The organism is Diaphorobacter nitroreducens, from assembly GCF_002214645.1.
Classification (GTDB): Bacteria; Pseudomonadota; Gammaproteobacteria; order Burkholderiales; family Burkholderiaceae_C; genus Diaphorobacter; species Diaphorobacter nitroreducens.
Genome location: NZ_CP016278.1, coordinates 57672 through 115342 on the forward strand (window position 1 = coordinate 57672; position 57671 = coordinate 115342).

Sequence of the window (57671 nt, forward strand, 5' to 3'; positions counted from 1 at the left end):
GTGCAGACGCGCTCTAAATGGCCTGCCTGCACGAAGGGCGCTGCCGTCGCCACGCCCAGCGACACGGCAAAGCACGCCAACAACAGGCGTGCCAGGTGACGGGCGTTGCGCAGGATGTGCATGTTGGGCGCATTATCGGTGGGTGAGGGCGCTCCGGCCAGCCGCCAGCCACCCGAGTTGCGGCCCTGTGGCCAGGGCGTCAGAACGTGCGCGTGGCGGGCGCAGCGAGTTGACGCAGCTGGTGCGCATTGCACAGGCGCCAGGTACGCCGTTCGCCGTGGATCCAGCCTTTGGCCTGCCACTGGGCGAGCAGGCGGTTCAGCGTCTCGGCGCGGATGCCCAGGCGCGCCGCCAGGTGCCGCTGGCTGGTGGGCAGCTCGACCGGCTCGCCGCCCTCGCTGCACCGCGCCACCAGGTAGGCGGCCAGGCGCTGCTGCGCATTGCTGCTGGTGAGCCAGTCCACCTCGTTCACGCAGTGGTACAGGCGCAGGCTCAGCGATTCCAGCAGCCGCAGCGCCAGCAGCGGGTGGCGCTCGCACGCCGTGCGCAACGCCTGCCGGGGAATGCGCCAGACCCGCGTGGCGCCTTGCGCGCGCGCCGTCATCGGATAGAGCCCGTGCGGCATGAACATGGCCGCCTCGGCCACCCACTGCCCGGGGGTGAAACAGTGCAGCATGCGCTCCTCGCCCGTGGCGTCATAGCGCAGCACTTCCACGGCACCCTGCGCCACCAGCAGGCAGTGGCAGGCGGCTTGGCCTTCGTGGAACAGCGTTTCCCCGTCGGGGTGCGTGCGCGCGAGGGCATGCTGGGCCAGATCCTGCAATGCCGGCGCCGGCAAGCCCTGCAGCAGCGCGTTGGTGCCCAACAGGCTGCTCGCCTCTCTGAAGCCGCTCTGTTGCGCGTCCGCCGCGCCGCCCGGGGTCGCGTTGATAAAAGTCATTTCATATTCCGGTTATGTGGTGGCATGCTTTGAGAATACGAATGAATCGCATTTATTTCAAATTCTCTCACTTTCATGCCGCCGCACCACCTTCCTTCCCTTCGCTCCAGTCTTCGTGCATGGACCCGCACGACGGCCCCCGCCCTGGCGCTGCTGTGCCCGCTGGCGATGGCGGCCGAGCCTGCCGCGCAGGCCCCGGCGCAACTGCCCACGGTGACCGTGCGTGCCGAGGGCGATGCCGAAGCGGCCGCGCCGCTGCGCCCCTCCGTGGCGGCGGAGCAGCAGCGACTGGACCGCGTTCCCGGCGGGACCAACCTGGCCACTCCGCAGCAGGAGACGCGCCTGGCCACGCTGCGCGACGCCCTGGACTACCAGCCGGGCATCGTGATCCAGGACTTCTTTGGTGCCACGGACCAGCCGCGCCTGTCCATACGCGGGTCGGGCATCCAGAGCAACCCGCTGAACCGCGGCGTGCTGCTGCTGCAGGACGGACTGCCGCTGAACGACGCCGATGGCTCCTTCATCATCGGTCTGGTGGAGCCGCGCAATGCCGCGTTGGTCAGCGTGCGACGCGGCGCCAACACGCTCACGCCGGGCGCGACCACGCTCGGGGGCGAGCTGGACTTCCAGTCGCTCACGGGCGCCGACGAGCGGGGCCGCGTGCGCGCCGAGGTGGGCAGCTTCGGCCGCCAGGCGCTGCAGGGCGCGGTCGGCCTGCAGGGCGCGCAGTGGGATGGGCGCATCAGCGTGAGCGGCGACCGCTACGACGGCTACCGCCACCATTCGGCGTCGCAGCGCGATGCGCTGCATGCCAACGTGGGGTTCCAGGCCGCCGGCGGGTTCGAGAACCGCACCTACCTGTCGTGGACCGATCTGGACTTCGACATCCCCACCGTCGTGCCCAAGGACCGCGTGCGCACCCAGCCGCGCGGTGTGATGGGCGACGGCGCCACGCCGCAGGACCAGTTGCTCAACGTCTACCGCCGCGACCCGCGCCGTGAAGCCACGCAGCTGCGCCTGGCCAACCGCTCGCGCTGGGGTGACGATGCGCTGCGCCAGGAGCTGGGCGTCTACTGGCAGGACACGGACGACCTGTTCAACAACCAGACCAGCTACACCATCACCCGCAGCCGCACGGCAGGTGCGCAGTGGCAGGCCAGCGGGCAGACGGCCGGTCCCCTGGCCTGGCGCGCGGCGCTGGGCTGGTCGCGCAGCCGCATGGACCGTGATCTGGATGCCACCAGCCCCGTGAACGGGGCAGCGCTGCAGCGCTTTGGCGCCTATGACCTCACGGCCGACAACCTGCAGGCGCTGCTGGCGGCCGACTGGCGCCTGGCGCCGGCATGGACGCTGGTCGGCCAGTGGGGCTGGAGCCACCAGACACGCGACGCCGCCAGCCGCCGGGACGGCCGCACGCTGCAACAGCAGTGGAGCTTTTCCACGCCCAAGGTGGGGGTGAACTGGACGCCCACGCCGGCCGTGCGCTGGTGGGCCAACTTGAGCCGCAGCCAGGAGGCGCCCACATTCTGGGAGATCGTCTCCGCCACCGTAGCGCCCAACGCCCCCGCGGCGGCCACCAGCGAGCTGGTGCGGCTGGACCTGCAGCGCGCCACCACCTTCGAGGTCGGTGGGCAAGGCCGCTGGGGCGAGGGTGCCCGTGCCCTGCACTGGACGGCTGCCGTGTACCGCAGCCAGGTGGCCGGCGAACTCATGAGCACCACCGATGCCAACGGCATCAAGGTGGGCACCTACAACTACGCCGGCGGAACGCGCCACCAGGGCGTGGAGGCAGGGCTGTCGGGCAGTTGGCCGCTGGGCATGGGCGCACTCGACTGGCGTGGCTCCTGGACGTACAGCGACTTCCGCTTCAAAGACGGCATCTACGCCGGCAACCGCATCGCCGGCGTGCCGCGCCACCTGATCAATGCCGAGGTGCTGTGGCGCGTCGCCACGGGTGCGGGTGTCTGGCGCATGGGTCCCAGCCTGCGCTGGATGCCCACCGACACGCCCACCGACCACGCCAACACCGCCGGCAGCGAGCAGGACGCCTACGCGCTGCTGGGCTTCAAGCTGGAGTGGAAGAGCGGCCCCTGGACGGCCTACCTGCAGGCCGACAACCTCACCGACCGGCGCTACGCCAGCAGCTATGCCATCCGCAACCAGGCCACGGCCGCGCAGCCGGGCTACCTGCCGGGCCTGGGCCGCAACGTGGCGGCGGGCGTGAGCTACCAGTTCTGAGGGCGATGCGATGCTGATGAACCCTGTGCAGTCCGTTGACCAGGGCCGCCGCCGCCTGCTGCAGACCTCGGGTGCGTTCGCGCTGGCCGGGTTGCCGGCATGGGGTGCGGCGGCTCCCACGGTGCCTGCCGCACCCGCCGCGCCGCTGGCCCGCCTGGTGCTGGCCGGGCCGCCAGCCATCGTCTCGGCGCCCCTGATCCACATGGCCGAGACTCAGGCGCTGGCGGGCGTGGCCGAGCGTGTGGAGTTCACCCCCTGGCGCGACCCCGACCAGCTGCGCGTGATGGCCTTGGGCCGCAAGGCGGATGTGCTGGCCATGCCCAGCAACGTGGCGGCCAACCTCTACAACCGTGGCGCGGGCGTCACGCTGCTGAGCATCTCCACCTGGGGCGCGCTGTGGATCGTCACGCGTGATGGCGCGCGGCGCACGCTGGCGGATTTTCGCGGCGAGGAAATCGCCGTGCCTTTCCGCGGCGACATGCCGGATCTGATGCTGCAACTGCTTACCGCCCGGCAGGGGCTGGACGTGCGGCGCGACTTCCGCGTGCGCTACGTGCCCACGCCCATGGAAGCCATGCAGTTGCTCATCACACGCCGGGTGCGCCATGCGCTGCTGTCGGAGCCCGCCGTGTCCCTGGCGCTGCGCAAGACGCAGTCCTTTCCCCTCGGGCTGGTGGCGCCCGAGCTGCACCGCGGCGCTGATCTACAGCAGGAATGGGGCCGTGTGTTCCAGCGCGCGCCGCGCATCCCGCAGGCGGGTATTGCCGCCGTGGGCGTCCTGCGCGGGCAAGGCGCCGCGCTCGCGGCCGTGGACGCAGCCTATGCGCGCTCCGTCGCCTGGTGCCGCGCCCATCCCCAGGAGTGCGGCCGCATGGTAGCCGCACGCATCGACCTGCTGACCCCCGACGCCGTGGCCGACGCGCTGGCCACCAGCCAGCTGGACGCGGTGCCGGCGCAGCGGGCGCGCGCCGAGGTCGACTTCTTCTTCCAGCAACTGCTCGCGCGCGACGCCGCGCTGCTGGGCGGGCGGCTGCCCGACTCCGGTTTCTTCCACTCTCCCGCCCAGCCCCACGCCAGCAATGCGGCGCCAGCGTCCAGCCACTGCGGTCTTTCCTCAGGACGTTCATGCCACACCACTTGATCCATGTGACCCTTTGCCGTCGCCATCCGCTGGCCCTGGCCGCCTTGCTGTGCCTGTCGGGCGCCGTGCGTGCCCAGGCCGCGGCCGAGGCCCCCGCCGCCACCGCCCTGGCGCCCGTCACCGTGACCGCCACACTGACCGAGCAGGACGCCCGCACGGCGCCCGCCAGCGTCACCGTGATCACCGCGCAGGACCTCGCCGAGCGCAACGCGGCCGACCTGCTGGACGCCGTGCGCGGCGCGCCGGGCATCACCTTCAGCGCGCGCCAGGTGGGGGGGCGCAAGACGCTCGCGCTGCGCGGGCTGGAGGGCAAGCACACGCTCACACTCATCGACGGGCGGCGCATCAGCGCGAGCGACGACGTGATCGGCCATTCCGACTACCAGTACGGCTGGCTGCCGGTGTCGGCCATCGAGCGTGTGGAGATCATCCGCGGGCCGATGTCGGCGCTGTACGGGTCCGAGGCGCTGGGCGGCGTGGTCAACATCATCACACGCAAGCCGGGCGACCGCTGGATCGGCTCGCTGGGCTTCAACGCCGCCTTCCCCGCCGGCGGCGAGGCCGCGGCCGAAGGGGGCGCCTCGCTGTTTGCGGCGGGCCCACTGAACGACCGGCTGCGCCTGTCGGTGAATGCCGAGTACGCCCACCGCGACGCCGTGGCGCAGCGCGAGGACCCGCGCTACAGCGAGATCGAGGGCCGCAAGCCGCGCAGCCTGGGGCTGAACGCCGAGCTGGACCTGGCGCCCGGCCACCGGCTGGAGGCCGGCGTGACCGATGGCGAGGAGCGGCGCTTCTACGACGACGTGAGCGGCACGCGCCCCTATGCCAACCGCTATGACCTCGACCGCCGCCAGACGCACGTGGGGTGGAAGGGCGAGATAGGCGCCTGGAAGGCGCAGGCACGCGCCTACCGCAGCGAGATCAGCGTGCGCAACAGCCGCACCAACGGCGTCAGCCCCACGCGGGCGCAGGACATGACGGACGATGTGGTGGACGGCCACGCCACCACCCGCTGGGGTGGCCACCAGGTCACCGTGGGCGGCGAGTGGCGCAATGAAGAGCTGGTGAATTCCGGCCTGCTGAACGGCCGCGACGACGTGTCGCACAAGGCCCTGTTCGTGCAGGACGAGTTCGCGCTGGGCACGAACCTGCTGGCCACGCTGGGGCTGCGCGCGGACCACCACGGCATCTTCGGCTCCGAGCTGAGCCCCCGCGCCTACCTGGTGTGGGAGGCCAGCCCCGCGCTGGTGGTCAAGGGCGGCCTGGGACATGCCTTCAAGGCGCCCACGCTCAAGCAGATCTCGCCGAACTATGTGGGCGCCGAGGGGCCGCACACCTTCCGGGGCAACGCCGACATCCAGCCGGAGACCTCCAACTCCTTCGAGATCGGGGCCGACTGGCAGGTCAGCCCGGCCTGGTCGCTGCGCGCCACCGCGTTCCATACCGAGGTCAAGCAGCTCATCACCTACCGCCTGATCCAGCAGGTGGGCACGCGCCGCACCTACCTCTACGACAACGTGGACGCGGCGCGCATCCAGGGCCTGGAGGCCGGCTTCACCTGGGCCATCACGGATGCGCTGCGCTGGAGCATGGACGCCACGCTGCTGCGCACCCGTGACAAGGCCACGGGCGAGCGCCTGTCCGACCGGCCGGACACCAGCGTGGCTTCGCGCTTGGCGTGGCGCGTGGCGGGCTGGGACGCGCAGCTGGGCGCCGAGTACACGGGCCGCCAGACCAGCTCCGGCCAGCGCCTGCCCGCCTACACGCTGTGGAACGCGAGCGTGGGCCGCGCCTGGGCGCTGGGCGCGCACCAGCGGCTGAACCTGCGCGCCGGCCTGGAGAACCTGGGCGATCTGCGCCTGGCGGAGAAGTCCCCCGCGTTCGGCTATGCCGAACAGGGCCGCCGCGTCTTCGTGAGTGCGCGGCTGGATTTCTGAACGCTTTGCGCGGGCGGTACTGTTTTGATAGCTGCTCGCGCTTGATACACAAGGGTTGGAGGCCGATTTGCTTAAAAAATGGTTGATGGGCCTGATGCTGCTGCTTGCGGGCGCGGCGCAGGCGGCATCGGTGCTGTTCATTGCCACGGGCAACGTACCGGCTGGCAAGTTCCATCAGTTGGCCGAGATCGCGCGCCCGCACGGGCTGACCGTGGAGGTGCGCTTCCTGGGCAGCCTGCCCGCCGACGTGGACGGCGGGCTGTGGCGCGGGCATGACGCGGTGTTCTTCGACAGCTACCTGCAGGACGAGGTGCGCGCGCGGCTCACGCGCGCGCTGCCCGCCCTGGCGCTGCCGCATGCCTGGCTGTACGACGCGCGCCCCGCCTGGGGCGGCGGCCTGCCCGAGGCCGTGGCGCAGCGGCTCGTGCGCTACTACGCCAGCGGCGGGCGCCAGAACTTCGAGGGGTTCTTCGCCACGCTGGCGGCGCAGCTGCAGGGGCGCGACGCGCTGGGGGCGGCGCCGGCGCCCGTGGTGTTCCCCAAGACCGGCATCTACCACCCGCGCGCGCCGGGCCTGGTGACGGCCGACCCTGCCGCGTACCTGCGCGCGCAGGGCGTCGACCCCACGGACGGCCAGCGCCGCCCCGTGGTCGCCATCGCCCTGCACCAGCAGTACATCGCCTCGATGCAGACGGCATTCATCGACGACCTCATCGCGCGCATCGAAGCCGCCGGCGCCACGGCGCTGGCGTTCTACACGCCCATGCTCGACCCGGGCGGCGTCACGCGCGTGCTGCAGCCCGGCGGCGCGGGCACGCCGGTGCTGGCCGACGTGCTCATCAACACGCAGATCATGCTGAACGCCGACGAGCGGCGCGCCGAGTTCACGCGGCTGGGCATGCCCGTGCTGCAGGCCATGCCCTACCGACGGGGCGACGAGGCCGCGTGGGCCGCCAGCCCGCAGGGCGTGGCCCTCATGGATGTGCCCTTCTACCTGGCCCAGGCCGAGTACGCGGGCGTGGTGGACATCCAGGTGGCCGCCGCCACGCGCGCGGGGGACGAGCAGGTCGTGCCCATCGCCGCGCAGGCCGCCGCCGTCGTCGGCAAGGCGATCAACCTGGTGGCGCTGCAGCGCAAGGCGAACGCCGACAAGCGCATCGCCGTGTTCTTCTGGAATTACCCGCCGGGGGAGAAGAACCTGTCGGCCTCGTTCCTCAACGTGCCGCGCAGCCTGCAGGCCACGCTGGCTGCGCTGCGCGGGGCGGGCTACGACACCCAGGCCGCGGACGAGCAGCCGCTGATCGCGCAGCTGCAGCGCCTGCTCGCGCCCGCCTACCGCGACGGCATGCTGGCGCCCTTGCTGCGCGATGGTCTGGCCGACCGCCTGCCGGTGCAGGAATACCGCGCCTGGCTCGCCACGCTGCCCGCGGCCACGCGCAATGCGCTGTACAAGAGCTGGGGGGCGCCCGAGGACTCGTCGATGGTGGTGCGCGAAGGCGGCCAGGCGTTCTTCGTCATCCCGCGCCTCATGCTGGGCAAAGTGGCGCTGCTGCCGCAGCCGCCGCGTGGCGAAAAGTGGGCAGACAAGGAGAAGTCGCTCTACCACTCCACCAGCGCCTGGCCTTCCCACCACTACCTGGCCGTGTACCTGTGGGCGCGGCGGAACGTGGGCGATGCCTTCGTGCACTTCGGCACGCACGGCAGCCAGGAATGGCTGCCGGGCAAGGAGCGCGGCCTGGCCGTGACCGACCCCGGCATGTTGGCCGTGGGCGACGTGCCCGTGGCCTACCCCTACATCGCCGACAACATCGGCGAGGCGCAGCAGGCGCGCCGGCGCGGGCGCGCGGTGATCGTGAGCCACCAGACGCCGCCGTTTCAGCCCGCGGGGCTGCATGCGCAGCTCACCGCGCTGCACGACCTGCTGCACGCCTGGGTGGCGCAGGACGAGGGCGCGGTGAAGGAGCGCATCGCCGCCGATCTGCTGGCGGGCGCCGAGAAGCAGCGCATCGTGGCCGACATGGGCCTCACCGCCGCGCAGGCGCGCGCCGACTTCGCGGGCTTCGTCAACCAGTTGCATGCGCACCTGCACGAACTGGCCGAGACCGCCCAGCCCCTGGGCCTGCACACGCTGGGCACCGCGCCGGCCGACGCGCACCGCCTGGGCACCGTGCTGCTGATGCTGGGCCGCCCTTACTGGGAGGCGGCCGCGCGCCATGCGGGCACACCGGCCGAGGACATCGACGAAGCCCTGGTGGGCGACTACGAGCGCATGGCGCAGACCGTGCCCTACCGCCTGCTGGCGCGCCATCTGCTGGAGGGCGAAGCCGACGACGCGCTGCCCGCGCCGCTGCGACACCACATGACCCAGGCGCGGCAGTGGTGGCAGGCCATCGGCGCGCAGAACGAACTGCCGGCGCTGCTCGCCGTGCTGGCGGGGCGGCACCTGCCCACGTCCTACGGCGGCGATCCGCTCAAGAACCCCGACGCTTACCCGACGGGCCGCAACCTGTATGGCTTCGACCCTTCGCGCGTGCCTACTCCGCAGGCCTGGGAGGCCGGCAAGCAGGCCGCCGAGCAGCTCATTGCCGCCTACCGCGAACAGCATGGCGGCACCGCGCCCACCAAGTTCACCTTCTCGCTCTGGTCGGTGGAAACCATGCGCCACCAGGGCATGCTGGAGGCGCAGGCGCTGTGGCTCATGGGGGTGGAGCCGGTGTGGGACCAGGGCGGGCGCGTCACCGGCGTGCGGCTGGTGCCGCGCAAGCAGCTCGCCCGCCCGCGGGTGGACGTGGTGCTGTCGGCCACCGGCTTGTACCGCGACCATTTCCCCAACGCCATGCAGCAGCTCGCGCGCGCCGCGCAGCTGGCCGCGCAGGCCGACGAGCCCGACAACCCCGTGGCGGCCAACGCCCGCGCCATCGCCGAGCGGCTGCGCGCGCGCGGCATGGCGGAGGGCGCGGCGCTGCGCGCGGGCCAGACACGCATCTTCTCTTCCGAGTCGGGCCGCTACGGCACGGGGCTGGACGACGCGGTGCTGGCCACCGACACCTGGCAGGGCAAGGCCGAGGGCGACCGCAAGCTCGCGCAGCTCTATCTCTCGCGCATGCAGTACGCCTACGGGCCCGACGAGTCCGAGTGGGGCAGCCTGCCTGCCGCGCAACGCGGCGGCAAGGACGGGACGGGCAATCTCTATGCCGAGCACCTGCGCGGCACGCAGGCCGCCGTGCTCTCGCGCAGCTCCAATACCTACGGCATGCTGACCACGGACGACCCGTTCCAGTACCTGGGCGGCATTGCGCTGGCCGTGCGCCACCTCGACGGCAAGGCTCCGCAGCTGCTCATCAGCAACCTGCGCGGGCCGGGCAGCGGGCGCGTGGAAGGCGCGGCGCAGTTTCTTGCCAAGGAACTGGCGACGCGCCAGTTCCACCCCGGCTACATCCAGGGCCTGATGAAGGAAGGCTACGCGGGCACGCTGCAGGTGCTGGACGCCACCAACAACTTCTGGGGCTGGACGGCCGTAGCGCGTGAGATCGTGCGCGACGACCAGTGGCAGGAGATGGCCGACGTCTACGTGCGCGACAAGCACCGCCTGGGCCTGGATGCGTGGTTCGAGCAGCACAACCCGCACGCCTTGGCGCAGACCATCGAGCGCATGCTGGAGGCCGCGCGCCAGGGCTACTGGCAGGCCGATGCGCAAACGCTGCAGACGCTCAAGAGCCGCTGGCGCGACCTGTCGCGGCGCTTCGACGTGCGCAGCGACAACGCGCACTTTGCGTCCTTCGTTGCCGAGGGGGCGCCGCAGGCCGCCGCGATGGGCTTCGGCCTGCAGCCGCCTGCGCGCGCCGCGCGTCCCACGGCAACGCCATCCGTGGCCCCGCAAGCGCCGACGGTGCCTGAGCCGCAGGCCCCGCCCGATCCGGCCCCCGAACCCGTGCCGCCACCGCCCACGGTAACGGGCATGCGCCTGGCACCCGTGGAGCCGGTGCAGCCCCCCCGACCTACGCTGGCCACGGCCGCGCTGGGGCTGCTGCTTGCGGCCATCACCGCGGCGGGCGCCCTGCGCCAGCGCCGGCGCGCCCTTGGTCCATCCCATTGAACCTCGATACACCATGACCAATCCGATCGAATCGGCGATGTACGTCGCCAGCCAGCTTTTCCTCTATCCCGTGCTCATCGCCATCGCGCTGCTGTTCGTGCATGCGTTCTATGCGCTGGGGGCCTTCGCATGGCAGGCGTGGCAGCGCCACCGGGGCCAGCCCGGGGGGTTTGAACTGGCCGCCGCGCGGGCGCGCAATCCGGCGCTTTCGCTGATCGACCTGGAGGCGCTGGCCACGAAGCGGCTGGAGTTCGCCCGCATTGCCACCCGCGTGGCGCCCATGCTGGGCCTGGTGGCCACCATGATCCCCATGGGGCCTGCGCTCATGGCACTGGCCGACGGGCAACTGGCCGACGTCTCGCGCAACCTCATGGTGGCGTTCTCGGCGGTGATCCTCGCGCTGCTGGCGGCGGCCATCAGTTATGCCGTGGTCAACGTGCGCCGGCGCTGGTATGCCGTGGACCTGGCCGTCATCGAACAGGGTGCGCCGGTGCTGCCGCCCGCGCCGGCGCCCGTGCACGACCCCGTGGCCGCGCTGGCGATGGAGGGGGTGCAATGAGCCGCCTGCGCCTGCTGGACGACACGGAGACGGATGACCCCATCCTCTCGGTCGTCAACCTCATCGATGTGTTCCTGGTCATCATCGCGGCGCTGCTGCTGGCGGTGGCCAACAGTGCGGTCAATCCCTTTGGCAGCGAATCGGTCACCGTCATCAAGAACCCCGGCCAGCCCAGCATGGAGGTGATCGTGAAGGACGGCCGCAAGATCGACCGCTACCGCGCCAGCGGCGAGATCGGGGAGGGCGAGGGCGCCAAGGCCGGCGTGGCCTACCGGCTCAAGGACGGCTCCATGGTCTACGTGCCCGAGCCGGGGGAGGGCGGCTGACATGGGCCTTGCCTGGCGCTGGCTGCGCGGCATTCCCGCGTACCTCTGGAGCGGCTGGGGCGCGGCTGCCAGCCTGCTGCTGTTCGTGGCGCTGTGGGAGCTGGGCGCGGGCTTGTATGGCCCGCTGATCCTGCCCGACCCGATGACCACCTTCGCCACCCTCTGGGGCCTGGTGCAATCGGGCGTTGCCTGGCCCGAGCTGGCCGTGACCGCGCGGCGTGCGCTTGCCGGCCTGCTGCTGGCGGTGACCGTGGGCAGTGCGCTGGGACTGCTGGCGGGGCTGTCGATGACGGCCTCGATGATGGCGCGGCCCTGGGTCACGCTGCTGCTGGGCATGCCGCCCATCGCCTGGCTGGTGCTGGCCATGCTGTGGTTCGGCGCGGGGGATGGCACGCCGGTGTTCACGGTGTTCGTGGCCTGCCTGCCGGTGGTGTTCATCGGCGCGCTGCAGGGCACGCGCACGCTGGACCACCACCTCAAGGACATGGCGCGCGCCTATCGCCTGCCCTGGCGCATGCGCCTCACCGATCTGTACCTGCCGCATGTGGCGGCGTATCTCTTCCCCGCGTGGATCACGGCGCTGGGCTCGTCGTGGAAAGTGGCCGTGATGGCCGAACTGCTGGCCACCAGCGACGGCGTGGGCGCGGCGCTGGCGGTGACGCGCTCGCACCTGGACACGGGCGCATCGCTGGCCTGGATCTGCGCCGTCGTGGGCAGCCTGCTGGTGCTCGAGTACGCGCTGCTGGAGCCCATCAAGCGCGAGCTGGAGCGTTGGCGGGGAGCGGGCACATGAGCGGCCTGCAGATTGAGGCGCTGCACCACGCCTACGGGCCGGCGATGGTGTTGCAAGGCATCGATTTGCAGGTGCCACCAGGGCGCATCGTTGCGCTGGTGGGCCCCTCGGGCTGCGGCAAGACCACGCTGCTGCACCTGTGCGCCGGCTTGCTGGCGTCGCAGCAGGGCCGCATCGAGCAGCTCCTGCAGCCCACCGCGGTGATGTTCCAGCAGCCGCGGCTGCTGCCGTGGATGACCACCTGCGACAACATCGCACTGGGCCTGAAGGCGCGAGGGGCCGCGCGAGCCGAGCGCCACCGCCAGGCCGCCGAGATGGCGCAGGCGCTGGGCCTGCCGGTTGCGGCGCTGGCGCAGTACCCGGCCGAGTTGTCGGGCGGCATGCAAAGCCGTGCCGCGCTGGCGCGCGCGCTGGTACTGGCACCCGCGCTGCTGCTGATGGACGAGCCCTTTGCCGCGCTGGATGTGGGCCTGCGCAGCCAGTTGCACCAGTTGCTGCTGGCCCGGCAGGCGCACACGGGCATGGCCGTGCTGCTGATCACCCACGACCTGATGGAAGCCGTTCGGTTGGCGGACGAGGTGCTGGTGATGGCCGCATCGCCGGGCCGCATCGTGGCGCGCTACCACCCGCCCGGCGCGGCGGTAGCGCGTGGCGATGCGCTGATGCACCGCTGCGCGGCAGAGTTGCAGCAGCATCCCGCGGTGCGTGCCGCGTTCGGGTTGCCCGACAGGGCGGGCTCCGCCACGGACGCGGACGACAGCGTGGCGGCTGCGGGCACTTGGCACGCCACCGCCGCCATGGTCGGCGGGCCGCAGCGCAGTGGTTGTTGAAATTGATATGAAAAATGCCGCCAGCCATTGCAGGGAAAGCGCGAGCAGCTCCTTTTTTTGAAATGAATCACCCCGCGAACCTGCTGCGCAGCGGCCATCCCATCTGGATGTGCGGCATGCGCCCCTTCTTTGTATTGACCATGGTGGCGGCCATCGGCCTGCTGGGCTGGTGGGCCTTCGTGCTGGCGCTGGGCTGGCCCGTGCCCCGGGTGGTCGGCGGGCCGCTGGTGTGGCATGTGCATGAACTGGTCTACGGCTTTGCCATGGCGGCGGTGGCGGGCTTTGCGTTGACGGCGCTGCCGGAGTTCACCGGCAGGCCTGGCGCCACGCGAAGCCAGTTGCGCGCGCTGGTGCTGCTGTGGCTGTGTGGCCGGCTGGGGTTCTGGGTGTCAGGCCATGCCGGCGGTGTGGCGTTGTGGCTGGCGGCCGCGGCGCAGGTGGGCCTGCCGCTGGCGCTGCTGGCGGTGTTGGCACCCGCGCTGCGCAGCCCGCAAGGGCGACGGCACGGGTCGTTTGGCGTGCTGCTGCTGGCTCTGGCAGGAACGGCGGCGGGCTTCTACGCCGATGCGCTGCGCGGCATGGCGGGGCTGCGGTGGCTGCATGCGGCGCTGGGCGTGCTCATGTTGCTCATCGTGGTGGCGGCCAGCCGCATTTCGATGCGCATCGTGAACCGCGCCATCGAGGAGGTCACGCCGGGTGCCGCTCCCTACGTGGCCCGCCCGCCGCGGCGCCACCTGGCGGCACTGTGCATCACGTTGTACACCGCGGCCGAGTTCCTGCGCCCGGCGAGCGCGCTGGCGGGCTGGCTGGCGCTGGCTGCCTCGGCGGCGGTCTTTCACCTGATGGGTGACTGGCACGTCGGTGCCGCCCTGTGGCGTCGGCGGTTTCCGCTGCTGCTCTACGCCATGTACGCCTGCATGGCCCTGGGCTATGGCGCGCTGGGGCTGGCGCATCTGGGTGTCCTTCCCGGCACCGCTGCAGGCCGGCACCTGATGGGCATGGGCACCGTGGGGCTGGGCATTTACGTGGTGATCGCCATCGCCGGGCGTGCCCACGCCGGTCTGGCACCGGACCCCGGGCGGTGGGTGCCCCTGGGCGCGGCCGCGCTGCTGGTGGCGACGGCCGTGCGTGCGGCCGCTGGCGGGATGGGCGGGGGAGGTGGTTGGCTGGCCCTGGCGGCTGCAGGTTGGTGCCTGGCCTTCCTGGCGGTTCTGTGGCGCATCGGCCCGCCGCTGTGGCGGCCGCGCAGCGATGGGCGCCAGGGGTGCGATGGGCCTGAATAGGTGGGGAGGAGAAGGCCCGCATCAAGCGGGCGAAGGAGCGGGAGAGCCGGGCTGGCGTGGAGCCCAGATCGCCATGAAAAAAGCCGAATCCGCGGTGCGGATTCGGCTTGGCTGTCTTTGGTGGGCCCTGAGTGACTCGAACACTCGACCAACGGATTAAGAGTCCGCTGCTCTACCAACTGAGCTAAGAGCCCTCTCTTTTCAGAGGTGCCGCGTTGCAGCACAGCCATGGATTATGCACCATTTTTTTCGCCTCGCTGCGACATCGGCCGAAAAATTTACATCAACAGGTGCTCGCCAGCGTTGTCGCCGCCCAGGATCACGTAATTCACCTTGCGGATGTCCGTGAGCTTTTTGCCGCCCGAATAGCTGATGGAGCTCTGGATGTCCTGCTCCATCTCGGTCAGGGTGTCCGCCAGCTTGCCCTTGATGGGCTCCAGGATGCGCTTGCCCTCGACGTGCTTGTACTCGCCCTTGTTGAAGTCGGACGCCGAGCCGTAGTACTCCTTGTACAGCTCGCCATCCACTTCCACGGTCTTGCCGGGCGATTCTTCGTGGCCCGCGAACAGCGAGCCCACCATCACCATCGTGGCGCCAAAACGCACGCTTTTGGCAATATCGCCGTGGCTGCGGATGCCGCCGTCGGCAATGATGGGCTTGGTGGCCACGCGCGCGCACCACTTCAGCGCCGACAACTGCCAGCCGCCCGTGCCGAAGCCTGTCTTGAGCTTGGTGATGCACACCTTGCCGGGGCCGATACCCACCTTGGTCGCGTCCGCGCCCCAGTTCTCCAGGTCGATCACGGCCTCGGGCGTGCCCACGTTGCCGGCGATCACGAAGGCCGCGGGGATCTTGGCCTTCAGGTACGTGATCATGTTCTTTACGCTGTCGGCATGGCCGTGCGCGATGTCGATGGTGATGTACTCGGGGCAGATGCCATCGGCCACAAAGCGGTCGACCGTGTCGTAGTCGGGCTGCTTCACCCCGAGCGAGATCGATGCGAAGCACCCTTGCGCATGCATGTCCTTGACGAATTGCACGTTGTCCAGGTCAAAGCGGTGCATGACGTAGAAGTAGCCGTTCTGCGCCAGCCAGGTGCAGATCTTCTCGTCGACCACCGTCTTCATGTTGGCGGGCACCACGGGCAGGCGAAAGCGGCGCCCGCCCAGCTCCACGCTGGTGTCGCACTCCGAGCGGCTTTCCACGCGGCACTTGCGCGGCAGCAGCAGGATGTTGTCGTAGTCGAAGATTTCCATGAGGTTCCAAGCTCCTGTAGAGGTCGCGCGCGAGGGATTTCGCGGGCGATGGGGCGCTTGGCTTGCTTTCCGGCTTTTGCGGGCCGCAGGCGTGATGGCCGGGCCGGTCCCTGCAGTGCGCAGGCACAAAAAACCGGGCGCAAGAAACTTGGGCCCGGTGATTGATTCTACCCGCCGCGCTGCCTTCGCTTTAATGACCCGTGCCGCAGTAGGTGTGTGCGGCGCCTACCCAGTCGCCGCCATCGCCTTGCACCCAGGCCGCCATGCGCAGGCGCTCGGGCTGCGCTCCGTGGGGTATGCGCATGGGACGTATCTCCAGCCAGCCGCCCCGCTCCTGTGAGGGGCGCTGCCCGGGCGCGTCCCACACGCCGTGAAAGACATTGCGCACCAGGTGGCGCGTGACCGGGTTGCCCTCGGTGCCTGCGGGTATTTCCTCCAGCATGAGCAGCGTGATCTGGAGGCGGCGCGGAGTCTTGCCATGCGGGGGAATGAAGCGCAGATGCGCGCCCACGTAGTCCGCCACTGCGGGCCCGTGGGCCACGCGCAGCAGGGCGGTGGTGGGCAGCGTGGGCAGGCTGCTCACGAAGGTGTCGCTGCGCTGCGGCACCTCGCGCCCCAGTGACCGCAGACGTTCCAATGCATCGGGCGTGGCCGCGGCAGACAGCGGGGCATCTTCGCCCTGCGTGCCGGGCACGATCCAGTCGAGCACCAGCGAATCCCGGCTAGCAGCCGCGACCGCTGGCGGCTCCGCCCAGCAGCTGGCGCAGTCGGCGTTGAGAAAGCGCTCCACCAGCACCGTGGGCTTGGGCTGGGCGTCGCTGGAGCAGGAGGCGCGCGGTTGCGCCATCGCCAGGGGCATGGCGAGACAGGCAAGCAGGGTGAGCAGTGAATAGCGCATGGGTGCCATGGTTCCACAAAGCCCGAGCGGCTGCATGCGCCGGTCGCGTTCCTACAATGGCGGAATGCTCCCACATGACCTGTTTTCCGGCGCGCCAGCGCCTTTTGGCACTGGCAATGGTGCCGGCGATACCGGGGTTTCGTCCCAGGCGGTGCAGCCGCTGCTGCAAAACCTCAACCCCGAGCAGTTGGCCGCCGTGACGCTGCCTGCCGGCCATGCGCTCATCCTGGCGGGCGCCGGCTCCGGCAAGACCCGGGTGCTCACCACGCGCATTGCCTGGCTGCTGCAGAACGGTCTGGCCACTCCGGGCGGCATCCTGGCCGTGACCTTCACCAACAAGGCGGCCAAGGAGATGCTGACGCGCCTCTCAGCCATGCTGCCCATCAATGTGCGGGGCATGTGGATCGGCACGTTCCACGGCCTGTGCAACCGCCTGCTGCGCGCGCACCACAAGCTGGCAGGCCTGCCGCAGGCCTTCCAGATCCTGGACACGCAGGACCAGCTCTCGGCCATCAAGCGGCTGTGCAAGCAGTTCAACGTGGACGAGGAGCGCTTCCCACCCAAGCAGCTGGCCTACTTCATCGCTGGCTGCAAGGAAGAGGGCATGCGCCCCCGCGACGTGCCGGCGCACGATGCCGACACGCGCAAGAAGGTGGAGCTGTACCAGTTGTACGAGGAGCAGTGCCAGCGCGAGGGCGTGGTGGACTTTGGCGAGCTGATGCTGCGCAGCTTTGAGCTGCTGCGCGACAACGACCCCGTGCGGGCGCATTACCAGCGGCGCTTTGCGCACATTTTGGTGGACGAGTTCCAGGACACCAACAAGCTGCAATACGCCTGGCTCAAGCAGATGGCGGGCGACGTGGTGGACGGACGCCTGCACACGCAGGGCAGCGTGCTGGCCGTGGGTGACGACGACCAGAGCATCTACGCCTTTCGCGGGGCACGCGTGGGCAACATGCAGGACTTCGTGCGCGAGTTCGACGTGCAGCACCAGATCAAGCTGGAGCAGAACTACCGCAGCTACAGCAACATCCTGGACTCGGCCAACGCGCTGATCAGCCACAACAGCCGGCGCTTGGGAAAAAACCTGCGCACCACGCAGGGCCCGGGCGAGCCCGTGCGCATCTATGAGGCCAACAGCGATCTGGCCGAGGCGCAGTGGATGGTCGATGAGATCAAGCAGCTCGTGCGGGACGGCGAGATGCCGCGCAAGGAGATCGCTGTGCTCTACCGCAGCAATGCGCAGAGCCGCGTGATCGAATCGGCCCTGTTCAACGCCAGCGTGCCCTACCGCGTGTACGGCGGGCTGCGCTTTTTCGAGCGCGCCGAGATCAAGCACGCGCTGGCCTACCTGCGCCTGCTGGAGAACCCGCACGACGACACCAGCTTTCTGCGCGTGGTGAACTTCCCGCCGCGCGGCATTGGCGCGCGCACGCTGGAGGTGCTGCAGGATGCGGCGCGCAGCAGTGGCTGCTCGCTGCACGACGCGGTGAGTGCGGTGCCTGGCAAGGCCGGCACCAACCTGGGGGCCTTCGTGGCCCTGGTTCAAGTGCTGCGCGAGCAGACGCAGGGCCAGAACCTGCGCGGCATCATCGGCCAGGTGCTGGAATCCAGCGGCCTGCTGGAGCATTACCGCCACGAAAAGGAAGGCGCGGACCGGCTGGAGAACCTGGACGAGCTCATCAACGCGGCCGAGAGCTTCGTCACCCAGGAGGGCTTTGGCCGCGATGCGGTCGCGCTGCCGCTGGACGAGCATGGCAACGCCCTCACGCAAAGCCCGGCCAGCCAGGGGCTGGACCCCGACGCGCCGATGCTGAATGCTCCTGGCAACGTGGATGCCGACACCGGCGAAACGCTGTCGCCGCTCGCGGCCTTCCTGACCCACGCCGCATTGGAGGCGGGGGACAACCAGGCCCAGGCGGGGCAGGATGCGGTGCAGCTCATGACCGTGCATGCCAGCAAGGGGTTGGAGTTCGACTGCGTGTTCATCGGCGGCATGGAGGAAGGGCTGTTCCCGCATGAGAACTCCATGAGCGACCGCGACGGCCTGGAGGAAGAACGCCGCCTGATGTACGTGGCCATCACCCGCGCGCGCAAGCGTCTGTACCTGAGCCATTCGCAGACGCGCATGCTGCACGGGCAGACGCGCTACAACGTCAAGAGCCGCTTTTTGATGAGCTACCCGAGGAGGCGCTCAAATGGATCACACCGCGCCAGGCAGGGTTTGGATCTTTTGCTCCTGATTCAGGAGCTGCTCGCGCTTACCAGTCGGGCGCCAGAGGCCAATTTGGCTTCAAGACCGAAGTGTTCGCCAGTCCCCCCGTACCCCCGGTCAAGGCGGCGCCGGGCCATGGCCTGCGCGTGGGGCTGGCGGTGTTCCACACCAAGTTCGGCGAGGGCAAGGTGCTGGCCATCGAAGGCGCGGACGCCGACGCGCGGGCGCAGGTGCACTTTCCGCGCCACGGCACCAAGTGGCTGGCGCTGTCGGTGGCCAAGCTCACCATCGTCGAATAAGTGCTCGCCCAGAGACCGCAGCCTTCTGTCTTGCCTATTCAAAAGTAACTTGAAATTTCCCCGACATCGGGAGGCAGCGCGGGCTTCACGCCCAGGGAATGCCGCGTGGGGCTTGAGACGTATGGGGCCAGCGCATGTCCCTCATCGATTTTTCAGGATAACTTTTGATTACAGGAAACCCCGCTGGCACGCATTGCCGCGAATAAATTGCCCCTTGGGAATGAACGCCGCCAGCACCCCTGTGATGCGCGTTCACTGTCAAGCACCACGCAAGGAGTAAAGATGGGGATGGAACACAGAGGAGCCCTGGGTTGGGTGGCGGTGGCCATGGCGACGGTGTGGCTCGCGGGCTGCAAGGATCCGGCGGGCACGGCGGCGGTGCAGGCCTCCGCACCGACTCCGGCCACGGCTCCACCCCCCGCCACGGCTGCGGCGCCGGCGGCAACAGCCACGGCGGCGCCTGCCGCAGCAGCGGTGGTTGCGGCTCCCCCTGGTGCTGCTCCGGCCGCGCCACGCACCTTGCCGCTGGGCGTGCAAGGCGTGGCACCGGCGGGGGTGACGGTGCGCGTCAAGAGTGTGCAGATCGGGGGCGACGCCACGGTGCTGGATGTGAGCATCTCCTTTGCCAACCGCATCACCGACTCCACCATGCTGGCGCTGGCCGATACCTACCTGCAGGACGAAAGCGGCGCGCGCCTGCACGTCAAGCGGCCGGACCACAACCGGGACATCACCATCCGCGAAGGCCAGACCCTGGATGGGCAACTGGTTTTCCTGGGCCGCGTGCTGCCCACCGCGCGCACGCTCAAGCTGGTCTTCAATGACGGCAACGATGGCGACAACATCGTGGCGCCGGGGCTGTCCATGGACCTGCCGCTGCAGGCGGGCTGATGGCGGTGCGGTGTTCGCCAGCCTGGCGGGCTGTCCTGTGGGCCGCGTGCTGCGCCGCCGTGGCCTCTGCGGCGCAGACATTGGAAGTGCGGCGCAGCAGCCAGTCGCTCGCGGCGACGCCCACCCATTTGCAACCAGCGGACGCTGCCCCGCTGACCCAATTGCAGCCGCACGTGACGCACGGCGGCCTGGTGCCGCGCGAGACCGAAACCCGGCTGCAGGCGGCGGCAGGGCCGGCCACGCTGCTGCGCGCGGCCGAGGTGCCGCCGCAGCGGCTGGAGCAGACCCGCGCGCTGCTGGTGGAACTGCAGGCCCAGCCCACGCCCGAGCAGGCCATCTCCATCGACCTGCCTGCCGATGTGTTGTTTGACTTTGACAAGGCCGAGTTGCGGGCCGATGCCGCGCGCTCGCTTGACAAGGCGGCCGAGCTGCTCAAGAGCTACCCCCAGGCGCCCATCGACGTGGTGGGACACACAGACGGCAAGGGGGGCGATGCCTACAACGACGCCTTGTCGCAGCGCCGCGCCGCCGCCGTCGCCGCCGCGCTGCAGTCGCGCACGGGGCGGCCGATCGCCACGCGCGGCATGGGCAAGCGCCAGCCTGTCGCGCCCAATACCACGCCGGATGGACGGGACGATCCTGATGGGCGCCAGCGCAACCGGCGCGTGCAGATCGTGATCGGGGCATTGCCGGAGCGGTAGGGGATGGGACCCGGGCCCGCGCGTCGCTCAGGCGCTGTGGGTCTGTGTGTCCTCGCGTGTGCACGGAAGGCCCGGCGTGCGAAACAATGTCTTGAAGATGTCATGTACACGTCATGCGGGCGCAACAGACGTACTCCAGGATCGCGGGACCTTGATTGCCACTACCGAGTCCAACGACCCATGAACACCACGATCGTTTCCGAGTACGACGACAATGAAATCGTCAACCATTCGTCCAACCAGCACATCGACAGCGTCCTGGCCGCGCGCCTGAGCCGTCGCAGCGCCCTCAAGGGCGGTGTCGGCGCCACCACTGCGGCTCTGCTGGGCGGCGTGAGCCTGAGCGCCTGCGGCGGTGGCAGCGACGATGACGAAACTCCCGCACCCGAGCCGATCCGCCTCAACTTCAATGCCGTCGCCAAGAGCAACGCCGACCTGGTAACGGTACCCGAGGGTTACCAGGTCAGCATCCTGCACGCCCTGGGCGACCCGATCCACTATGGCGACGAGTCCTGGAAGGACGATGGCTCCGAGACGGCCGAGTCCTATGACCGCCGCATCGGCGACGGCCACGACGGCATGTACTACTTCGGCATGTCCGACGACGGCAAGTTCGACCCCAGCCGCTCCGACCGCGGCCTGCTGTGCGTGAACCATGAGTATGTGGTTGCGCCTTATGGTCTGCATCCCACGGGGCGCATCACGGTGGACGGCAAGCGCCCGGCCGAGCAGGTGGACAAGGAAATCCGCGCCCACGGTGCCAGCGTGGTGGAAGTCAAGCGCAAGAGCGGCAGCAACGAGATGGAAATGGTGCGCGGCTCCAAATACAACCGCCGCATCACCTCGGCCACGCCGATGGACTTTGGCGGCCCCGCCGCCGGCAACGCCAAGCTGTTCAACAAGCTCTCGCCGGACGGCAAGCAGGCCTTCGGGATGAACAACAACTGCGCCAACGGCTACACGCCCTGGGGCACCTATCTGACGTGCGAGGAGAACTTCCTGAACGTCATCGGCCGTGCCGCCGGCGACGACGCCCAACGCTCCGCCACCGAAATCGTGGCCCTGAAGCGCTATGGCTTGCCCGAGAACCGCAAGAGCCCTTACCTGTGGGACACCGCCGAGGGCGAGCAGTACCAGCGCTGGAACAGCAAGGTGAGCGCCGCCAGCGCCGCGGAGGACTATCGCAACATCTTCAACACCTTCGGCTGGGTGGTGGAGATCGACCCCTTCCGCCCCGACAGCAAGCCCGTCAAGCGCACGGCGCTGGGCCGCTTCAACCATGAAGGGGCATGGCCGGCACCCGCCAAGGCCGGCGAGCCGATCGTCATCTACTCTGGCGACGATGCGCGCAACGAGTACGTGTTCAAGTTCGTGTCCGATGCCAAGTGGGACCCCAAGGACATCAACGGCGGCGTGGCCGCCGGTGCCAAGTACCTGGACAAGGGCACGCTGTACGCTGCCAAGTTCAACAACGATGGCAGCGGCGAGTGGCTGGAACTGACGTTCGGCAAGAACGGCATCGACGCCACCAACGCGCTGTACCCGTTCGCCGACCAGGCCGATGTGGTCATGCACTGCCGCCTGGCGGCCGACGCCCGCGGCGCGACCAAGATGGACCGTCCCGAGTGGGGTGGCGTGAACCCGTTGAACAACGAGGTGTACATGACCATGACCAACAACTCGCAGCGCACGGCCGCCACGCTGAACGCCGCCAACCCGCGCGTGGGCAACACCAATGGCCACATCATCCGCTGGAAGGAAGAGGGCGGCCAGGCGGGTACCAAGTTCCAGTGGGACGTGTACCTGTTCGGCGCGCGCAGCGACAACAAGCAGAGCGAGAACCTGTCGGGCCTGACCGCCGTGAACGATTTCTCCAGCCCCGACGGCCTGCATTTCGACCAGCGCAGCGCCAATGCCGGCGGCCTGCTGTGGATCCAGACCGACGACGGTTCCTACACCGATGTGACCAACTGCATGATGCTGGCCGCCATTCCCGGCAAGGTCGGTGACGGCGGCAAGGTCACCACCAAGGAGGGCCAGGCCACGATCATGGGCTCCAAGCCCACCGAGGCCACGGTGCGCCGCTTCCTGGTCGGCCCGTTCGACTGCGAGATCACGGGCGTGGTGGTCACGCCCGACGGCAAGACGCTGTTCTTCAACGTGCAGCACCCGGGCGAGGACGCTGAGAAGGCCAACTTCGCCACCAGCACCTTCACCAGCTACTGGCCGGGCAACCAGCCTGGGATCACCAGCAGCCACAAGGGCCTCAAGCGTCCGCGCTCGGCCACCGTGGTGGTGACGCGCAAGGACGGCGGCACGATCGGTATCTAACCGGCTTGCACGGGAGCCGTCTCTCGCCTTGCGCGCAGGAGGGCTCCGCGGTACTTCCAACCCGCCTCTGGCGGGTTTTTTCTTGCCTGTTCAGGGCGAGGGTGCGGGTGGAACCTTATTCGCTGAGGAGCAGTGCACCCCAAGCGCACTGTTTGGCTCGGGGCACGCCCGGGTGCGCCGAAGCGCGCGGGGACTCGGCCCGCTCCGTCCGAATATCTGGAAGCACGGGACCGGGCGGAGCGCCCCGACGACTCCGCTGACGCAGCTTTATGAATCCTGCTCGGGTGACGCCGCAGCGGGTGAGTCGCCGTGGTCGTGGTGGGGCGCGTCGAAGCTGTCGCGGAACGTGAACACCACCGACGAGAAGAACATGGCGGCCAGCATCATCGCCGTCGCCACCATGATGCCGCCGGCCATGCCGGCGCCCAGACCGATGGCGCTCAGCATCGTGACCAGCAGGCTGATGACCACGCCTGCGCCGAGGAACACGCCCATCCACGACAGCCCATACACCGTGAAGGCCCCGAAGTTGCGCAGGCAGGCGACGATGCTGAAGAACAGCGCCTTCACGGGCGGCACGTTGTGCCAGTGCACCAGGCCAGGCGCGTGCCAGAACAGCAGCGACAGCGGCACGTACAGCAGCAGCGACAGCCACATGGCCGCCTGGAAGCTGCCCGACTCGGCCATCTCGCGCGTCAGCGGCTCGCCGCCCAGGTACACGCGTGCGAACTGCCCGCCGTCCACGAGGGCCGACAGCCCCATCAGGCCGAGGAAGCCCACGGCGTAGAGCGCGCCCAGGGTCAGCATGTGGTTCAGCCGCTGCTTGCCGGTGCGAAACGCCACCAGCAGCAGTGCGGGCGTGGGCACGCGGTCCTGGCTGGCCTCGGCCGCGGCCACCATCATGGCCAGCGTGGCCGAGGGCAGCAGGCCCAGTGCCACGGCGGGGCCGATCAGCGGCAGCATGGTGGCCAGCGACATCGCCGCCATGGTCATGAAAAACAGCGCGGCCAGCGCCATGGGCTGGCGCCAGAACACGCGAATGCCCAGGCGTACCCATTCCAGGCCCGCGCGCGCGGGGACGATGTGCAGTTTCATGGATTGGAAATCGAAGGTGGAGCGCCGCGGCAGCGGTGCGGGCGCATGGGGGAATTTACCCCAGTTGCCGCTGCACAGGCCGCAGCGGTGGATGAAACCAACGGTTATGTGTGGAGTGGCTGTTGCGGGGCGCGCGGCGCACCATGGTGGCTACAGAGTCACCGGATGGGCCGCGCGCTGGCGTAGCACGCGCTCAAAATGTGTGGGGTCGTGGGGCTTGAGCATGGCGGCCTCGCGCGGCAGGTAGAAGTCCCACAGGCGCGAGATCCAGAAGCGCAGCGCCCCGGCGCGCAGCATGGCGGGCAGCAGGGCGCGTTCATGCGCGGTGAGCGGGCGCACGGCCTGGTAGGCGTCGATCATGGCCTGGGCGCGCGGTGCGGCGTGCGCGCCGGTGGGCAGGTCGATGCACCAGTCGTTCAGGCACACGGCCAGGTCGAAGAGGAAGGTGTCCACGCCCGCGAAATAGAAGTCGAAGAGGCCCGTGAGTTCCTCGCCTTCGAACATCACGTTGTCGCGGAACAGATCGGCATGGATGGGGCCGCGCGGCAGCGCTGCGTAGGCGCTGGAGGCCGCCACATGGTTCTGGTAGGCCAGTTCGGACTGCAGCAGCGCCGCCGGCTCGGCGCCGATGTGCGGCAGTACCACCGGCACGGTCTCGTTCCACCAGGGCAGGCCGCGCAGGTTGGGCTGCTGGCGTTCATAGCCGCTTGCGGCCAGGTGCATGCGCGCCAGCATGGTGCCCACGGCCGCGCAGTGCGCTTCCTGGGGGCTGAGCTGGCTCTTGCCGCGCAGCTTGGTGGCCAGCGCAGCGGGCTTGCCGCACACCTGGTGCAGGATCTCGCCATGCTTGTCGGCCTGCGGGTCCGGCACGGGGATGCCCGCGTGCGCCAGATGCTTCATCAGGTGCAGGTAGAACGGCAGCTGCTCTGCGGTGAGGCGCTCGAACAGCGTGAGTACGTACTCGCCCTGCTCGCAGGTGACGAAGTAGTTGGTGTTCTCGATGCCGCCCTCGATGCCGCGCAGCTCAAGCAGCTTGCCCAGCTGCAGCCGGCGCAGCAATTCGCGCGCCTCTTTGGTGGAGACTTCGGTGAAAACGGCCATCGGTCAGTACGTCAGTGCACTCGGCGTGCTGAAAAAAGCGGGGGAAGGAGCGGGCGATACGGGCCGCCCAGGAATGCCGCGTTGGCTGCGGTCAGAAATTGCGCAAGTTCCACACGCGCGGTGCGGTCACGGTGTCCGACTCGTTGAAGTTGCCGGGGCGTGCGCGGGCTCCGTCGTTGGAGCGCACTTCGTACGCGGGCAGGGGCGTGCCGGTCTTGGGTTGCACGGTGATGCTCTGCGTCTGCCCGCCCACGCGCAACTCTTGCACGCGGCTGCCGGCGTCCTCCACCACGATGTGCTCTACGCGCTGGTTGTGGCGCCCTTCAGTCTGCTGCTCTCTTTCCAATAGCTGGCCGCGCCCGTCCGTACTGGGCTGAATGGCATTTTGGCTTGCATTCTGAGCCAGGGCGGGAGCACTGGCCAGGGCCAGCAGCAGGAAGGTGGAGTGGAGAGCGCGCATGGCGCGATTGTAGGCGCCGTGCGCCGGCGTGCGCGCTCAGCGCTGCGGCGGGCAGGTGCTGGCGCTGCAGGCCTGCGTGTACTTGCCGATGAAGGTGCGGAAGTTCTTGCCGAGCTTGCCCATCTCTTCGCACACATCGCCGCGCGCATCGAAGGCAAAGCCCTGCGTGCCGGCGGCGTTGAACAGCTCCACGCGCGTGAGGCCCAGGCGCGCGAACTGCGCAGGGTCGTGCCACTGCTGCGCGCAGATGTTGTGGAAGACAAAGGTGTTGTACACCAGCTCGGTGACCTCGGGCTTGTTCATCTGCGCGCGCAGCACGCCGCCGTCAAACTGTGCGGCACTGATGCCGTGCAGCGACTTCTGCATCGAAGGCGGCACGTTCTTGAAGTCCGGGTTGGCCCACGCCAGGGTGGTGGTGGCGCAGGCGACGAGTGCGAGCAGGTGGTGTTTCATGGGGCAGCCTTGGGGAGAGGGGAGGGCGCGGCGCACCGCCGGGCCATGGCGACGGATTGTGCCGCTTTCCACTGCACCTGCCCGCGTGCGGGGTGCTGATTGCGATGGCGGCCACGGCCGATGAGCGTGGGAGAATTCACCGATGACACGCCCCAAGACCCTGGTGCTGGTGGATGGCTCCAGCTACCTGTACCGCGCATTCCATGCCATGCCCGACCTGCGCGCCGTGCCGGGCGATCCCGCCAGCGCCCCCACGGGGGCCATCCGCGGCATGATCAACATGCTGCAGGCGCTCAAGAAAGAAGTCCCGGCCGACTACGCCGCCTGCGTTTTCGATGCCAGCGGCCCCACTTTTCGCGATGCGCTGTACCCCGAGTACAAGCAGCACCGCGCGCCCATGCCCGATGACCTGCGTGCGCAGATCGAGCCCATCCACGAGGTGGTGCGGCTGCTGGGCTGGCCGGTGCTGTGTATCCCCGGCGTGGAGGCCGACGACGTGATCGGCACGCTGGCTGCTACCGCGGCCGGCCAGGGCATGCAGGTGGTGATTTCCAGCGGCGACAAGGACCTGAGCCAGCTGGTGAACGAACACATCACCATCATCGACACCATGAACGGCAAGAAGCGGGACGTGGCCGGCGTGACCGCCGAGTTCGGCGTGCCCCCGACGCTCATGGTGGACTACCAGGCCCTGGTGGGCGATGCCGTGGACAACGTGCCCGGCGTGCCCAAGGTCGGCCCCAAGACCGCCGCCAAATGGCTCACGGAATACGGTTCGCTGGACGCGCTGGTGGCCAACGCGGGCGCCATCAAGGGCGTGGCCGGCGAGAACCTGCGCGGGGCGCTGGACTGGCTGCCCACCGCGCGCACGCTGGTCACCATCAAGACCGACTGCGACCTGGCGGGCCACCTCGATGGTCTGCCTGCTATCGATGCGATAGCTGTTGGCGCTGAGCAGGCGGACGCGTTGCGCGATTTTTATCAGAAGTACGGCTTCAAGAGCCTGGCACGCGCGCTGCCGTCCGCGGTGGTGCCGGATGCTGGCGCCAGCGGAGACCTCTTCACCACGCCCGACGCCAGCGCCGTCGCCGTGCAGGCGCAGCGGCGCGAGGTGACCTACGACACCATCCTCACGTGGGAGCAGCTCGACGGCTGGCTCGCGCGCCTGAAGGCCGCGCCGCTGGCGGCGCTGGACACCGAGACCACGTCGCTGGACGAGTTGCGCGCCGAGATCGTGGGCGTGTCCTTCAGCGTTGAGCCCGGAGCCGCCGCTTACATCCCGCTGGCGCACAACGGCCCTGACGCGCCGCCGCAGCTGCCGCTGGCCGAGGTGCTGGAGCGCCTGCGCCCCTGGCTGGAAGATCCGGCCTGCCGCAAGCTGGGCCAGCACGTGAAGTACGACCGGCATGTGTTCGCCAACCATGGCATCCAGGTGCGCGGCTATGCGCACGACACCATGCTGCAAAGCTACGTGCTGGAAGTGCACAAGCCCCACGGCCTGACCAGCCTGGCCGAGCGCCACACGGGCCGCACCGGCATCAGCTACGAAGACCTGTGCGGCAAGGGGGCCAAGCAGATCCCATTTGCCCAGGTCCCGGTGGACAAGGCTGCGGCGTACTCGTGCGAGGACTCCGACCAGACGCTGGATGTGCACCGCGTGCTATGGCCCCAGCTGCAGACCGACGACAAGCTGCGCGGCATCTACGAACTGGAGATGGCCTGCAGCGAGACCTTGTTTCGCATCGAGCGCAACGGCGTGCTGATCGACGCGGGCAAGCTGGCCGCCCAGAGCCACGCGCTGGGCCAGCGCATCCTGCAGCTGGAGCAGGAGGCGTACGCCATCGCCGGCCAGCCCTTCAACCTGGGATCGCCCAAGCAATTGGGTGAAATCTTCTTCGACAAGCTGGGCATGCCCGTGGTGAAGAAGACCGCCACCGGCGCGCGCAGCACCGACGAAGAGGTGCTGGAGAAGCTGGCCGAGGACTACCCGCTGCCCGCCAAACTGCTGGAACACCGCAGCCTGTGCAAGCTCAAGGGCACCTACACCGACAAGCTCAGCACGCTGGCGGACCCGCGCACCGGCCGCGTCCACACCCACTACGCGCAGGCCGTGGCCGTCACCGGGCGGCTGTCCAGCAACGAACCCAACCTGCAGAACATCCCCATTCGCACGCCGGAGGGCCGGCGCGTGCGCGAGGCCTTCGTGGCACCCACAGGCCGCGTGATTGCCAGTGCCGACTACAGCCAGATCGAGCTGCGCATCATGGCGCACATCAGCGGCGACGAGGCGCTGCTGCACGCCTTCCGCGAGGGCCTGGACGTGCACCGCGCCACGGCGGCCGAGGTGTTCGGCGTGGCGCTGGACCAGGTGAGCAGCGAGCAGCGCCGCTACGCCAAGGTCATCAACTTTGGCCTGATCTACGGCATGAGCAGTTTCGGCCTGGCCAAGAACCTGGGCATCGAGACCAAGGCCGCCGCCGCCTACATCGACCGCTACTTCCAGCGCTACCCCGGCGTGAAGCAGTACATGGAAGAGACCAAGGCCCAGGCCAAGGCGCGTGGCTACGTGGAGACCGTGTTCGGCCGGCGCCTGTACCTGCCGGAGATCAACTCGCCCAACGGCCCGCGCCGCGGCGCGGCCGAGCGCGCCGCCATCAACGCACCCATGCAGGGCACGGCGGCCGACCTCATCAAGAAGGCCATGGTGGCCGTGCAGGGCGAGCTGGACGCGCGCAAGCCCGAGGTGCTCATGATCATGCAGGTGCACGACGAACTGGTGTTCGAGCTGCCCGAGGGCGAGGTGGACTGGCTGCGCCGTGAGATCCCGCGCCTGATGGCCGGCGTGGCCGCGCTGCAGGTACCACTGCTGGCCGAAGTGGGCGTGGGGCCCGACTGGGACAAGGCGCACTGATAGCGCTTGTAGCCCGTTGGCGCGGTGGCGCGGGCGGGTCGCATGCGCAAAACGGCCATTGCCGCTACATTGGCACGCCATGCCTCCTGGCCAGCGCCGGGGGGCGTCCGTCCCCCAACCCTTGCCACCCCTTGCCAGGAGCCTCCGTCATGCACAGCGATCTCCAGAACGACTTCGATGCACTCGTCCCCGGCCGTAGCACGGCAGCGGGCGCCAGCCGCCGCACCGCGCTGGGCGTCATGCTGGGGGCCGGCTATGCCGCCGCGGCCGCGCCGGTGATGGCGCAGACAGCGGTCTCCACCCCGGCCGACGGGCTCACGGCGGGGGAGGTGCACTTTGCGGTGAACGGCTTTGACGTGCGCGCCTACCGCGCGGCGCCGCAGGGCAAGACGGGGCTGCCCGTGGTGCTGGTGATTTCAGAGATCTTCGGCGTGCACGAGTACATTGCCGACGTTTGCCGCCGCCTGGCGCACGAGGGCTACCTTGCCGTTGCCCCCGACCTGTTCGCGCGCCAGGGCGACCCGCGCGCCTACAGTGAAGTCGCCAAGCTCATGAGCGAACTGGTGTCCAAGGTGCCCGATGCCCAGGTCATGGCCGACCTGGACGGCGCCGTGCAATGGGCCGGAGCCCATGGCGGTGACCTCCAGCGCGTGGGCATCACCGGCTTTTGCTGGGGCGGCCGCATCACCTGGCTCTACGCCGCGCATGGCCCGGTGAAGGCCGGGGTGGCCTGGTATGGCCGTCTGGTGGGGCAGGCCAGTGCCCTGAATCCCAAGCACCCCGTGGACCTGGCGCCCATCCTCAAGGCACCCGTGCTGGGTCTGTATGGCGAAAAAGATGCCGGCATACCTCTTGACACGATTGATAAGATGAAAAGCGCCCTGTCAGAAGGGTCTGCCGCAGCGAAAGCCTCGCGGTTCGTGGTCTACCCGGACGCGCCGCATGCCTTCCATGCCGACTACCGCCCGAGCTTTCGCAAGGAAGCCGCGCAGGACGGCTGGAAGCGCACGCTGGCCTGGTTCAAGCAGCACGGCGTGGCGTGAGCCGCGGCAGCCAGCACGCACACAAGCCCTTCGGGGCTTTTTTTGATGGCGCGGCGAGAGTTTGGTTTTGAATGAATGAAATTGGCACCTAGGCCAATAAGAGAAAGCGCAAGCAGCTATGACATTGATAGCAATCATCCTGGCCACGTTGGCCGCGGGCATTGGCAGTGTGTGGGTGGCGGCGGCGCTGCTGCGCCTGGGCATGGGCACGCGCCAGCGCGTGGGGCCGCAGCACCTGCTGAGCCTGGCGGCGGGCGCGCTGCTGGCCACCGCCTTCATGCATCTGCTGCCCGAGGCGTTCGAGAGCCAGGCCAGTGCGCACGACCTGTTTGCCACGCTGCTGCTGGGGCTGGTGTTCTTCTTCCTGCTGGACAAGGCCGAGCTGTGGCACCACGGCCATGAGCACAGCCCGTCCGAGCGGCACATCCATGGCCAGGGCCACCACGACCACCATCCTGACCACGCGCACGACCACCACCATGGCCCGGGCCAGCACGGGCATGGCGGCTGGGCGCTGCTGACCGGCGACAGCGTGCACTGCTTTGGCGATGGGGTGTTGATCGCCTCGGCCTTCATGGCGGACATGCGGCTGGGCGTGGTGGCCGCGCTGTCGGTGCTGGCGCACGAGGTGCCGCACCACATCGGCGACCTGGTGGTGCTGCGCCACAGCACCCGCCACCGCAACGCGGCGCTGCTCAAGGTCTCGCTGGCGGGCGCGCTGACGGCGCTGGGCGGCCTCGTGGGCTACTACCTGGTGGGGCTGTGGGACGGCGGGCTGCCGTATTTCCTGGCCATCGCCTCCAGCAGCTTCGTGTACGTGGCGCTAGCCGACCTGATCCCGCAACTGCAAAAACGCCTCTCGGCCGCGCAGACGCTGGCGCAGATCGCCTGGCTGGCGGCCGGCATCGCGGTGGTGACCTTTGTGAGCGGGCTGGCGCACGCGCATTGAGCACGGCAGGGTGTTCGCCGGTGTGCGCGCCGCGCCTGCCTGTCCGGGGAGGACCGCGGCGCCAGTCCAAGGGCCGGCGGCCGCGCAGAGGGTGCAGGCGTGTGGGCGCCTGAAACGCCGCAGCCGTATCAACCCGTGGCCAGCGCCTCGCGCACCCCGGCCACCTGGCGGCGCGAGACCGGCAGGGGCTCGGTGAGCCCGTGCAGGCGCACGGCCCAGCCTTCGCCCTCCTCGGCGTCGTAATAGCGCTCCAGCGCCCGCATGGCGCGGCGGGCCACCAGCGTGCTGCGGTGCACGCGCAGAAAGTGGCCCGCGTGGCGCGCCTCCAGGTCGGACAGCGCGCTGTCGATGACGAAGCTGCGCGTGAGGGTGCGCACCGTCACGTATTTCTGCTCGGCGCGCAGGAACAGCACGTCGTCCAGCGGCACGCGCTCGGTGCGCCCGCGCTCCTGGATCAGTAGCACCTCGCAGCTGGGTGCCGGCAGCGGCGAGCGCGTGGGAGCGGCGCTGGGGGCCGCGGCGCGCTGCGCCTTGGCCAGTGCCTGCTGCAGGCGCTGCAGGCGCACGGGCTTGGTCAGGTAGTCCACGGCATCCAGTTCGAAGGCCGACAGCGCATGGTCCGCGTGGGCGGTCACGAACACGATGGCCGGCGGGTGCGGCAGGCGCTGGATGTGGTGCGCCAGTCCCAGGCCGTCCTGGCCCGGCATGTGGATGTCCAGCAGCACCACGTCCACCGCGCGGCCGCCGCTGGCCTCGAGCTGTGCCAGCGCGTCCGCGGCGTGCGCGGCCTCCGTCACGCTGTGGCGGGGGTCGCAGTCGGCCAGCAGCGTGCGCAGGCGGCTGCGGGCCAGGAGTTCGTCGTCCACGATCAGGATGTGCATGGGGCGTCGACTGTAGTGGATGTGGCGTGCCGCGTGGCCCGGGGATTCAGGGCGCGGGCAGCGAGATGCGCACCTGGTACAGGCCGCCCTGTACGCCGGCGCTGAAGTCGCAGTCCACGTCGTGCAGCAGGCGCAGGCGGTCGCGCACATTCGCCTGGGCGATGCCGTGGCCGCGCGGCGCGTCCTCGGCCGTGGGGCGATCGGTGGGCAGGGTGTTGGTGATGATCAGCACCACGCGGCCGCCGCGCCGCTCGGTGGCGATGCGCAGCTTGCCCCCGCGCGCGCTGGGCTCCACGCCGTGCTTGACCGCGTTTTCCACCAGCGGCTGCAGCAAGAGCGGCGGCAGGCGCGCGGCGTTGGCGCGCGCATCCAGCACCCATTGCACGCGCATGCGTTCGCCAAAGCGCACCTGCTCAATGTCCAGGTAGCGGCGTGCCAGCACGATCTCTTCCTCCAGCGTGGCGGACTCGCCCTGTTCCACCAGGGCGTGGCGGAACAGGTCGCTCAGGTCTTCCAGCAGCGCCTCGGCCTTGGCGGGTTCGTCGCGCACCAGGGCAATGGCGCTGTTGAGCGTGTTGAACAGGAAGTGTGGGCGGATGCGCGCCTGCAGCTCGGTCAGGCGCGCGGTGGTGGCGGCGGGCGTGCGGGCGCGGGCGCGCATTTTCAGCGCGGTGACCAGCAGCGCCGCCAGCAGCGCGCCGCTGGCGGCGCTGGCCAGCCACGGCGGCGGGGCGCCCGCGGGGCCGCTGGCCAGGGCCAGCATGGCGCAGGCCAGCAGGCCGGCCAGTGCGCCCAGCAGCACGCCGGCGGCGTACTGCAGCGGCTCCTGCAGGCGCTGCAGCGCCGTCTTGAGGCTGCAGGCCGTGATCAGCCAGGCGAGGGTGGCCGGCAGCGCGCCGCCCGTGAGCAACGCCAGGCGCGCCAGCCATTCCGCCAGGCCGCCCGCGCCGAACAAGGCGCCCACGCCCAGCACCAGTTCCACGAACAGCACGGCGCGCAGCACCACGCCCACCTGGCAGGCGTCGAACACCAGCGCGCGGCCGCGTACCGCACTGCGCGGTGCGGCTTCGGGCAGGGCGGCGGGGCGGGTCGATAAAATTTGCGTCTCTTGCATTGCGGCATCCGGGCGTTCCGGGTGTCGAAACCCCCGGATTATTGCCCCCATGTCCTCTTCTTCCGCCTCGCAACCGTCCCACGACCAGCTCGCCACCAAGGCCCAGGCCTGGTCGGCCTTGTTCTCCGAGCCCATGAGCGATCTGGTCAAGCGCTATACGTCGAGCGTGTTCTTCGACAAGCGCCTGTGGCAGGCCGACATCGCGGGCAGCCTGGCCCATGCCGAGATGCTGGCCGCGCAAGGCATCATCAGCGCGCAGGACCACGCCGACATTCAGAAGGGCATGGCCCAGATCACGCAGGAGATCGCGTCCGGCGCGTTCGAGTGGAAGCTGGACCTGGAGGACGTGCACCTGAACATCGAGGCGCGCCTGACCCAGCTGGTGGGCGACGCCGGCAAGCGCCTGCACACCGGCCGCAGCCGCAACGACCAGGTGGCCACCGACGTGCGCCTGTGGCTGCGCGGCGAGATCGACCTGATCGAGGGCCTGCTGAGCGAGCTGCAGCTGTCGCTGGTCGAGGTGGCCGAGCAGAACGTCGAGGTGATCCTGCCCGGCTTCACCCACCTGCAGGTGGCGCAGCCCGTGAGCTTTGCGCACCACCTGCTGGCTTACGTGGAGATGTTTGCACGCGATGCCGAGCGCATGCGCGACGTGCGCCGCCGGGTGAACGTGCTGCCGCTGGGCTCCGCCGCGCTGGCCGGCACTACCTACCCGCTGGACCGCGAGCGCGTGGCCAAGACGCTGGGCATGGAGGGCGTGTGCCAGAACAGCCTGGACGGCGTGAGCGACCGCGACTTCGCCATCGAGTTCACGGCCGCCGCCAGCCTGTGCATGGTGCACGTGAGCCGCCTGTCCGAAGAACTCATCATCTGGATGAGCCAGAACTTCGGCTTCATCAAGATCGCCGACCGCTTCACCACCGGCTCGTCGATCATGCCGCAAAAGAAGAACCCCGACGTGCCGGAGCTGGCGCGCGGCAAGACCGGCCGCGTGGTGGGCCACCTGATGGGCCTGATCACGCTGATGAAGGGCCAGCCCCTGGCCTACAACAAGGACAACCAGGAAGACAAGGAGCCGCTGTTCGACACAGTGGACACGCTGAAGGACACGCTGCGCATCTTCGCCGAGATGATCGGCGGCCAGATGAACCCCGCAACCGGGTGCAAGGACGGCGGCATCACCGTGAACGCCGAGGCCATGCGCGCCGCGGCGCTCAAGGGCTACGCCACGGCGACCGACCTGGCCGACTACCTCGTCAAGAAGGGCCTGCCGTTCCGCGACGCGCACGAGACCGTGGCCCACGCGGTGAAGGCCGCGGTGTCGCACAGCGTGGACCTGTCGGAGTTGCCGCTGGCCGTGCTGCAGGGCTTTCACCCGGCGATCGAGAAGGACGTGTTCGATGCCCTGAGCCTGCAGGGCTCGCTGAACGCGCGCAACACCCTGGGCGGCACCGCGCCCGCGCAGGTGCGCACGCAGCTGGCGCGCCACCGTGCGCGGCTGTCCGCCTGATTGCCCGTCAAAATAGGAGCTGTCAGCGCTTGATGTAAGCGGTTTTCAGTATGTTTTGATGCTGAAAAGCTTTGCTGGCAAGCGCGAACAGCTCCTGAATTTGTATCGCCCTGCCGCCCCAGGAGAGCCACCATGAACCTGCACCGCCGCCACCTGCTGGCCCGCGCCCTTGCCGCCAGCGTGCTGCCGGCGTTGCCCGCCTGGGCCGACGGCACCAAGCCGGTGCGCATCCTGGTGGGCTTTCCGCCCGGAGGCGGCTCGGATGCCATCGCCCGCCTGCTGGCCGACAAGCTCAAGGACGTGCTGGGCGTCCCCGTGGTGGTGGACAACCGACCCGGCGCGGGCGGGCAGATCGCGGCGCAGGTGCTCAAGGCCGCGCCGGCCGACGGGACCACGCTGTTCCTCACGCACGACCACACCCTCTCCATCCTGCCGCTGGTGGTGAAGAACCCCGGCTTCGACCCGGTGAGCGACTTCGTGCCCGTGGCGGGCTTTGCCACCTTCGTGAACGCGTTCGCCGTTTCGGGCGGCACGCCCGCGCGTTCGTTCAACGAATATGTGCAGTGGCTCCAGGCCGCGCGGGGCGGCCAGGGCGCGGTGGGCGTGCCGGCGCCGGCATCCACGCCGGAGTTTCTGGTCAAGCTGCTGGGCCGCAAGTACCGGCTGGACCTGGTGGCCGCGCCCTACCGCGGCAGCGCGCCCATGATCGGCGACATGCTGGGCAACCAGATCGCGGCGGGCGTGGGATCGGTGCAGGACTTCATCGAGCACCACCGCGCTGGCAAGCTGCGCGTGGTGGGCGTGCTGGGCACGCAGCGCCAGGCCGCGCTGCCCGATGTGCCCACGTTCGACGAACTGGGCCTCAAGGGCTTCGAGGACCTGCCGTACTACGGCATCTACGCGCCGGCCGGCACGCCCGACGCTTTCATCGCGCAGTTCTCCGCCGCACTGGCGCAGGTGCTGGCGCAGCCCGCGGTGCATGAGCAACTCACCACCCTGGGCCTCACCGTGGGCCACATGGCGCCCGGACAACTGGCCGCGCGCCAGAAGGCCTACACCGCAGCCTGGGCGCGCATCATCCGCAACAGCGGCTTCACGGCGCAGTAGGCGTGCAGTAACCGCGCGGTAGGGGCGCGGTAGGGGCGCACCCCGGCCGCTGCCCCGCGGGCCAGCGCAGGCCCGCGTTCACGCCAGCGTGCGCACCTGCGGCTCGCGCGCCCACTGGCGCGTCTGCGCGGCGGCGATGAAGCCCTGTGCGTCGGCCGGGTCCACCACGCCCGCGTCGGGTTCGATGCCGCCGGCCTGCAGGATGGCCTGCGTGCCCTTGCAGGCAGCGATGGCCTTGAGGTGGCCGAAGGCGTCTCGGAACCAATCCACCGCCACGGCCTCGCGCGCCAGCTGCGCGCCCATCTCCGGCGACAGCACCGAGGCCACCGCGTCGAACACCGCCGAGGGCGTGCCTGCCAGCTGCCCGTCGGCAGGCAACTGCGTGCCGTCCTTGAGCAGCGCGCCACCCACCTTGGGCGCGACGATCTTCACCTGCGCGCCCGCCTTCTCCAGCGCCTTGCGCAGGTTGGCCACGGTGGTGCCGTTGGAGCCGTCGGCCACCAGAATGCCCACGCAGCGGCCCTGCAGCGTGGGCTTCATGCGGTCGATGATGCGCAGGGCGGGCGAGGGCGGCAGGTCCTGCACCGGCACGGCCAGCGGGGGGGCGGGCGGCAGCTGCGGCAGCGCCAGGCCATCGGCCACGCGCTGGGCCAGCTGCGGGTCGATGTGCAGCAGATGGCCCACCACGCCTTCGCGCACGTGCAGCGTCTGTACCTTGGACAGCTCGAACACCAGCGCCGACGCCAGGTGCGCCTGCTCCAGCGGGCTCTGGCTGCGGTAGAACATGCGCGCCTGGCTGTAGTGGTCGGCAAAGCTCTCGGGGCGGATGCGCCCCTTGCCGCTGCCTTCGTCGGTCTGCGCCACGTGCCGAAAACCCGCCGCCTGCGATGCGCGGGGCGAGTCGGCCTGCAGGCTGCTGGGCTCGTAGTTCACGCGGCCCTGCGGCACGAGCATCTGCATGTGGCCGTCGCGCTGGTTGTGGGCGAAGGGGCACTTGGGCGCGTTGATGGGGATCTGCACGAAGTTGGGGCCGCCCAGGCGCAGCAGTTGCGTGTCCAGGTAGCTGAACAGGCGCCCCTGCAGCAGCGGGTCGTTGCTGAAGTCGATGCCCGGCGGCAGGTTGGCCGGGCAGAAGGCGACCTGCTCGGTCTCGGCGAAGAAGTTGTCGGGCCAGCGGTTAAGCACCATGCGCCCGATGGGCCGCAGCGGCACCAGCTCTTCGGGGATGAGCTTGGTCGGGTCCAGGTGGTCGAAGGGGAACGTGCCGGCCTCTTCCTCGGTGAACAGCTGCACGGACAGCTCCCACTCGGGGTAGTCGCCCGCCTCGATGGCCTCGAACAGGTCGCGGCGGTGGAAGTCGTTGTCCGCCGCCTGCAGCTTCATCGCCTCGTCCCACACGGTGGACTGGATGCCCAGCTTGGGCCGCCAGTGGAACTTGACGAAGGTGCTCTCACCCGCGGCATTCACCAGCCGGAAGCTGTGCACGCCAAAGCCCTCGATCATGCGCAGGCTGCGCGGAATGGTGCGGTCGCTCATGATCCACATCACCATGTGCATGGATTCGGGCATGAGCGAGATGAAGTCCCAGAACGTGTCGTGCGCGCTGGCGGCCTGCGGGAAGGCGCGGTCGGGCTCCATCTTCACGGCGTGCACGAGGTCGGGGAACTTCATCGCGTCCTGGATGAAGAACACCGGGATGTTGTTGCCCACCAGGTCCCAGTTGCCCTCGGGCGTGTAGAACTTCACGGCAAAGCCCCGCACGTCGCGCGGTGTGTCCACCGATCCGGCGCCACCGGCCACCGTGGAAAAGCGCGTGAACACGGGCGTGCGCGCGCCGACTTCGGTCAGTACCCGTGCCGTGGTGTAGTCCGCGAGGGAGTGGGTGAGCTCGAAGAAACCGTGCGCCGCGGAGCCGCGCGCGTGCACCACGCGCTCGGGAATGCGCTCGTGGTCGAAGTGGGTGATCTTCTCGCGCAGGATGAAGTCTTCCAGCAGCGCCGGCCCGTGCGGCGAGGGGCGCAGGGTGTTCTGGTTGTCGGGCACGGCAATGCCCTGCTGGGTGGTCAGCACCGGGTGCTGGCCGGCGGCCTGCTGCTGCAGTTCTCCGGCATGGCCGCGGTAGCTGTCCGCATGGGCCGCGGCCTGGCGGGCGGGTAGGGGTTGCTTGGTGGCGGGGGTTCGTGGCATGGACGCTCCTTGGGCGAAATGGCGGTGGGTGTTGCACGGTGCCGCGCTGCGGCGAGCCGCCATGTTTCGCGCGGTTTTACGGTGCCTGGGTAGGACTTGCGCCCCTTTGCGCGTCGTCATGCGCCACCGCTCGGGACGGGGCTGCCCAGCCTGTAAGCGCATGCAACAACCGCGTGGCGCATGGAGCGCTTTGATACGCTCGGCCAAAGCACTGCAGGGGGGATCTCTTGAATACATGGATACGGTGGGTTGCCGCGGGTGGCGCACTGCTGGCGGGCGGCGCGCAGGCGCTGCAGGTGAGCAGCTTTTCGCCCCAGGGCGAGGTGGCGCAGGTGCGCCAGGTGGTGGCGCGGTTTGACGCGGCCGCCGTGCGCTTTGGCGATCCACAGGCGCCGGCTCCCTTCACGGTGCAGTGCAGCGACGCCGATGCGGCCAAGGGCACGGGCCGCTGGACGGGCGAGCGCGAATGGGTGTTCGACTTCGCGCGCGACCTGCCGCCGGGCGTGCGCTGCACGGCCACCGCCAGGTCGGGGTTCAAATCGGCCTCTGGCGCAGAGCTGTCGGGCGGAAAAAGCTATCAATTCAATAGTGGCGGCCCGTTTGTCCAGCGCATCCTGCCCGGCACCTACCAGTCCATCGACGAGGAGCAGGTGTTCGTGCTGCAGCTGAACGGCGCGGCCACGCAGGACAGCCTGCGCAGCCATGCCTGGTGCGCGCTGGACGGCGTGGGCGAGCGCGTGCCTGTGCGCCTGGTCGAAGGTGCGCAGCGCGGGGACATCCTCAAGGCCCTCGGGCTGGACAAGCGCGCCGCCCAGGCGCCGCTGCAATACGCCACGCTGGCATGCAACCGCCGCCTGACCTCGGGCACGCGCATGCAGCTTGTCTTCGGCAAGGGCGTGGCCACGCCCAGCGGCGTGGCGAACACGGTGGAAAAGCGCTTTGCCTTCCAGGTGCGCGAGCCCTTTGCCGTGGAGTTCCAGTGCGAGCGCGAGAACGCCCAGGCCGCGTGCCTGCCGATCCGCCCCATGGTGCTGTCGTTCAACGCACCCGTGTCGCGCAAGGTGGCGGCGGGCATACGGCTGAAGTCCAGCTACGAAACGCTGCTGCCGCGTTTTGAGGGCGAAGGGGAGGGCACGGCCGCGCAGCCAGGCGACACGCTGGTGAACGCCGTGCGCTTCGGCGTGCCGCTGGCCGAGAGCACGTCCTTCACGGTGGAGCTGCCGGCGGACTTTCGCGATGCCGCGGGACGCGCGCCGCGCAATGCGGCGAGCTTCCCGCTCAAGGTGGCCACGGGCGGCATGCCGCCGCTGGCCAAGTTTGCGGCGGCGCCTTTTGGCATCGTCGAGCGCTTTGCCGAAGGCCCGGCCGAGGACCACCCGCCCGCGCTGCTGCCCGTGACGCTGCGCAAGGTGGAACCCGCGCTGCGCGTGCAGGGCCTGCAACCTGCGTCCACCCCCGAGGCGCCGGCAGGTCGGGTGCGCACGCTGCAGCCCGGCGGCGATGCGGAGATCATCGCCTGGATGCGCAAGGTGCGCCGTTACCACGGCGCGCTGGTGGAGCGTGGGCAGGCCCGCCGGGACGGCGTGAGCACACTGCCCCAGCCGCTGCAGGGGCAGGAGAACAAGGAGTACGTGCAGACCCGCATGCTGTCGCTGCTGGCCGGCCAGAGCGGCGCCAAGGCGCTGGAGCTGCCCCGCGCCGCGGCAGCGGACCCGCGGCCGTTCGAGGTCGTGGGCATACCGCTGGCGCCGGGTTTCCATGTGGTGGAGGTGGCGTCGCAGGCGCTGGGCGGCGCGCTGCTGGACGAGCGCCACGGCGCCGGCCGCACCATGTATGTGCGCACGGCGGCGCTGGTGACCAACCTGGGTGTGCATTTCAAGCTGGGCCGCGAGAACGCGCTGGCCTGGGTGACCACGCTGGACAAAGGGCAGCCCGTGCCGGGCGCGAGCGTGCGCGTGTCCGATTGCCGGGGCCGCCTGCTGGCCCAGGCGCAGACCGATGCGCAGGGTATTGCGCGCTTTGACGGACTGTCGCCCGAGCCGCCGCGCTGCGGCGACGCAGACGGCTACGACGACTACGGCGATGGCTCGCAGACCTACTTCGTGAGCGCGCGCCACCGCGGCGCGGACGGCGTGGAGGATCTGGCCTTTGCCTGGAGCGACTGGCAGCGCGGCATCGAGCCCTGGCGTTTCAACCTGCCCACCAGCAGCGACCCGCGCCCGGATACCGTGGCCCACACCATCTTCGACCGCACGCTGCTGCGCGCGGGCGAGACGGTGTCCATGAAGCACGTGCTGCGCCTGCAGAACCGCCAGGGCTTTGCGCTGCCGCAGGAGCGGCCGTCGGAACTGGCGATCACCCACGTCGGCAGCGGCCAGCAGTTCACCCAGCCGCTGCAGTGGCGCAAGACGGGCACGGGTGGCCTGTCGGCCACCAGCGAGTTCGCGGTGCCGCCGGCGGCCAAGCTGGGCCTGTACCAGGTGGAGCTGCGCGGCGCTGACGTCAATGGGGGCGAGCGCTCGTTCGAGTCCGGGAGCTTCCGCGTGGAGGAGTTCCGCCTGCCGGTGCTGGAAGGGCGTATCGCGCCCGCGGACAGCAAGCCGCTGGTGCGCGTGCGCTCGGTGCCGGCCGACGTGCGGGTGGGCTACGTGTCTGGCGGCCCTGCCGGCCAGTTGCCGGTGCGGGTGTCGGCCATGGTGCGCGGCAAGTTCCTGCAGTTCGGCGACTTCGACGCCTTCAGCTTCCAGCCGCCCCGCAAGCGCGGCGCGCAGGCGGGCGATGACGACGAGGAGCCCGCGGCGCGGCAGGACACGCGCATGGTGGCCGACAAGCTGGCGCTCACGCTGGACAAGAGCGGCGCGGGCCGCGTGACCATCGAAGAACTGCCCCCGGCCCGCCAGGCGCAGGACCTGGTGCTGGAGGCCACCTATGCTGACCCCAATGGCGAGGTGCAGACGGTCCGCAGCACGCACACGCTGTGGCCGGCCGCCGTGGTGGCGGGCGTGAAGACCGAGGGCTGGGCATCGGCTGCGAGCCGCGTGCGCTTCCAGGCGCTGGCGCTGTCGCTGCAGGGCCAGCCCCAGGCCGGTGTGCCCCTGGCCGTGCAGGCCATCGCGCATGTCACCACCACCAGCCGCAAGCGCATGGTGGGAGGCTTTTACAGCTACGACAACAAGACCGAGACCAAGGACCTGGGCACCGTGTGCACCGGCAAAAGCGACAGCCGCGGCCTGCTGCTGTGCGACGCCAAGCTGGACGAGCCCGGCGAGGTGGAGCTGGTGGTCACCGCGCGCGACAAGGACGGCAACGAGGCCCAGGCCGCGTCCTCCGTCTGGGTCACGCGGCGCGGCGAGCTGTGGTTTGGCGGCGAGGACCATGACCGCATCGACGTGCTGCCCGAGAAAAAGAGCTACCAGCCCGGCGAGACCGCGCGGCTGCAGGTGCGCATGCCGTTTCGCCATGCCACGGCGCTGGTCAGCGTGGAACGCGAGGGCATCATCGACACGCGCGTGGTGCAGCTCAATGGCCAGGACCCCACGGTGCAGGTACAGATCGGGCAGGACTGGAGCCCCAACGTCTACGTGAGCGTGCTGGCGCTGCGCGGGCGTCTGCGCGAGGTGCCCTGGTACAGCTTCTTCACCTGGGGCTTCAAGGCGCCGCGCGAATGGTGGAACGCCTTCTGGTACGAGGGCCGCGAGTACGTCGCCCCCACGGCCATGGTGGACCTGTCCAAGCCCGCCTACCGGCTGGGCGTGGCCGAGCTGCGTGTGGGCCATGCCGCGCACCAGATCGCGGTGCAGGTCAAGGCCGATAAGGACAGCTACCCGGTGCGCGGCAAGGCGCAGGTCACCATCACCGCCACGCTGCCGGACGGCAAGCCCGCTGCCGGCGCCGAGGTGGCGCTGGCCGCCGTGGACCAGGCGCTGCTGGAACTGATGCCCAACACCAGCTGGAACCTGCTGGAGGCCATGCTGCAGCGCCGGGCGTGGGGCGTGGAGACTTCCACCGCGCAGATGGAGATCATCGGCCGGCGCCACTACGGCAAGAAGGCCGTGCCCGCGGGCGGCGGCGGCGGCCACACGGCCACGCGCGAGCTGCTGGACACGCTGCTGCTGTGGCGGCCCGCCATTCAACTGGACGCGAACGGCCGGGCGCAGGTGACCGTGCCGCTTAACGACGCGCTCACCACCTTCAGGGTGGTGGCGGTGGCGGATGCGGGAACGGGCCTGTTCGGCACCGGCGCCACGAGCATCCGCGCCACGCAGGACCTGCAGATCATCAGCGGCCTGCCACCGCTGGTGCGCGAGGAGGACCAGTTCCGCGCGCAGCTCACGCTGCGCAATACCACCAAGGCGGCGATGAAGGTCGAGGTCACGCCGCGCGCCACGCTGCTGCAGCTGAACCAGCAGACCGTGGAGATCCCCGCGGGCGAGTCGCGCGAGGTGGCGTGGTCCGTCACCGCGCCCGCACAACTGGCCCATACGCGCGCCCAGGCGCTGCTGTGGGAGATCGAGGCGCGCGATACGGTGAGCGGCGCGCGCGATGCGCTCAAGGTGACCCAGCGGCTGGTGCCGGCCGTGCCGCTGGCCGTGCAGCAGGCCACGCTGGTGCAGCTGGACGGCAGCTTCCAGACGGAGGCGGTGCCGCCCGCCGGTGCGCTGCAGGGGCGCGGCGGCCTCAAGCTGGCGCTGCAGCCCCGGCTGGCCGAGGGCCTGCCCGGCGTGCGCGACTGGTGGGCCAACTACCCGTTCGCCTGCCTGGAGCAAAAGGCCAGCAAGGCCATCGGCCTGCGCGATGCCGCGCTGTGGCGCAGCGTGGCCGCGCAGATGCCCACCTACCTGGACGGCGACGGCCTGGCCTACTACTTCCCGCCGAGCGAAGGCAGCGCCAACCGGGGCAGCGACACGCTCACCGCCTATCTGCTGGCCGCCACGCACGAAGCGGCCGCGCTGTACCCTGAGTTCACGCTGCCTGTTGAAGTGCGCGAGGCCATGGAGCGCGGGCTGACGGCCTTTGTGGAAGGGCGCATCCAGCGCGACTTCTGGAGCCCGCGCAAGGATCTGGACCTGCGCAAGCTGGCGGCCATCGAGGCGCTGTCGCGCACGGGCCATGCCCCGGCGCGGCTGCTGGAGAGCATCACCATCGCGCCCAACCAGTGGCCCACGCATGCGGTGATCGACTGGATCAACGTGCTTAAGCGGGTGCAGGGCGTGCCGCAGCGCGAGCAGCGCCTGGCCGAGGCGATGCAGATTCTCAAGGGCCGCCTGTCCTACCAGGGCACCAAGCTGCTGTTCAGCACCGAGCAGCAGGACTACTGGTGGTGGCTGATGCAGAACGGCGACGTGAACACCGCGCGCCTGATGCTGGCCGTGCTGGACGACCCCGCGTGGAAGGACGACATGGGGCGCCTGGCCAGCGGCTTCATCGCGCGCCAGCAGGGCGGCGCATGGCACACCACCACGGCCAACCTGTGGGGCGGGCTGGCGCTGGAGAAGTTCAGCGCCCGCTTCGAGTCCACGCCGGTGGCCGGCACCACCCGCGCTACGCTGGGCGGCCACAGCGCCAGCGTGGACTGGGCCAAGGTGGAGCCGGCGAAGGCCAGCGACGCCGCGGGTGCAGCGCACCAGACCCGCTGGTTCGGCGCGCCCGCGGCGCCCGGCATGCTCAAGAACAACGGCATGTTCCTGCCGTGGGGCACGGGCGCTGGCGCGGCGCAGCCGCTCGTGGTCACGCATCAGGGGCCGGGCAAGCCGTGGCTCACGCTGCAGTCGGTGGCGGCCGTGCCGCGCCAGCAGCCGTTCAGCGCGGGCTACACCCTCAAGCGCACGGTCACGCCGGTTGAGCAGGCCGACAAGGCACTGCCCGCGGGCAGCTACTCGCGCGGGGACGTGCTGCGCGTGACGCTGGAGGTGACCGGTACGGCCGACATGACCTGGGTGGCGATCACCGACCCCATCCCCGCAGGGGCGACCATCCTGGGCAGCGGCCTGGGGCGCGACTCCGAGATCGCCACGCAGGGCGAAAAGCGCGAGGGCCGGGGCTGGCCCGCGTTCGAGGAACGCGGCTTCGAGTCCTTCCGCAGCTACTACGAGTACCTGCCCAAGGGCACGGTGACGATGCAGTACACCGTGCGCCTGAACAATGCGGGCGACTTTGCGCTGCCGCCCAGCCGCGTCGAGGCACTGTATGCGCCCGAGATGTTCGGCGAGGCACCGAATGCACGGGTGAAAGTGGTGCAGCGCCCGTGACTATTCAATGCATAGCTGCTGGCGCTTGATGGACGGGCGTTAGCGGCAGTTTTGGTGTCGCACCGCCACGGACCGATCGACGGGCCGTGGCGGGTGGGCGGGTGGCCCGCCGCGGCGTGCGGGTGCGTAACGCCAGCGTCACAAGCGGTCCCTACACTGCCGCGATGTCACTGATCGAACTTGATGCGGTTGCCAAGTCCTGGGGGAGCACCACGGCATTGCAGTCCGTGAACCTGCGCATTGAGCCCGGTTCTTTCTGCGTGCTGCTGGGACCCTCGGGCTGCGGCAAATCGACCACGCTGCGCATCATTGCGGGGCTGGAGTCACCCACATCGGGCAGCGTGCGCATCGACGGGCAGGACGTCACGCGGTTGCCACCGGCGCGGCGCGGCATCGCGATGGTGTTTCAGAACTATGCGCTGTTTCCGCACTTGAGCGTGGCGCAGAACATCGGCTTTGGGCTGGCGGTGCGCAAGGTGCCCAAGGCCGAGGCCGCGCGGCGCGTGGCGCATGCGGCCGAGCTGCTGGGCCTGGCCCCGCTGCTGGAGCGCCGGCCCGCACAGTTGTCCGGCGGGCAGCAGCAGCGCGTGGCGCTGGGCCGCGCCCTGGTGGCCCAGGCCCGCGTGTGCCTGATGGACGAACCGCTGTCCAACCTGGATGCGCAATTGCGCCAGGAGATGCGCACCGAGCTGCGCGAGCTGCAGCAGCGCCTGGGACTTACCGTGGTGTACGTGACGCACGACCAGGCCGAGGCCATGAGCATGGCCGACCAGGTGGTGCTGCTGCACCAGGGGCGCGTGGAGCAGTGCGCGCCGCCGCGCGATGTGTACGCCGCACCCGCTTCCACCTTTGCCGCGCGCTTCATCGGCACGCCCGCCATGAACCTGGTGCGACTGGAACAGGGCCGCATCGCGGGCACCGATATCGCCGTGGGTCGCACGCAGGCGCACTGGCTCGGCCTGCGTCCCGAGGCCGTGGCCCTGGACGACGGCAGCGGTGGGTCGAGCGGCGTGGCCGCCTCCGTGCACAGCCAGGAATACCTGGGCGCGGATGCCGTGCTGCGCTGCGCTATCGGCACCGAATTCATCACCGTGCGCGCGCCGGGGCAGCACGCCCCCGCAGCCAACGGGCAGGGTGTGCGCCTGCGGTGGTGCGGGCACGACCAGCATTTCTTTGACGCCCAGGGCCAGCGCCTGGCGGCTTGAGCCACTTCTTACGCAGCCTGCGCCGCATGGGCGTGCACGGCGCTGCCTTTCGTTTCCTCTCCCCACTCTTTCCAGACCCCAGGAGCTTTCGCAATGCAACGCAAGATGTTTTTGAAGACCTTGGCTGCGCCCGCCCTCGCGGCCATGGCGCTGTGTGCCGTTACCGCCCATGCGCAGACCCCGGTGGAGGTGCCGTTCTACTACCCCGTGGCCGTGGGCGGCCCCATCACCAAGGTGATCGACGGCTACGCGGCCGACTTCAACAAGGCGCATCCGCAGTACAGGGTGGTGCCCATCTATGCCGGCACGTACCAGGAGACCATCGTCAAGGCGCTCACCGCGCACAAGTCCGGCAAGGCGCCGGCCACTTCGGTGCTGCTGTCCACCGACATGTTCACGCTGATCGACGAGGACGCCATCGCCCCCATCGACGACTTCGTGAAGACCGACGCCGACCGTGCCTGGATCAAGGGCTTCTACCCGGCCTTCATGGCCAACAGCCAGACGGGCGGCAAGACCTGGGGCGTGCCGTTCCAGCGCTCCACGGTGGTCATGTACTACAACAAGGAGGCCTTCAAGGAAGCCGGCTTGGACCCCCACAAGGCGCCCCAGAACTGGAAGGAACTGAAGGAAGCGGCGCACAAGCTCACCAAGAAGGACGCCAGCGGCAACGTGACGCAGTACGGCATCCAGATCCCGTCCACCGGCTTTGCCTACTGGATGCTGCAGACGCTGACCACGCCCAACGACGTGCTGCTGGCCAATGGGGCCGGCACCCAGGTCACCTTCGACCACCCCAAGGTCATCGAGGCGCTGGACTTCTGGGTCAACCTGGCCAAGGAAGGCGTGCACCCCAAGGGCGTGGTGGAGTGGGGCACGACGCCCAAGGACTTCTTCGAGAAGAAGGCCGCGATCATCGTCACGACCACGGGCAACCTGACCAACGTGAAGAACAACGCCAAGTTCGACTTCGGCGTGGCCCAGATTGCCGGCAACCTGCGCAAGGGCTCGCCCACGGGCGGCGGCAACTTCTACATCTTCAAGAAGGCGCCGCAAGAGCAGCAGCAGGCCGCGTTCGAGTTCGCCAAGTGGATCACCCAGCCCGAGCGCGCTGCGCAGTGGAGCATGGACAGCGGCTACGTGGCCGTCTCGCCTGCTGCCTACGATACGCCGGCGCTCAAAAAATACGGCCAGGACTTCCCGCCCGCGCTGGTGGCGCGCGATCAACTGCCGGTGTCGGTGGCCGAGTTCTCCACGCACGACAACCAGCGTGTGACCAAGGTGCTCAACGACGCCATCCAGGCCGCGCTGAACGGCACCAAGACCTCGGCGCAAGCGATGAAGGACGCTCAGCGCGAGGCCGATCGCATCCTGCGCAGCTACAAGTAAGGGCGAGCCTCCCATGCCGGTGATGCGCAGCACGCCGGATGCGGGCAGCAGCCAGCGTGCCATGCACGCCTGGCTGCTGCTGCTTCCGGCCCTGGTCCTGTTGGTGGCCTTCACGCACTGGCCCACGCTGGCCACGCTGATCGACAGCTTCCATTCCACGCCCCGCGGCGGCCGTGCGGGGGTGTGGGTGGGGCTGGAGAACTATGCGTCCATGGTGGACGACCCCGTGTTCTGGCAGGCCGTGCGCAACAACCTGTGGTTCGCTGGCGCGACCATTCCGCTGTCCATCGGCTTGGCGCTGATCATGGCGCTGTGGGTGAATGAGCGCATGCCGGGACGCACGTGGGTGCGCATGGCGTACTTCACGCCCACCGTGCTGCCGATGATCGCCGTGGCCAACGTCTGGCTGTTCTTCTACACGCCGCAGTACGGGCTGCTGGAGCAGATCACCAGCCTGCTCGGGCTGCCGTCGCGCAACTGGCTGGGCGACCCGGCCACGGCGCTGGCCTGCGTCACGGTGGTGGCGGTGTGGAAGGAGGCGGGCTTCTTCATGATCTTCTACCTGGCCGCGCTGCAGACGCTGAACCCCAGCCTGAAGGAGGCCGCGGCCATCGAGGGCGGGTCGCGCTGGTACTTCTTTCGCCGCGTGCAGTGGCCGCTGCTCATGCCCACCACGCTGTTCGTGCTGGTCAATGCCGTGATCAACGCCTTCCGTCTGGTGGACCATCTCTTCATCCTCACGCGCGGCGGGCCGGACAACGCTTCCACGCTGCTGCTGTACCACCTGTACGAGGTGGGCTTCAAGTTCTGGGACACGGGCTATGCCGCGGCGCTCACGGTGGTGCTGGTGGTGGCGCTGGCCGGCGTGGCGCTGGTGCAGTTCTTCGTGTTCGACAAACGGGTGCATTACCAGTGAAACAACCCCCGGAGCGGCTGCGCCACTTCCCCCTTCTCTCACCCCTTCTCTCACGCTGCGCGTGGGAAGGAGGACGCCGCCCGTGCGGCGGGGCGGCCCTTGCACGGCGGCCCTGGCTTGGGTGGTGCCGGTTTCATCCCTTAGGAGGGCGCGACGCGCCATGAGAACCAATACGCTGTACCAGGTCACCCTGCTGGATACCCTGGCCGCCTGGACGCTGGCCCTGCTGTGGCTGCTGCCGCTGGCCTATGCGGTGTGGACGGCCTTTCACCCCGCGGAGTACGCCACGCGCTTCGATCTGCTGGCGCCCTGGACGCTGGAGAACTTCCGCCGCGCCTGGGAGGCCGCGCCCTTCGCGCGCTACTTCCTCAACACCACCGTGCTGGTGGCGATGATCCTGGCCGCGCAGCTGGTGCTGTCCACGCTGGCGGCCTATGCCTTCGCGCGCTATCGCTTTCGCGGCCAGAACGTGGCCTTCGCGCTGGTGCTGGTGCAGCTCATGGTCATGCCCGACATCCTGCTGGTCGAGAACTACAAGACCATGGGCCGCCTGGGCCTGGTGGATTCGCTGGTGGCCATCGGTCTGCCGTACTTTGCCTCGGCCTTTGCCATCTTCCTGCTGCGCCAGACCTTCATGGGCATTCCCAAGGAGCTGGATGAAGCCGCGCGCGTGGAGGGTGCCAGCGCCCTGCAGATCCTGTGGCGCGTATACGTGCCGCTGGCGCGGCCGGTGTACACCGCGTTTGCGCTGGTGTCGGTGAGCTTTCACTGGAACAACTTCCTGTGGCCGCTCATCATCACCAACAGCGTGGAATCCCGCCCGCTCACCGTGGGGCTGCAGGTGTTCTCGTCGGTGGAGCAGGGCGTGGAATGGTCGCTCATCACCGCGGCCACGCTGATGTCCACCGCGCCGCTGCTCATCGGGTTCATACTCTTTCAGCGCCAGTTCGTGCAGAGCTTCATGCGCGCGGGCATCAAGTAGCAATTCAAACCAAATCAGCCTCCGGCGCCCGTGCAGCAAGCGCGAGCAGCTCTGTTTTCAGGAGTAAACCATGCAGCTCGTCACCTGGAACACCCAGTGGTGCCGCGGCCTGGACGGCCGCGTGGACCCCGCGCGCATCGTGCAATACGCATTGGCGCTGGGCGACGTGGATGTGCTGTGCCTGCAGGAGATCGCCGTGAACTACCCCGGCTTGCCCGGTGCGCCCGTCGACCAGGTGGCGCAGGTGCAGGCCGCGCTGCCCGCAGGCTGGCAGGTGTTCTTTGGCGCCGCGGTGGATGAGTGGACCGCCGCGGGCCGCCAGCGCTTTGGCAACCTGATCGCCACGCGCCTGCCTGTGCTGCAGCTGCAGCACCACCCGCTGCCATACCCGCCCGATGCCGGCGTGCGCAGCATGCCGCGCCTGTGCAGCGTGCTCACCGTGCAGGACCCCGCGCTGGGCCCGGTGCGCGTGATGACCACGCACCTGGAGTACTACTCCAAGCCCCAGCGCATGGCGCAGGCGCTGGCGCTGCGTGCGCTGCACCTGCAGGCCTGCGCGCAGGCTGCGCAGCCGCCGCAGGGCCTGGCCGACGGCTCGCCGTTCCAGCCCAAGGCGCACACGCCCCATGCCGTGCTGTGCGGCGACTTCAACCTGCAGGCGCACGAGCCCGAATACGCCGCGCTGGCCGCTGCGCTGGCGGACGAGGAGGGCGCGACCATGGGTCAGGCGGGCCAGCCCCCGCTGTGGGATGCATGGCGACTGCTGCACCCCGGCGCGCCGCAGCCGCCCACGTTTTGCGTGTTCGACCAGACCTATGCGCCGCAGCCGCTGGCCTGTGACTTCATCTGGGTCAGTGATTCGCTGAGGAGCCGGGTGCGCGCGGTGCGGGTCGATGGCGTGACGCAGGCATCAGACCACCAGCCCGTGCTGCTGGTGCTGGAATGAGTGACCGTGCGGTCAGGCCGGCTGTGATGCGGCGGGCTGCTGCTGTGCAGGCGCCTCGCCGGCCGAAGGCGGCTCCCACTCGGCCCAGTCGGGGCCGAACAGCTCCGCCGGATGCTGGCTGCGCTCCGATCCGTTGCCGCACTGCATGGCATCGGCGGCGCAGTAGCGGTCGCAGCCCCAGCACGTGCGTTCGGGATGTGCGGGGTTCAGCGGAAACTTCTTGGCCATGGGGCAGGGCAGTTATCAAGGGGAAGCAGTCACTGTCGTCACCCGATCCCGGTAGGGTTTTGATGTACATCAAGCCATTTCCGCGCGGGGCAGCTCGTACGATGCAGCCCTTTCGCTGAATCACCCCCCCCTGAACACGCCATGGGACTGCTGCAAACCGCCAAGCAATGGGCGCGTGCGCTCAAGCGCGACGTGCTCGTCGTCTACCTGGCCGCGCGCGATCCGCGTACCCCCTGGGCGCTGCGTCTGTTGGCGCTGGCCGTGGCCGCCTATGCGCTGAGCCCCATCGACCTGGTGCCTGATTTCATTCCCGTGCTGGGCTATCTGGACGACCTGCTCATCGTGCCCCTGGGCCTGGCGCTGGTGCTGCGCCTGCTGCCGCCGCCGGTGCTGCTGGCCGCGCGCGAGCGTGCCGCGCGCATGCTGGCGCGCCCGCGTAGCTGGCTGGCCGCGGCGATCATCATCATGCTGTGGGTGCTGCTGGCTGTGCTGCTCTTCGCCTGGTGGCGTGGCCGGTAAGGTCGCGGCAGCGGTGGCGTGTGCGGCTGCGACTATGCTCGGCAGTTGTCCCTCCTCTTCGTCTGAAAGCCTTTGTACATGCTGATGGGTCTAGCCGCCAACCGTTTGCACCACCATACCGAAGACGGTGCGCTGTTCGCCTTCCTGCGCGCCTGCGAGGCGGGCATACGCGAACTGCGGCTGGGCCTGCACACCGTGGGCCGCACCCATGATGCGATTGCCGCCGCCGGCATGCTGCAGGGCTACCGGCCGCTGGTGCGCTACCCCTATGGGCGCGAGGGCGGGCTGATGAAGCTCGTGGCCGAGGTGGTGGGCATGCCCGAGCCGGGCCGCACGCTGGACGGCGCCATCTACCTCATCGACCCGGTGGACCCGTCGTCCATCTTCCCGGAGGCGCTGGCGCTCAAGCGCCAGTGCGTGATCCACGGCAAGCCGTTCCTGTCCACCGTGGCCAGCGCGCGCGACTGGGTGGAGATGGAGCGCATGCATGCCGGCCTGCCGGCCGACCGCAACGCCGACCGCTTCCATGACTACGGCGCGCAGACGCTGGCGCTGATCGCCCACGATGCGATGAAGTCCGCCATGCTGGACTTTGCGGCGCGCAACTTCGAGTTGCTCTCGCGCTTTCGCCAGCGCGTGGCCACGGGCACCACGGGCCAGCGCCTGAACGAGCTGGCCTGGGCGCGCGGCTGGCCCGCCGATACGCCCTGGGTGCAGCGTTTCAACAGCGGCCCGCTGGGCGGCGACGCGCAGATTGCCGACTGGGTGCTGCAGCGGCGCTGCCACCGCGCCATCTTTTTTGAGGACCCGCACGTGGCGCGCCAGCACGAGGCCGACATCCAGCTGCTGGAGCGCGCCGTGACCACCGCCACGCACGACGCGGTATGCACCACCTCGCCCCAGGTGGCGCAGCGCTGGTGCGATGCGGCCGCACTGCGCGCCACGCGGTGATGCGCCTGTGAGGTGGCGACGCGCCCTCGCGGCGGCGTGTCTGGCGCTGGCCAGCACCGTCAGCCTGGCGCTGCCCACGTTCGATGAGGTGCGCGCCGATTTCCGCTCGTCCGAGACCCTGGTGCTTTCGCGCGAGGGCGAGGTGCTGCAGCGCCTGCGTACCGACGCCACCGTGCGCCGCGGCCAGTGGCTGGGCCTGGCCGATGTGTCGCCCGCGCTGCGCCAGGCGCTGGTGCTGAGCGAGGACCGGCGCTTTTACGAGCACAGCGGCGTGGACTGGGCCGCGGTGTCGGCCGCCGCCTGGGGCAACCTGTGGAACCAGCGCACGCGCGGCGCCAGCACGCTGACCATGCAGCTCGCGGGGCTGCTCGACGGCCCGGATGCCGATTTCTTGCGCCAGGGCCCCGGTGGGCGCAGCGTGCCGCAGAAGCTGGGGCAGGCCGTGGCCGCGCAGGTGCTGGACCGGCGCTGGCGCAAGGACCAGATCCTGGAGGCGTACCTGAACCTGGTGCCGTTTCGCGGGGAGATCGTGGGCATCGACGCGCTGGCGCGCACGCTGTTCGGCAAGGCCGCGCACGGCCTGGACGAGCGCGAGGCCGCCGTGGCCGCGGCCCTGGTGCGCGCGCCCAATGCGCGGCCCGCATTGGTGGCCCGGCGCGCCTGCGGCGTGCTGCGCGACATGCGACGGGCGGGCCACAGCGGCGCGCAGGGTACCGATTGCGACGCGCTGGACCTGTTCACCACCGCCGCGCTGCAGCGCCGCGCGTTCGACGCCAGCGAGGGCATCGCGCCGCACTTTGCGCGCCAGCTGCTGCGCCAGGGGGCGCGCATGCCGTCGGGCAGTGCGCACCAGCGCGTGCGCGCCACGCTCAGCGCGCCGCTGCAGCGCATGGCGGTGGACACGCTCACGCGCCACCTGCGTGAGCTGCGCGGGCGCAACGTGGAAGACGCCGCGCTGGTGGTGCTGGACAACGCCACGGGCGAGGTGCTGGCCTGGGTGGGCTCGTCCGGCCCCTTGAGCCAAGCGGCCGAGGTGGATGGCGTGCTGGCCCTGCGCCAGCCCGGCTCCACGCTCAAGCCCTTCCTGTACGCGCAGGCGATTGCCGAGCGGCGGCTCACGGCTGCCTCGCTGGTGCACGATTCGCCCGCGCACATCGCCACCGCCGGCGGGCTGTACATCCCGCAAAACTACGACCGCCAGTTCAAGGGCTGGGTGTCCGCGCGCACCGCGCTGGCCGCCTCGCTGAACGTGCCGGCGGTACGCACGCTGGTGATGGTGACGCCCGACGCCTTCTTCGAGCAACTGCGGCGCCTGGGGCTGCCGCTGACTGAGTCCGGCGGCTATTACGGTTACAGCCTGGCGCTGGGCAGCAGCGAGGTGCCGCTGCTGCACCTGACCAATGCCTACCGTGCGCTGGCCAACGGCGGGCGCCTGAGCCCCGTGGCCTATGCGCCTGCGCAGCGCCCGGCGTTCACGCCGGCGCTGGATGCCGGCGCGGCCTTCATCGTGGGGGACATCCTGTCGGATGGCAACGCGCGCGTGCGCACCTTTGGCACCGACAGCGTGCTGGCCACGCGCTTCTGGACGGCGGTGAAAACCGGCACCAGCAAGGACATGCGCGACAACTGGGCCGTGGGCTGGTCGCAGCGCTACACCGTGGGCGTGTGGGTGGGCAACGCCAGCGGCGCCGCTATGCATGACGTGAGCGGCACCAGCGGCGCAGCGCCCATCTGGGCCGAGGTCATGAGCTGGCTGCACCGCCGCACGCCCAGCCGCGCGCCGCGCCCGCCACAGGGCCTGGTGCGGCAGGTGGTGCGCTTCGGGCCGGGCGACGGCGGCCAGCCGCTGGAGGGTGCGCGGCAGGAGTGGTTCATGGGCGGCACGCAGCAAGCGTTATTTGCTATCGAAAGTGAAGCTAATGGCGCAAGCGAGACGGGCGTTACAGGCACAAATAATGCAAGTCCTGAGGCGGTAGCGGCGCGCATCCTGGCGCCGGCGTCGGGCACCGTGGTGGCGCTGGACCCGGACATTCCGCCCGCGCACCAGCGCCTGCAATTCACGGCGGGCGGTGTGGGCCGCGCGGCGGTGCGCTGGCGCATCGACGGGCGGATGGCCGGCAGCGGCGCGCAGTGGGCATGGCTGCCTTGGCCGGGCCGCCACCGCGTGGAGCTGGTGGACGCCCAGGGCAAGGTACTGGACCAGGTGCAGATCGAGGTGCGCGGCGCGGGCGTGCGCGCGCGGCGCTGACGCAGCGGCACGTGCGAGCCCGGCGCCTGGCGCCCGCGCCCGCGCTGCAAAATTTTCACAGTGCGCTCAAATCCTTCAAGCACGCGGCGCCGGGCTGGGACTACGATCCACGGTTTTCCGTCAACGCACTCACCAAGAGCCTGCCGGACTGGGAAGGCGCCGGCCATTCGCTGGCGCTCCAGGCGCGGCACGCTCGCACAGCCCGAGGGATTTGCCGTGGCCGACCTGTCCAAAATCACCTGCATCGAAGACCTGCGCGTGGTCGCTGAACGCCGCGTGCCGCGCATGTTCTATGACTACGCCGACTCGGGCGCCTGGACCGAGGGCACCTACCGCGCCAACGAAGACGACTTTCACCCCATCAAGCTGCGCCAGCGCGTGGCGGTGAACATGGAAGGGCGTACCACGGCCACCACGCTGGTGGGGCAGCAGGCCAAGATGCCCGTGTGCATCGCGCCCGTGGGCCTCACGGGCATGCAGCATGCCGACGGCGAGATCCACGCCGCGCGCGCGGCCGAGAAGTTCGGCATTCCGTTCACGCTGTCCACGATGAGCATCTGCTCCATCGAGGACATTGCCGAAAACACCAGCGCGCCGTTCTGGTTCCAGCTGTACATGATGCGTGACCGCGATGCGATGGCCCGCATGATCCAGCGCGCCAAGGACGCCAAGTGCAGCGCCCTGGTACTCACGCTGGACCTGCAGGTGATCGGCCAGCGCCACAAGGACATCAAGAACGGCCTGACCGCGCCGCCGAAGCCCACGCTGGCCAACATCATCAACCTCATGACCAAGCCCCAGTGGTGCCTGGGCATGGCCGGCACGCGCCGGCGCACCTTCCGCAATCTGGTGGGGCATGTGAAGGGCGTGTCGGACATGAGTTCGCTGGCCGCCTGGACCAACGAGCAGTTCGACCCGCGCCTGTCCTGGGCCGACGTGGCCTGGGTGAAGGAGCAGTGGGGCGGCAAGCTGATCCTCAAGGGCATCATGGTCGAGGAGGACGCGCGCCTGGCCGTGCAGCACGGCGCCGACGCCATCGTGGTCAGCAACCACGGCGGGCGCCAGCTGGACGGCGCGCCGTCCGCCATCCACGCGCTGCCAGCCATTGTGGATGCCGTGGGCACGCAGACCGAGGTGTGGATGGACGGCGGCATCCGCAGCGGCCAGGACGTGCTCAAGGCCTGGGCGCTGGGCGCGCGCGGCACCATGATCGGCCGCGCCATGGTGTATGGCCTGGGCGCATTCGGTGAGGCGGGCGTGACCAAGGCGCTGCAGATCCTCCACAAGGAGCTGGACGTGACCATGGCCTTCTGCGGCCACACCAACATCCAGAACGTGGACCGCTCCATCCTCGTGCCCGGCACCTATCCCACCGCGCCGCAGAGCTGACGCGCACTATTGTTTTAATAGCTGCTGGCGCTTGATAGATAAGCGTTGGTGGCCGATTTGGCTTCGGGTATTCAGGATGGCCATCGCCATGGGCTGAGGCGCCCCTCGCCAATCGCAGGGGCTGCGCGGCGACGGCGCTGGCTATGCTCGGCGGCGCATGACCTCCTCCCTGACCGCCGTTGCACCCTGGCTCTGGGTGCCCGTGGTGCTGTTTGCCGCGCTGGCGCAGACCGTGCGCAACACCGCGCAGCGCTCCCTGACCGCCGAGCTGGGCACGCTGCCCGCCACGCTGGTGCGCTTTCTCTACGGCCTGCCGTTTGCCGGCGTGTGGCTGGCGTTGCTGTACGCCTGGCCCGCGCAGCCGCCGGCCGTGCCGCATTTCAGCGCCGCCTACCTGGGCTGGATCGCGCTGGGCGCGTTCTTCCAGATCGCGGGCACGGCCTTCCTGCTGCTGGCCATGGCCGAGCGCAACTTCGCCGTGGCCGTGACCCTGTCCAAGACCGAGGTGCTGCAGGTGGCGCTGTTCGCCAGCGTGTTCCTGCACGAACTGCCCACGCCGCTCGCGCTGCTGGCGATGGTGGTGGCCACGCTGGGCGTGCTGCTGCTGTCGCTGCCCCCGCGCGGACAGCTGCTGTCGCCTGCAGCCTGGCTGAGCCGCCCGGCCCTCTATGGCCTGGCCTGCGGCGCCAGCTTTGCGATCGCCTCGGTGGGTTTTCGCGGCGGGGCGCTGGCGCTGGGGGCCGAGACGCCGTGGCTGTCGGGCGCCTGGGGCGTGCTGATCGCGCAGACGCTGCAGACGCTGGGCCTGGGCGCCTGGGTGGCGCTCAAGACCGAGCGGGGCCTGGCGCCGCTGTGGCCGGCGTGGCGCATGTCGCTGGTGGCGGGCAGCATGGGTGCGGCCGCGTCGCTGGCGTGGTTCACCGCCTATGCCATGCAGACCACGGGCGCCGTGCGCACGCTGGGCATGGTGGAGGTGGCGTTCAGCTACCTGGTGTCGCGCCGCCTGTTCAGCGAGTCTTTCACGCGGCCCGAGAAGATCGGCATGGCGTTGATGCTGGTGGGGTTGGTGCTGATCTGCTCGCAAATTGGATTACCTCCCTGAGTCGCTTCGCGCCTTCCCCCCGCTCTCGCATTGCTGCGCAATGCGGGCAGGGGGACGCCACCAGCGCGGCGGGGCGGCCCTTGCGCGGTGGCCCGCGCCGGGGGGCGCGCCAGTTTCCTAGGCGGCACGACTCGCGCAGCGCGCGACAATTGGCGCCGTGACCGCTACTGCCTCTGATCGCCGCATCGCCCACCTCGACATGGATGCGTTCTACGCCTCCGTCGAACTCCTGCGCTACCCGCAACTCAAGGGGCTGCCCGTGGTGATCGGTGGCGGCCGCCGCCCGCAGGACGAAGCGCTGACCGCTGCCTACGCCGGGCGGCCGGGGGATATTCCGGTGGCGGCGTTTGCGCTGCTGAAGGACTACGCGGGCCGCGGCGTGATCACCACCGCCACCTATGCGGCGCGCCAGTTCGGCGTGGGCTCGGCCATGGGGTTGATGAAGGCCGCGCGCCTGTGTCCGCAGGCCGTGCTGCTGCCGGTGGACTTTGCTGCCTACCGTCGCTACTCCAGGCTTTTCAAGGAAGTGATCCTCTCCATCGCGCCGGTCATGGAAGACCGCGGCGTGGACGAGGTGTACATCGACTTCACGCGAGTAGCGGGCGGCCAGCGCGACGGCGGGCGGGTGCTGGCGCGGCTGATCCAGAAGAGCATCTTCGACGCCACGGGGCTGACCTGCTCGATCGGCGTGGCGCCCAACAAGCTCATCGCCAAGATGGCGAGCGAGTTCAACAAGCCTAACGGCATCTCCATCGTGCAGCCAGGCGACCTGCAAGACCTGATCTGGCCGCTGGACTGCCGCAAGATCAACGGCGTGGGCCCCAAGGCCGAGGCCAGGCTGCTCGCCCACGGCATCCGCACCATTGGCGAATTGGCCCAGCGGCCGCTGCCGTGGCTGATGCAGCAGTTCGGGCGTTCCTACGGTGCCTGGCTGCACGACGCCGCCTGGGGGCGCGACGAGCGCGCGGTGGTGACCGAGAGCGAGCCCGTCTCCATGAGCCGCGAAACCACCTTTGAGCGCGACCTGCACGCGGTGCACGACCGCGCCGAACTGGGCCGCATCTTTACCGCACTGTGTGAGCAGGTGGCGGGGGACCTGCAGCGCAAGGGCTACGCCGGCCGCACCATCGGCATCAAGCTGCGCTACGACGACTTCAAGATCGCCACCCGCGACCAGACGGTGGCGGACTTCACCCAGGACGCGGTCACCATCCGCCGCGTGGCGGGCCTGTGCCTCAAACGCGTGCCCTTGACCAAGCGCCTGCGCCTGCTGGGCGTGCGCGTGGGCAACCTGCTGCCCCAGGCAGCCGTTGCCCAGCAGGCGGCGGGTTGGGGCGAAAGCGCGCCGTTGTTCTGATGGGGGCGGGATGTCGCACCATGTTGGTGCGAATTTGCTTGACGTAAATCTAGGGGGTAATTCATAAAAGTTACACTCGCTTACTCATATTCCTGACGGCCCCGCATTGGGGCCGTTTGTCCTTTCAGAGGTTGTGCATGCGTGTGAACGTCCCGGTCACGGGCCGCGGGTATGACTATCCCGCCGATGAGTTGCTGGTGTCTCTCACCAATACCCGGGGTGAAATCACCCACTGCAATCCCGCGTTTGCGCGGGTGAGCGGCTATTCCCATGAAGAACTCATGGGCCAGCCGCACAACCTCATCCGCCATCCCGACATGCCCCCGGCGGCCTTCAAGGACCTGTGGTCCACCATCGGCCGCGGCAAGCCCTGGACGGGGCTGGTCAAGAACCGCCGCAAGAACGGCGACCACTATTGGGTGCGCGCCAACGTGGTGCCGGTGCTGGAACGCGGCAAGCCCGTGGGCTACATGTCGGTGCGGGTGAAGCCATCGGCCGACGAGGTGGCCGCGGCCGACGCTCTGTATGCGCGCATGCGCGCCGAGGCCCAGTCCGGCCGCGCCACGCTGGTGCTGCGCGAGGGCGAGCTGCTGCACGCCGGCCCACGCGGCTGGGTGGAGCGTCTGGTACGTCTGGGTCTTACGGC

General features: G+C 69.5%; 42 protein-coding genes, 1 tRNA gene and 1 pseudogene (2 of these 44 cut by a window edge). 31 read left to right on the forward strand and 13 right to left on the reverse strand.

Annotated features, from left to right (window positions below):
• Both BA022_RS00290 and BA022_RS00295 read right to left on the reverse strand, forming a co-directional pair.
• Nucleotides 1–122, reverse strand: the beginning of a protein-coding gene (locus tag BA022_RS00290) for a DUF2946 family protein (protein WP_088886190.1). 271 nt of this gene lie to the left of the window's left edge; the window shows 122 of its 393 coding nt (coding positions 1–122); the start codon lies at nt 120–122; the stop codon falls past the left edge of the window.
• A 77-nt stretch (nt 123–199) separates the two neighbouring features.
• Nucleotides 200–940 (reverse strand): Crp/Fnr family transcriptional regulator, encoded by a 741-nt coding sequence (locus BA022_RS00295; protein ID WP_228403667.1) that lies wholly within the window; start codon nt 938–940, stop codon nt 200–202.
• Between the two features lie 75 nt (nt 941–1015).
• Here BA022_RS00295 and BA022_RS00300 point away from each other — a divergent pair, with 75 nt between their 5' ends.
• The 9 genes from BA022_RS00300 to BA022_RS00340 all read left to right on the forward strand — a co-directional run bounded on the left by BA022_RS00300 (nt 1016) and on the right by BA022_RS00340 (nt 14143).
• Nucleotides 1016–3178: a TonB-dependent receptor family protein gene (locus BA022_RS00300; protein ID WP_088886191.1), complete on the forward strand. Its 2163-nt coding sequence runs from the start codon at nt 1016–1018 to the stop codon at nt 3176–3178.
• A 10-nt stretch (nt 3179–3188) separates the two neighbouring features.
• Entirely contained in the window at nt 3189–4319 is a 1131-nt protein-coding gene (locus BA022_RS00305) for an ABC transporter substrate-binding protein (RefSeq protein ID WP_088886192.1), read from the forward strand.
• Nucleotides 4304–6256, forward strand: a complete 1953-nt coding sequence (locus BA022_RS00310) for a TonB-dependent receptor plug domain-containing protein (protein WP_088886193.1) — start codon at nt 4304–4306, stop codon at nt 6254–6256. The genes BA022_RS00305 and BA022_RS00310 overlap by 16 nt, the downstream gene beginning before the upstream one ends.
• Before the next feature lie 85 nt (nt 6257–6341).
• Nucleotides 6342–10352 carry a cobaltochelatase subunit CobN gene (cobN, locus tag BA022_RS00315; protein ID WP_088886194.1) on the forward strand — a complete coding sequence of 1337 codons (4011 nt, stop codon included), beginning with the start codon at nt 6342–6344 and terminating at the stop codon, nt 10350–10352.
• A 13-nt stretch (nt 10353–10365) separates the two neighbouring features.
• A complete protein-coding gene (locus BA022_RS00320; RefSeq protein ID WP_088886195.1) occupies nt 10366–10911 on the forward strand; it encodes a MotA/TolQ/ExbB proton channel family protein in 546 nt (181 codons plus the stop codon).
• On the forward strand, nt 10908–11237 hold the full coding sequence (locus tag BA022_RS00325) for a DUF2149 domain-containing protein (protein ID WP_015914020.1): 330 nt from the start codon (nt 10908–10910) through the stop codon (nt 11235–11237). Before BA022_RS00320 ends, BA022_RS00325 begins: the two co-directional genes overlap by 4 nt.
• 1 nt (nt 11238) lies before the next feature.
• Nucleotides 11239–12030, forward strand: a complete 792-nt coding sequence (locus BA022_RS00330; protein WP_015914019.1) for an ABC transporter permease — start codon at nt 11239–11241, stop codon at nt 12028–12030.
• On the forward strand, nt 12027–12860 hold the full coding sequence (locus BA022_RS00335) for an ATP-binding cassette domain-containing protein (RefSeq protein WP_088886196.1): 834 nt from the start codon (nt 12027–12029) through the stop codon (nt 12858–12860). Before BA022_RS00330 ends, BA022_RS00335 begins: the two co-directional genes overlap by 4 nt.
• 62 nt (nt 12861–12922) lie before the next feature.
• Nucleotides 12923–14143, forward strand: coding sequence for an NnrS family protein (locus BA022_RS00340; RefSeq protein WP_187305994.1), 1221 nt, complete (start codon nt 12923–12925; stop codon nt 14141–14143).
• A 118-nt stretch (nt 14144–14261) separates the two neighbouring features.
• Here the strand turns inward: BA022_RS00340 and BA022_RS00345 are convergent.
• The 3 genes from BA022_RS00345 to BA022_RS00355 all read right to left on the reverse strand — a co-directional run bounded on the left by BA022_RS00345 (nt 14262) and on the right by BA022_RS00355 (nt 16306).
• A tRNA-Lys gene (locus BA022_RS00345) sits at nt 14262–14337 on the reverse strand.
• An 84-nt stretch (nt 14338–14421) separates the two neighbouring features.
• Nucleotides 14422–15399: a GMP reductase gene (locus tag BA022_RS00350; protein ID WP_088886197.1), complete on the reverse strand. Its 978-nt coding sequence runs from the start codon at nt 15397–15399 to the stop codon at nt 14422–14424.
• A 190-nt stretch (nt 15400–15589) separates the two neighbouring features.
• Entirely contained in the window at nt 15590–16306 is a 717-nt protein-coding gene (locus BA022_RS00355; RefSeq protein WP_088886198.1) for a hypothetical protein, read from the reverse strand.
• 55 nt (nt 16307–16361) lie between these two features.
• Between BA022_RS00355 and BA022_RS00360 the strand changes: the two are divergent.
• The 4 genes and pseudogenes from BA022_RS00360 to BA022_RS00375 all read left to right on the forward strand — a co-directional run bounded on the left by BA022_RS00360 (nt 16362) and on the right by BA022_RS00375 (nt 22734).
• A pseudogene (locus tag BA022_RS00360) lies at nt 16362–18811 on the forward strand (UvrD-helicase domain-containing protein).
• A 288-nt stretch (nt 18812–19099) separates the two neighbouring features.
• Nucleotides 19100–19702: a hypothetical protein gene (locus BA022_RS00365; protein ID WP_228403669.1), complete on the forward strand. Its 603-nt coding sequence runs from the start codon at nt 19100–19102 to the stop codon at nt 19700–19702.
• A 59-nt stretch (nt 19703–19761) separates the two neighbouring features.
• Nucleotides 19762–20403 carry an OmpA family protein gene (locus BA022_RS00370; RefSeq protein WP_228403671.1) on the forward strand — a complete coding sequence of 214 codons (642 nt, stop codon included), beginning with the start codon at nt 19762–19764 and terminating at the stop codon, nt 20401–20403.
• A 180-nt stretch (nt 20404–20583) separates the two neighbouring features.
• Complete coding sequence (locus BA022_RS00375; protein WP_015914011.1) at nt 20584–22734, forward strand: PhoX family protein; 2151 nt, start codon at nt 20584–20586, stop codon at nt 22732–22734.
• A gap of 267 nt (nt 22735–23001) precedes the next feature.
• On the opposite strand, the gene BA022_RS00380 is transcribed toward BA022_RS00375, so the two are convergent.
• The 4 genes from BA022_RS00380 to BA022_RS00395 all read right to left on the reverse strand — a co-directional run bounded on the left by BA022_RS00380 (nt 23002) and on the right by BA022_RS00395 (nt 25843).
• Nucleotides 23002–23829: a BPSS1780 family membrane protein gene (locus BA022_RS00380; RefSeq protein WP_088886201.1), complete on the reverse strand. Its 828-nt coding sequence runs from the start codon at nt 23827–23829 to the stop codon at nt 23002–23004.
• A gap of 150 nt (nt 23830–23979) precedes the next feature.
• A complete protein-coding gene (locus BA022_RS00385; protein ID WP_088886202.1) occupies nt 23980–24930 on the reverse strand; it encodes a homoserine kinase in 951 nt (316 codons plus the stop codon).
• 91 nt (nt 24931–25021) lie between these two features.
• Nucleotides 25022–25390 (reverse strand): hypothetical protein, encoded by a 369-nt coding sequence (locus BA022_RS00390; RefSeq protein ID WP_088886203.1) that lies wholly within the window; start codon nt 25388–25390, stop codon nt 25022–25024.
• A 36-nt stretch (nt 25391–25426) separates the two neighbouring features.
• Nucleotides 25427–25843 (reverse strand): hypothetical protein, encoded by a 417-nt coding sequence (locus BA022_RS00395; protein WP_088886204.1) that lies wholly within the window; start codon nt 25841–25843, stop codon nt 25427–25429.
• Between the two features lie 142 nt (nt 25844–25985).
• On the opposite strand from BA022_RS00395, the gene polA reads away from it, so the two are divergent.
• The 3 genes from polA to BA022_RS00410 all read left to right on the forward strand — a co-directional run bounded on the left by polA (nt 25986) and on the right by BA022_RS00410 (nt 30746).
• Nucleotides 25986–28754 (forward strand): DNA polymerase I, encoded by a 2769-nt coding sequence (gene polA, locus BA022_RS00400; protein WP_088886205.1) that lies wholly within the window; start codon nt 25986–25988, stop codon nt 28752–28754.
• A gap of 149 nt (nt 28755–28903) precedes the next feature.
• Nucleotides 28904–29797: a dienelactone hydrolase family protein gene (locus BA022_RS00405; RefSeq protein ID WP_011806435.1), complete on the forward strand. Its 894-nt coding sequence runs from the start codon at nt 28904–28906 to the stop codon at nt 29795–29797.
• A 118-nt stretch (nt 29798–29915) separates the two neighbouring features.
• Complete coding sequence (locus BA022_RS00410; RefSeq protein ID WP_088886206.1) at nt 29916–30746, forward strand: ZIP family metal transporter; 831 nt, start codon at nt 29916–29918, stop codon at nt 30744–30746.
• A 128-nt stretch (nt 30747–30874) separates the two neighbouring features.
• Here the strand turns inward: BA022_RS00410 and BA022_RS00415 are convergent, their stop codons facing one another.
• The gene (locus BA022_RS00415; RefSeq protein WP_015914004.1) at nt 30875–31627 is read right to left on the reverse strand and encodes a LytR/AlgR family response regulator transcription factor; all 753 of its coding nucleotides are present in this window, start codon (nt 31625–31627) and stop codon (nt 30875–30877) included.
• A gap of 46 nt (nt 31628–31673) precedes the next feature.
• A complete protein-coding gene (locus BA022_RS00420; RefSeq protein WP_088886207.1) occupies nt 31674–32741 on the reverse strand; it encodes a sensor histidine kinase in 1068 nt (355 codons plus the stop codon).
• A 49-nt stretch (nt 32742–32790) separates the two neighbouring features.
• Between BA022_RS00420 and argH the strand changes: the two genes are divergently transcribed.
• Together argH and BA022_RS00430 are read left to right on the forward strand one after the other, a co-directional pair.
• Entirely contained in the window at nt 32791–34251 is a 1461-nt protein-coding gene (gene argH, locus BA022_RS00425; RefSeq protein ID WP_011806431.1) for an argininosuccinate lyase, read from the forward strand.
• 132 nt (nt 34252–34383) lie between these two features.
• Complete coding sequence (locus BA022_RS00430; RefSeq protein WP_088886208.1) at nt 34384–35358, forward strand: Bug family tripartite tricarboxylate transporter substrate binding protein; 975 nt, start codon at nt 34384–34386, stop codon at nt 35356–35358.
• 78 nt (nt 35359–35436) lie between these two features.
• Here BA022_RS00430 and BA022_RS00435 read toward each other — a convergent pair whose 3' ends face one another.
• Nucleotides 35437–37545, reverse strand: coding sequence for a catalase (locus BA022_RS00435; protein WP_088886209.1), 2109 nt, complete (start codon nt 37543–37545; stop codon nt 35437–35439).
• Nucleotides 37546–37772: 227 nt separating this feature from the next.
• On the opposite strand from BA022_RS00435, the gene BA022_RS00440 reads away from it, so the two are divergent.
• From BA022_RS00440 to BA022_RS00465, 6 genes are all read left to right on the forward strand, one after another.
• The gene (locus tag BA022_RS00440; RefSeq protein WP_187305995.1) at nt 37773–43793 is read left to right on the forward strand and encodes an alpha-2-macroglobulin family protein; all 6021 of its coding nucleotides are present in this window, start codon (nt 37773–37775) and stop codon (nt 43791–43793) included.
• A gap of 164 nt (nt 43794–43957) precedes the next feature.
• Nucleotides 43958–44998 (forward strand): ABC transporter ATP-binding protein, encoded by a 1041-nt coding sequence (locus BA022_RS00445; RefSeq protein ID WP_088886210.1) that lies wholly within the window; start codon nt 43958–43960, stop codon nt 44996–44998.
• Nucleotides 44999–45091: 93 nt separating this feature from the next.
• Nucleotides 45092–46387 (forward strand): ABC transporter substrate-binding protein, encoded by a 1296-nt coding sequence (locus tag BA022_RS00450; protein WP_088886211.1) that lies wholly within the window; start codon nt 45092–45094, stop codon nt 46385–46387.
• A gap of 13 nt (nt 46388–46400) precedes the next feature.
• Nucleotides 46401–47303, forward strand: coding sequence for a carbohydrate ABC transporter permease (locus tag BA022_RS00455; RefSeq protein ID WP_088886212.1), 903 nt, complete (start codon nt 46401–46403; stop codon nt 47301–47303).
• A gap of 160 nt (nt 47304–47463) precedes the next feature.
• The gene (locus BA022_RS00460) at nt 47464–48285 is read left to right on the forward strand and encodes a carbohydrate ABC transporter permease (RefSeq protein ID WP_011806423.1); all 822 of its coding nucleotides are present in this window, start codon (nt 47464–47466) and stop codon (nt 48283–48285) included.
• A gap of 70 nt (nt 48286–48355) precedes the next feature.
• The gene (locus tag BA022_RS00465; protein WP_088886213.1) at nt 48356–49231 is read left to right on the forward strand and encodes an endonuclease/exonuclease/phosphatase family protein; all 876 of its coding nucleotides are present in this window, start codon (nt 48356–48358) and stop codon (nt 49229–49231) included.
• A 12-nt stretch (nt 49232–49243) separates the two neighbouring features.
• Here BA022_RS00465 and BA022_RS00470 read toward each other — a convergent pair whose 3' ends face one another.
• A complete protein-coding gene (locus BA022_RS00470) occupies nt 49244–49459 on the reverse strand; it encodes a DUF3079 domain-containing protein (protein ID WP_011806421.1) in 216 nt (71 codons plus the stop codon).
• A gap of 141 nt (nt 49460–49600) precedes the next feature.
• Between BA022_RS00470 and BA022_RS00475 the strand changes: the two genes are divergently transcribed.
• The 7 genes from BA022_RS00475 to BA022_RS00505 form a co-directional block, all read left to right on the forward strand.
• Nucleotides 49601–49978, forward strand: a complete 378-nt coding sequence (locus BA022_RS00475; RefSeq protein WP_088886214.1) for a YkvA family protein — start codon at nt 49601–49603, stop codon at nt 49976–49978.
• A 78-nt stretch (nt 49979–50056) separates the two neighbouring features.
• Nucleotides 50057–50929, forward strand: a complete 873-nt coding sequence (locus tag BA022_RS00480; protein WP_015913994.1) for a methylglyoxal synthase — start codon at nt 50057–50059, stop codon at nt 50927–50929.
• Nucleotides 50901–53177, forward strand: a complete 2277-nt coding sequence (gene pbpC / locus BA022_RS00485) for a penicillin-binding protein 1C (protein WP_088886215.1) — start codon at nt 50901–50903, stop codon at nt 53175–53177. The genes BA022_RS00480 and pbpC overlap by 29 nt, the downstream gene beginning before the upstream one ends.
• A 216-nt stretch (nt 53178–53393) precedes the next feature.
• Nucleotides 53394–54566 carry an alpha-hydroxy acid oxidase gene (locus BA022_RS00490; protein WP_011806417.1) on the forward strand — a complete coding sequence of 391 codons (1173 nt, stop codon included), beginning with the start codon at nt 53394–53396 and terminating at the stop codon, nt 54564–54566.
• 157 nt (nt 54567–54723) lie between these two features.
• Complete coding sequence (locus BA022_RS00495) at nt 54724–55668, forward strand: DMT family transporter (protein WP_088886216.1); 945 nt, start codon at nt 54724–54726, stop codon at nt 55666–55668.
• Nucleotides 55669–55867: 199 nt separating this feature from the next.
• Nucleotides 55868–57025 carry a Y-family DNA polymerase gene (locus tag BA022_RS00500; RefSeq protein ID WP_088886217.1) on the forward strand — a complete coding sequence of 386 codons (1158 nt, stop codon included), beginning with the start codon at nt 55868–55870 and terminating at the stop codon, nt 57023–57025.
• Nucleotides 57026–57162: 137 nt separating this feature from the next.
• Nucleotides 57163–57671, forward strand: the 5' end (the start) of a protein-coding gene (locus BA022_RS00505; protein WP_088886218.1) for a methyl-accepting chemotaxis protein. It continues 1051 nt past the right edge of the window; only the first 509 of its 1560 coding nucleotides appear in the window; it begins with the start codon at nt 57163–57165; its stop codon lies beyond the right edge, outside the window.

Bases quoted from the DNA above. Each gene is read 5' to 3' on its own strand.
- BA022_RS00385 (WP_088886202.1), bottom strand. From the start codon at position 24,930: ATGGCCGTTTTCACCGAAGTCTCCACCAAAGAGGCGCGCGAATTGCTG.
- BA022_RS00420 (WP_088886207.1), bottom strand. From the start codon at position 32,741: ATGCAAGAGACGCAAATTTTATCGACCCGCCCCGCCGCCCTGCCCGAA.
- BA022_RS00475 (WP_088886214.1), top strand. From the start codon at position 49,601: ATGGGACTGCTGCAAACCGCCAAGCAATGGGCGCGTGCGCTCAAGCGC.
- BA022_RS00470 (WP_011806421.1), bottom strand. From the start codon at position 49,459: ATGGCCAAGAAGTTTCCGCTGAACCCCGCACATCCCGAACGCACGTGC.
- BA022_RS00395 (WP_088886204.1), bottom strand. From the start codon at position 25,843: ATGAAACACCACCTGCTCGCACTCGTCGCCTGCGCCACCACCACCCTG.
- BA022_RS00365 (WP_228403669.1), top strand. From the start codon at position 19,100: ATGGAACACAGAGGAGCCCTGGGTTGGGTGGCGGTGGCCATGGCGACG.
- BA022_RS00305 (WP_088886192.1), top strand. From the start codon at position 3,189: ATGCTGATGAACCCTGTGCAGTCCGTTGACCAGGGCCGCCGCCGCCTG.
- BA022_RS00455 (WP_088886212.1), top strand. From the start codon at position 46,401: ATGCCGGTGATGCGCAGCACGCCGGATGCGGGCAGCAGCCAGCGTGCC.
- BA022_RS00375 (WP_015914011.1), top strand. From the start codon at position 20,584: ATGAACACCACGATCGTTTCCGAGTACGACGACAATGAAATCGTCAAC.
- BA022_RS00350 (WP_088886197.1), bottom strand. From the start codon at position 15,399: ATGGAAATCTTCGACTACGACAACATCCTGCTGCTGCCGCGCAAGTGC.
- BA022_RS00435 (WP_088886209.1), bottom strand. From the start codon at position 37,545: ATGCCACGAACCCCCGCCACCAAGCAACCCCTACCCGCCCGCCAGGCC.
- BA022_RS00340 (WP_187305994.1), top strand. From the start codon at position 12,923: ATGAATCACCCCGCGAACCTGCTGCGCAGCGGCCATCCCATCTGGATG.
- BA022_RS00410 (WP_088886206.1), top strand. From the start codon at position 29,916: ATGACATTGATAGCAATCATCCTGGCCACGTTGGCCGCGGGCATTGGC.
- cobN (WP_088886194.1), top strand. From the start codon at position 6,342: ATGGGCCTGATGCTGCTGCTTGCGGGCGCGGCGCAGGCGGCATCGGTG.
- BA022_RS00500 (WP_088886217.1), top strand. From the start codon at position 55,868: ATGGATGCGTTCTACGCCTCCGTCGAACTCCTGCGCTACCCGCAACTC.
- BA022_RS00460 (WP_011806423.1), top strand. From the start codon at position 47,464: ATGAGAACCAATACGCTGTACCAGGTCACCCTGCTGGATACCCTGGCC.
- BA022_RS00465 (WP_088886213.1), top strand. From the start codon at position 48,356: ATGCAGCTCGTCACCTGGAACACCCAGTGGTGCCGCGGCCTGGACGGC.
- BA022_RS00330 (WP_015914019.1), top strand. From the start codon at position 11,239: ATGGGCCTTGCCTGGCGCTGGCTGCGCGGCATTCCCGCGTACCTCTGG.
- BA022_RS00495 (WP_088886216.1), top strand. From the start codon at position 54,724: ATGACCTCCTCCCTGACCGCCGTTGCACCCTGGCTCTGGGTGCCCGTG.
- BA022_RS00430 (WP_088886208.1), top strand. From the start codon at position 34,384: ATGAACCTGCACCGCCGCCACCTGCTGGCCCGCGCCCTTGCCGCCAGC.
- BA022_RS00415 (WP_015914004.1), bottom strand. From the start codon at position 31,627: ATGCACATCCTGATCGTGGACGACGAACTCCTGGCCCGCAGCCGCCTG.
- argH (WP_011806431.1), top strand. From the start codon at position 32,791: ATGTCCTCTTCTTCCGCCTCGCAACCGTCCCACGACCAGCTCGCCACC.
- polA (WP_088886205.1), top strand. From the start codon at position 25,986: ATGACACGCCCCAAGACCCTGGTGCTGGTGGATGGCTCCAGCTACCTG.
- BA022_RS00295 (WP_228403667.1), bottom strand. From the start codon at position 940: ATGACTTTTATCAACGCGACCCCGGGCGGCGCGGCGGACGCGCAACAG.
- pbpC (WP_088886215.1), top strand. From the start codon at position 50,901: ATGCGGCCGCACTGCGCGCCACGCGGTGATGCGCCTGTGAGGTGGCGA.
- BA022_RS00335 (WP_088886196.1), top strand. From the start codon at position 12,027: ATGAGCGGCCTGCAGATTGAGGCGCTGCACCACGCCTACGGGCCGGCG.
- BA022_RS00480 (WP_015913994.1), top strand. From the start codon at position 50,057: ATGCTGATGGGTCTAGCCGCCAACCGTTTGCACCACCATACCGAAGAC.
- BA022_RS00390 (WP_088886203.1), bottom strand. From the start codon at position 25,390: ATGCGCGCTCTCCACTCCACCTTCCTGCTGCTGGCCCTGGCCAGTGCT.
- BA022_RS00300 (WP_088886191.1), top strand. From the start codon at position 1,016: ATGCCGCCGCACCACCTTCCTTCCCTTCGCTCCAGTCTTCGTGCATGG.
- BA022_RS00310 (WP_088886193.1), top strand. From the start codon at position 4,304: ATGCCACACCACTTGATCCATGTGACCCTTTGCCGTCGCCATCCGCTG.
- BA022_RS00320 (WP_088886195.1), top strand. From the start codon at position 10,366: ATGACCAATCCGATCGAATCGGCGATGTACGTCGCCAGCCAGCTTTTC.
- BA022_RS00405 (WP_011806435.1), top strand. From the start codon at position 28,904: ATGCACAGCGATCTCCAGAACGACTTCGATGCACTCGTCCCCGGCCGT.
- BA022_RS00380 (WP_088886201.1), bottom strand. From the start codon at position 23,829: ATGAAACTGCACATCGTCCCCGCGCGCGCGGGCCTGGAATGGGTACGC.
- BA022_RS00325 (WP_015914020.1), top strand. From the start codon at position 10,908: ATGAGCCGCCTGCGCCTGCTGGACGACACGGAGACGGATGACCCCATC.
- BA022_RS00445 (WP_088886210.1), top strand. From the start codon at position 43,958: ATGTCACTGATCGAACTTGATGCGGTTGCCAAGTCCTGGGGGAGCACC.
- BA022_RS00355 (WP_088886198.1), bottom strand. From the start codon at position 16,306: ATGGCACCCATGCGCTATTCACTGCTCACCCTGCTTGCCTGTCTCGCC.
- BA022_RS00450 (WP_088886211.1), top strand. From the start codon at position 45,092: ATGCAACGCAAGATGTTTTTGAAGACCTTGGCTGCGCCCGCCCTCGCG.